Source organism: Massilia sp. WG5, assembly GCF_001412595.2.
In the GTDB taxonomy this organism is placed as follows: domain Bacteria; phylum Pseudomonadota; class Gammaproteobacteria; order Burkholderiales; family Burkholderiaceae_D; genus Telluria.
Map to the genome: position 1 here is coordinate 1,256,933 of NZ_CP012640.2, position 56,244 is coordinate 1,313,176.

The 56,244-nt window shown below is 65.9% G+C and carries 57 protein-coding genes (2 of these 57 only partly in view); 28 read left to right on the plus strand and 29 right to left on the minus strand.

Translation table 11 applies throughout. The features are described 5' to 3' along the window. Positions 1-382, minus strand: partial view of an isochorismatase family protein gene (locus AM586_RS05410; protein WP_047826024.1) — the 5' portion only. 224 nt of this gene lie to the left of the window's left edge; 382 of the gene's 606 nt are visible here — the first part of the coding sequence; the start codon lies at positions 380-382; its stop codon lies off the left edge, out of view. Positions 383-404: 22 nt separating this feature from the next. Continuing rightward, positions 405-734 (minus strand): hypothetical protein, encoded by a 330-nt coding sequence (locus AM586_RS05415; RefSeq protein ID WP_060566952.1) that lies wholly within the window; start codon positions 732-734, stop codon positions 405-407. A 246-nt stretch (positions 735-980) separates the two neighbouring features. Here AM586_RS05415 and AM586_RS05420 point away from each other — a divergent pair, with 246 nt between their 5' ends. From AM586_RS05420 to AM586_RS05455, 8 genes are all read left to right on the plus strand, one after another. After that, positions 981-2,129, plus strand: a complete 1,149-nt coding sequence (locus tag AM586_RS05420) for a pyridoxal phosphate-dependent aminotransferase (protein WP_047826022.1) — start codon at positions 981-983, stop codon at positions 2,127-2,129. A gap of 50 nt (positions 2,130-2,179) precedes the next feature. Beyond that, positions 2,180-4,378, plus strand: a complete 2,199-nt coding sequence (locus AM586_RS05425) for an ATP-binding protein (protein WP_229411228.1) — start codon at positions 2,180-2,182, stop codon at positions 4,376-4,378. A 74-nt stretch (positions 4,379-4,452) separates the two neighbouring features. Next, the gene (locus tag AM586_RS05430; RefSeq protein WP_047826020.1) at positions 4,453-6,090 is read left to right on the plus strand and encodes a Na+/H+ antiporter; all 1,638 of its coding nucleotides are present in this window, start codon (positions 4,453-4,455) and stop codon (positions 6,088-6,090) included. A 136-nt stretch (positions 6,091-6,226) separates the two neighbouring features. Further along, positions 6,227-6,640, plus strand: a complete 414-nt coding sequence (locus AM586_RS05435) for a hypothetical protein (protein ID WP_156328247.1) — start codon at positions 6,227-6,229, stop codon at positions 6,638-6,640. A gap of 81 nt (positions 6,641-6,721) precedes the next feature. Continuing rightward, a complete protein-coding gene (locus AM586_RS05440; protein WP_082439873.1) occupies positions 6,722-7,156 on the plus strand; it encodes a response regulator in 435 nt (144 codons plus the stop codon). 9 nt (positions 7,157-7,165) lie between these two features. Beyond that, on the plus strand, positions 7,166-7,417 hold the full coding sequence (locus AM586_RS05445; protein ID WP_047826017.1) for a hypothetical protein: 252 nt from the start codon (positions 7,166-7,168) through the stop codon (positions 7,415-7,417). A 309-nt stretch (positions 7,418-7,726) separates the two neighbouring features. Beyond that, the gene (locus tag AM586_RS05450) at positions 7,727-8,680 is read left to right on the plus strand and encodes a phosphatase PAP2 family protein (RefSeq protein WP_082439665.1); all 954 of its coding nucleotides are present in this window, start codon (positions 7,727-7,729) and stop codon (positions 8,678-8,680) included. Positions 8,681-8,684: 4 nt separating this feature from the next. After that, the gene (locus AM586_RS05455) at positions 8,685-9,314 is read left to right on the plus strand and encodes a class I SAM-dependent methyltransferase (protein WP_229411227.1); all 630 of its coding nucleotides are present in this window, start codon (positions 8,685-8,687) and stop codon (positions 9,312-9,314) included. Positions 9,315-9,375: 61 nt separating this feature from the next. Here AM586_RS05455 and AM586_RS05460 read toward each other — a convergent pair whose 3' ends face one another. After that, positions 9,376-10,137, minus strand: a complete 762-nt coding sequence (locus AM586_RS05460) for an SDR family NAD(P)-dependent oxidoreductase (RefSeq protein ID WP_047826015.1) — start codon at positions 10,135-10,137, stop codon at positions 9,376-9,378. Between the two features lie 131 nt (positions 10,138-10,268). Continuing rightward, complete coding sequence (locus tag AM586_RS05465) at positions 10,269-10,835, minus strand: hypothetical protein (protein WP_047826014.1); 567 nt, start codon at positions 10,833-10,835, stop codon at positions 10,269-10,271. A 211-nt stretch (positions 10,836-11,046) separates the two neighbouring features. Here AM586_RS05465 and AM586_RS05470 point away from each other — a divergent pair, with 211 nt between their 5' ends. Beyond that, a complete protein-coding gene (locus AM586_RS05470) occupies positions 11,047-12,231 on the plus strand; it encodes a DNA topoisomerase IB (protein ID WP_082439666.1) in 1,185 nt (394 codons plus the stop codon). A gap of 25 nt (positions 12,232-12,256) precedes the next feature. After that, positions 12,257-13,309 (plus strand): L-dopachrome tautomerase-related protein, encoded by a 1,053-nt coding sequence (locus AM586_RS05475; RefSeq protein WP_047826013.1) that lies wholly within the window; start codon positions 12,257-12,259, stop codon positions 13,307-13,309. Positions 13,310-13,318: 9 nt separating this feature from the next. On the opposite strand, the gene AM586_RS28040 is transcribed toward AM586_RS05475, so the two are convergent. The 4 genes from AM586_RS28040 to AM586_RS05490 all read right to left on the minus strand — a co-directional run bounded on the left by AM586_RS28040 (position 13,319) and on the right by AM586_RS05490 (position 16,835). Further along, the gene (locus AM586_RS28040; RefSeq protein ID WP_156328246.1) at positions 13,319-13,465 is read right to left on the minus strand and encodes a hypothetical protein; all 147 of its coding nucleotides are present in this window, start codon (positions 13,463-13,465) and stop codon (positions 13,319-13,321) included. Between the two features lie 120 nt (positions 13,466-13,585). Then, positions 13,586-14,536, minus strand: coding sequence for a DMT family transporter (locus tag AM586_RS05480; RefSeq protein ID WP_047826012.1), 951 nt, complete (start codon positions 14,534-14,536; stop codon positions 13,586-13,588). A 76-nt stretch (positions 14,537-14,612) separates the two neighbouring features. After that, positions 14,613-15,365 (minus strand): AraC family transcriptional regulator, encoded by a 753-nt coding sequence (locus AM586_RS05485; RefSeq protein ID WP_047826011.1) that lies wholly within the window; start codon positions 15,363-15,365, stop codon positions 14,613-14,615. 81 nt (positions 15,366-15,446) lie between these two features. Continuing rightward, the gene (locus AM586_RS05490; protein WP_373887943.1) at positions 15,447-16,835 is read right to left on the minus strand and encodes an FAD-binding oxidoreductase; all 1,389 of its coding nucleotides are present in this window, start codon (positions 16,833-16,835) and stop codon (positions 15,447-15,449) included. Between the two features lie 675 nt (positions 16,836-17,510). Between AM586_RS05490 and AM586_RS05495 the strand changes: the two genes are divergently transcribed. From AM586_RS05495 to AM586_RS05565, 15 genes are all read left to right on the plus strand, one after another. After that, entirely contained in the window at positions 17,511-17,690 is a 180-nt protein-coding gene (locus AM586_RS05495; protein ID WP_047826009.1) for a Flp family type IVb pilin, read from the plus strand. Between the two features lie 70 nt (positions 17,691-17,760). Continuing rightward, the gene (locus AM586_RS05500) at positions 17,761-18,303 is read left to right on the plus strand and encodes a prepilin peptidase (RefSeq protein ID WP_047826008.1); all 543 of its coding nucleotides are present in this window, start codon (positions 17,761-17,763) and stop codon (positions 18,301-18,303) included. Between the two features lie 13 nt (positions 18,304-18,316). Beyond that, on the plus strand, positions 18,317-19,690 hold the full coding sequence (locus tag AM586_RS05505) for an ATP-binding protein (RefSeq protein WP_229411226.1): 1,374 nt from the start codon (positions 18,317-18,319) through the stop codon (positions 19,688-19,690). Positions 19,691-19,695: 5 nt separating this feature from the next. Then, the gene (gene cpaB, locus AM586_RS05510; RefSeq protein WP_047826007.1) at positions 19,696-20,511 is read left to right on the plus strand and encodes a Flp pilus assembly protein CpaB; all 816 of its coding nucleotides are present in this window, start codon (positions 19,696-19,698) and stop codon (positions 20,509-20,511) included. Positions 20,512-20,528: 17 nt separating this feature from the next. Further along, positions 20,529-22,049 (plus strand): type II and III secretion system protein family protein, encoded by a 1,521-nt coding sequence (locus tag AM586_RS05515; RefSeq protein WP_047826006.1) that lies wholly within the window; start codon positions 20,529-20,531, stop codon positions 22,047-22,049. A gap of 9 nt (positions 22,050-22,058) precedes the next feature. Continuing rightward, positions 22,059-22,334, plus strand: a complete 276-nt coding sequence (locus AM586_RS05520) for a pilus assembly protein (protein ID WP_156328245.1) — start codon at positions 22,059-22,061, stop codon at positions 22,332-22,334. A 68-nt stretch (positions 22,335-22,402) separates the two neighbouring features. Further along, entirely contained in the window at positions 22,403-23,629 is a 1,227-nt protein-coding gene (locus tag AM586_RS05525) for a pilus assembly protein TadG-related protein (protein ID WP_047826005.1), read from the plus strand. 8 nt (positions 23,630-23,637) lie between these two features. Continuing rightward, positions 23,638-24,093 carry a TadE/TadG family type IV pilus assembly protein gene (locus tag AM586_RS05530; protein ID WP_047826004.1) on the plus strand — a complete coding sequence of 152 codons (456 nt, stop codon included), beginning with the start codon at positions 23,638-23,640 and terminating at the stop codon, positions 24,091-24,093. Further along, complete coding sequence (locus AM586_RS05535; RefSeq protein ID WP_047826003.1) at positions 24,090-24,557, plus strand: TadE/TadG family type IV pilus assembly protein; 468 nt, start codon at positions 24,090-24,092, stop codon at positions 24,555-24,557. The genes AM586_RS05530 and AM586_RS05535 overlap by 4 nt, the downstream gene beginning before the upstream one ends. 41 nt (positions 24,558-24,598) lie before the next feature. Next, positions 24,599-25,834 (plus strand): AAA family ATPase, encoded by a 1,236-nt coding sequence (locus AM586_RS05540; protein ID WP_082439668.1) that lies wholly within the window; start codon positions 24,599-24,601, stop codon positions 25,832-25,834. Beyond that, positions 25,816-27,177 carry a CpaF family protein gene (locus AM586_RS05545; protein WP_109370431.1) on the plus strand — a complete coding sequence of 454 codons (1,362 nt, stop codon included), beginning with the start codon at positions 25,816-25,818 and terminating at the stop codon, positions 27,175-27,177. Before AM586_RS05540 ends, AM586_RS05545 begins: the two co-directional genes overlap by 19 nt. Before the next feature lie 8 nt (positions 27,178-27,185). After that, on the plus strand, positions 27,186-28,151 hold the full coding sequence (locus tag AM586_RS05550; protein WP_047826002.1) for a type II secretion system F family protein: 966 nt from the start codon (positions 27,186-27,188) through the stop codon (positions 28,149-28,151). A 25-nt stretch (positions 28,152-28,176) separates the two neighbouring features. Then, positions 28,177-29,118, plus strand: a complete 942-nt coding sequence (locus tag AM586_RS05555; protein ID WP_047826001.1) for a type II secretion system F family protein — start codon at positions 28,177-28,179, stop codon at positions 29,116-29,118. Positions 29,119-29,129: 11 nt separating this feature from the next. Next, positions 29,130-30,233, plus strand: a complete 1,104-nt coding sequence (locus AM586_RS05560; RefSeq protein ID WP_047826000.1) for a LytR C-terminal domain-containing protein — start codon at positions 29,130-29,132, stop codon at positions 30,231-30,233. Continuing rightward, on the plus strand, positions 30,230-32,500 hold the full coding sequence (locus tag AM586_RS05565) for a hypothetical protein (RefSeq protein ID WP_109370432.1): 2,271 nt from the start codon (positions 30,230-30,232) through the stop codon (positions 32,498-32,500). The genes AM586_RS05560 and AM586_RS05565 overlap by 4 nt, the downstream gene beginning before the upstream one ends. An 83-nt stretch (positions 32,501-32,583) precedes the next feature. On the opposite strand, the gene AM586_RS29160 is transcribed toward AM586_RS05565, so the two are convergent. The 19 genes from AM586_RS29160 to AM586_RS05660 all read right to left on the minus strand — a co-directional run bounded on the left by AM586_RS29160 (position 32,584) and on the right by AM586_RS05660 (position 50,133). Continuing rightward, positions 32,584-33,324 (minus strand): response regulator transcription factor, encoded by a 741-nt coding sequence (locus tag AM586_RS29160; protein ID WP_052234101.1) that lies wholly within the window; start codon positions 33,322-33,324, stop codon positions 32,584-32,586. A 283-nt stretch (positions 33,325-33,607) separates the two neighbouring features. Next, complete coding sequence (gene pncB, locus AM586_RS05575; protein ID WP_047825997.1) at positions 33,608-34,795, minus strand: nicotinate phosphoribosyltransferase; 1,188 nt, start codon at positions 34,793-34,795, stop codon at positions 33,608-33,610. Continuing rightward, on the minus strand, positions 34,792-35,268 hold the full coding sequence (locus tag AM586_RS05580) for an SET domain-containing protein (RefSeq protein WP_047825996.1): 477 nt from the start codon (positions 35,266-35,268) through the stop codon (positions 34,792-34,794). The genes pncB and AM586_RS05580 overlap by 4 nt, the downstream gene beginning before the upstream one ends. 80 nt (positions 35,269-35,348) lie before the next feature. Then, the gene (locus AM586_RS05585) at positions 35,349-36,230 is read right to left on the minus strand and encodes an oxygenase MpaB family protein (protein WP_229411224.1); all 882 of its coding nucleotides are present in this window, start codon (positions 36,228-36,230) and stop codon (positions 35,349-35,351) included. 54 nt (positions 36,231-36,284) lie between these two features. Further along, positions 36,285-37,961: an AMP-binding protein gene (locus tag AM586_RS05590; RefSeq protein ID WP_047825995.1), complete on the minus strand. Its 1,677-nt coding sequence runs from the start codon at positions 37,959-37,961 to the stop codon at positions 36,285-36,287. A 57-nt stretch (positions 37,962-38,018) separates the two neighbouring features. Then, the gene (locus AM586_RS05595) at positions 38,019-39,713 is read right to left on the minus strand and encodes a 4Fe-4S binding protein (protein ID WP_047825994.1); all 1,695 of its coding nucleotides are present in this window, start codon (positions 39,711-39,713) and stop codon (positions 38,019-38,021) included. Then, positions 39,710-40,231, minus strand: coding sequence for a DUF3306 domain-containing protein (locus tag AM586_RS05600; protein ID WP_052234099.1), 522 nt, complete (start codon positions 40,229-40,231; stop codon positions 39,710-39,712). The genes AM586_RS05595 and AM586_RS05600 overlap by 4 nt, the downstream gene beginning before the upstream one ends. A gap of 7 nt (positions 40,232-40,238) precedes the next feature. Beyond that, positions 40,239-40,679: a DUF3305 domain-containing protein gene (locus AM586_RS05605; protein WP_082439669.1), complete on the minus strand. Its 441-nt coding sequence runs from the start codon at positions 40,677-40,679 to the stop codon at positions 40,239-40,241. 19 nt (positions 40,680-40,698) lie between these two features. Further along, positions 40,699-41,238 carry a hypothetical protein gene (locus tag AM586_RS05610; RefSeq protein ID WP_047825993.1) on the minus strand — a complete coding sequence of 180 codons (540 nt, stop codon included), beginning with the start codon at positions 41,236-41,238 and terminating at the stop codon, positions 40,699-40,701. Positions 41,239-41,256: 18 nt separating this feature from the next. Next, positions 41,257-41,682 carry a hypothetical protein gene (locus AM586_RS05615; RefSeq protein ID WP_109370433.1) on the minus strand — a complete coding sequence of 142 codons (426 nt, stop codon included), beginning with the start codon at positions 41,680-41,682 and terminating at the stop codon, positions 41,257-41,259. A gap of 17 nt (positions 41,683-41,699) precedes the next feature. Further along, positions 41,700-42,803, minus strand: coding sequence for a formate dehydrogenase subunit gamma (locus tag AM586_RS05620; RefSeq protein WP_082439670.1), 1,104 nt, complete (start codon positions 42,801-42,803; stop codon positions 41,700-41,702). Positions 42,804-42,813: 10 nt separating this feature from the next. Beyond that, positions 42,814-43,026 carry a hypothetical protein gene (locus AM586_RS05625; protein WP_047825991.1) on the minus strand — a complete coding sequence of 71 codons (213 nt, stop codon included), beginning with the start codon at positions 43,024-43,026 and terminating at the stop codon, positions 42,814-42,816. Next, positions 43,023-43,706 (minus strand): formate dehydrogenase FDH3 subunit beta, encoded by a 684-nt coding sequence (gene fdh3B / locus AM586_RS05630; protein WP_229411223.1) that lies wholly within the window; start codon positions 43,704-43,706, stop codon positions 43,023-43,025. Before fdh3B ends, AM586_RS05625 begins: the two co-directional genes overlap by 4 nt. Positions 43,707-43,758: 52 nt before the next feature. Then, positions 43,759-46,578, minus strand: a complete 2,820-nt coding sequence (locus tag AM586_RS05635; RefSeq protein ID WP_047825990.1) for a formate dehydrogenase subunit alpha — start codon at positions 46,576-46,578, stop codon at positions 43,759-43,761. Between the two features lie 19 nt (positions 46,579-46,597). Then, complete coding sequence (locus tag AM586_RS05640; protein ID WP_047825989.1) at positions 46,598-46,804, minus strand: formate dehydrogenase; 207 nt, start codon at positions 46,802-46,804, stop codon at positions 46,598-46,600. A gap of 11 nt (positions 46,805-46,815) precedes the next feature. Further along, entirely contained in the window at positions 46,816-47,445 is a 630-nt protein-coding gene (locus AM586_RS05645) for a molecular chaperone (RefSeq protein ID WP_229411222.1), read from the minus strand. Between the two features lie 129 nt (positions 47,446-47,574). Then, positions 47,575-47,697, minus strand: a complete 123-nt coding sequence (locus AM586_RS05650; RefSeq protein WP_082439672.1) for a DUF2474 domain-containing protein — start codon at positions 47,695-47,697, stop codon at positions 47,575-47,577. Further along, a complete protein-coding gene (gene cydB, locus AM586_RS05655; RefSeq protein WP_047825987.1) occupies positions 47,697-48,704 on the minus strand; it encodes a cytochrome d ubiquinol oxidase subunit II in 1,008 nt (335 codons plus the stop codon). The genes AM586_RS05650 and cydB overlap by 1 nt, the downstream gene beginning before the upstream one ends. A gap of 1 nt (position 48,705) precedes the next feature. Then, on the minus strand, positions 48,706-50,133 hold the full coding sequence (locus AM586_RS05660; RefSeq protein ID WP_047825986.1) for a cytochrome ubiquinol oxidase subunit I: 1,428 nt from the start codon (positions 50,131-50,133) through the stop codon (positions 48,706-48,708). Between the two features lie 206 nt (positions 50,134-50,339). Between AM586_RS05660 and fnr the strand changes: the two genes are divergently transcribed. The 3 genes from fnr (at position 50,340) to AM586_RS05675 (ending at position 53,242) form a co-directional block, all read left to right on the plus strand. Next, positions 50,340-51,110, plus strand: a complete 771-nt coding sequence (gene fnr, locus AM586_RS05665) for a fumarate/nitrate reduction transcriptional regulator Fnr (RefSeq protein WP_047825985.1) — start codon at positions 50,340-50,342, stop codon at positions 51,108-51,110. 213 nt (positions 51,111-51,323) lie between these two features. Beyond that, complete coding sequence (locus AM586_RS05670) at positions 51,324-52,844, plus strand: right-handed parallel beta-helix repeat-containing protein (RefSeq protein WP_082439673.1); 1,521 nt, start codon at positions 51,324-51,326, stop codon at positions 52,842-52,844. 83 nt (positions 52,845-52,927) lie between these two features. After that, complete coding sequence (locus tag AM586_RS05675; RefSeq protein ID WP_047825983.1) at positions 52,928-53,242, plus strand: EthD family reductase; 315 nt, start codon at positions 52,928-52,930, stop codon at positions 53,240-53,242. Between the two features lie 62 nt (positions 53,243-53,304). On the opposite strand, the gene AM586_RS05680 is transcribed toward AM586_RS05675, so the two are convergent. Together AM586_RS05680 and AM586_RS05685 are read right to left on the minus strand one after the other, a co-directional pair. Continuing rightward, a complete protein-coding gene (locus AM586_RS05680) occupies positions 53,305-55,173 on the minus strand; it encodes a DUF885 family protein (RefSeq protein ID WP_047825982.1) in 1,869 nt (622 codons plus the stop codon). A 38-nt stretch (positions 55,174-55,211) separates the two neighbouring features. Beyond that, positions 55,212-56,244, minus strand: partial view of a heavy metal sensor histidine kinase gene (locus AM586_RS05685; RefSeq protein ID WP_047825981.1) — the 3' portion only. Its footprint extends 353 nt past the window's final position; 1,033 of the gene's 1,386 nt are visible here — the last part of the coding sequence; its start codon lies beyond the right edge, outside the window; its stop codon occupies positions 55,212-55,214.

The window sequence follows — 56,244 nt, forward strand, 5'->3', positions numbered from 1 at the left end:
CGCCGAGCGCGCGCAGCCGGGCCGCCAGGTCGGTGCCGGCGAAGGCGGAATAGGCGTCGACCGCCGCGGTGTCGGCCTTGGAGACGACGATGGCCTCGTCCGGCAGCGCCAGCTCGGCGGTGAATTCGGCGCCCGGCGTACCGGCCACGCAATGCGGCGGCCAGGGCCCGCCCTGGGCCGCGAACGAGCAGTGGTCCCGCGGATGCCAGTCGCGCGAGGCGACGATCGGCAGGCCCTGCGCGCGGAACAGCTCGATCAGGTGATTGATCGGCGCGACCACTTCGTGCCCGCCGGCGACGCCGAGCGCACCGCCGGGCAGGAAGTCGTTCTGCAGGTCGATGATCAGGAGGGCGTCGGTTTCATCGAGGTGGATGGCGCTCATGTTTGCGTTCCTATACGACGGGTTAGTGCCGCTGCTGCGCCCTGTGCGCCGGATCCGGATCCAGCGCCCCCAGCCGGTCGAGGATCGCCATCGCGCGCTCGGCCTGGGCCGGGTCGCCGGCGTTCACCGTGATCTGGCAGTCGCGCACGTCGTCCTGCGCCACCGGCGCATAGGTGTGGGTGTAGGCGGTCTTGCCCGTGACCGCGGGGCTGTCGCCGACCGTGAAATTGCCCTGCACGGGACCGGTTTCGTCGATGCGGACCGTGACCTCGACGTCGTCCGCGGCGATGCCGGCGGCCAGCAATTCCTCACGCGCCTGCTCCGCCGCCCCGGTGTGCTTGAAGGTTCGCACAATTACATTTTCCATAGCCATGGCTTTACTCCAACGAATGATGCACTTGTGTCCACCGTATCAGAAACGGCCGCGGCGCGGCGCTCGCGCCGGGCAGCACCCCGGTCGAAACCTGCCCGGGCTTGCCATTCCGTTACATATGTGTCCCGTGCGTCACATTTTTTTGAAACTAGTACAATCGGGAAACAATTTACCTTGATCGGGTAAATATTCCTGAGTTATCAGTCACTTACGGAGACAATAAGAATGCAGACATCGGCCAGGATCGCATCGTCCCGCCCCCTCGCGACCACCGCCATGCACGGGCGCGTCGAAAGCATGCGCAACGCGGGGCAGCCCGTCATCGACTTCTCGATCGCGATTTCGCACTTCCCGGCCCCGCGTCCGGTGCTGGACGCGGTTGCCGAGGCCGTCGAACGCGAACGCACCATGCCCTATACCAGCGTGGTCGGGGCGCTCGACGTGCGGGCGCGCCTGGCCGCCAAGCTGAGCAAGGAAAACGGCATCGAGGCCAAAGCCGACGAGATCATCGTCACCAACGGCGCCAAGCAGGCCCTGTACGAGGCCTTGTATGCGATCACGGATCCGGGCGACAGCGTGCTGGTCTTCAAGCCGCACTGGCCGGCATATGTTGCCACGTCACAACTACTGGGGTTGCGTCCGATCCTGGTCGATCTGCCCGACGCCATCACGCCGGAACTGCTGGACAGCCTGGAAAGCCCGAAGGTCGTGATCATTAATAACCCGCACAATCCGACCGGCAAGGTGTACACTCGCCGGGAACTGGAACATATTCGTGCCTGGGTGGAACGCATCGGGGCCCAGGTGATTGTCGACGAAAGCTACGAGCACCTGATCTTCGATGGCGAACACACCAGCCTGGCTGCCTTGTGCGACTGGCGGAAGATCGGCGTCGTTACCATCTTCTCGGCTTCGCAAAGCTACGCCATGATGGGTTGGCGGGTCGGCTTCGCGCTGGCCCCGGCCGAAGTGGTCAACGCGATGCAGACGCTGCAGGGTCCCATCACGGCCGCCGCACCCCACCTGTCGCAGGTGGCGGCGGTCGCCGCCTTCGCTACCGGCGCGCCCCACGAGATGATGGCGGACTACCGCCAGCGGCGCGACCTGGCGGTGAGGCTGTTTGCCGAGGTCCCCTGGATCGTCATGCACGCGCCGGCATCCGGTCCGTACCTGTGGGGAGACGTGCGCAGCCTGACGATGGACACCGTCGGCTTCGCCGAACGGCTGATCGAAGAGAAGAAAGTGGCCATCATGCCCGGCGACGCGCTGGGTGTACCGGGCTTTATCCGCTTGGGCTACATTTCGGACGACGTGGCGACGCTGCGCGACGGCATTCGCAGGATTGTAGAATTTGGTGATTTAAAGAAAAAATAATGACATCTGGGTTGGGCCGGTTCCGGTTGAACAGCCTCCGCAGCCGGCTCATGCTGCTGGTGGCACTGGCGATGATGCCGCTCGCAGTGATGACGATCCTGTCGGGCATACGCGAGCGCGAACACGCCATCAAGGCATCCGAGGAAAACCTGCGCCGCCTGACCGGCATGGCGGCGGCCAACGAGGCGCAGTCGATCGAAGGCGCGCGCCAGATCCTGGTCGACCTGGCCAGCGTGCCCGACCTGATGGGCGATACCGCGAAATGCACGTCGCTGCTGTCGGATGTCCTCGACCGCAACGAGGGCTTCGTCAACTTCGGCCTGATCCAGCTGAACGGCGACGTCACCTGCTCCGCCGTGCCGCTGCTGCACCCGGTCAACCTGGGCGACCGCAGCCACTTCCGCCGCGCCATCACGGAGCGCCGCTTCATCGCCGGCGACTACGTGTTCGGCCGCGTGATCAAGAAGCACACGATCAACCTGACCTATCCGGTCATCGACCGCACCGGCAAGGTCCTTGCGGTGGTATTCGCGGCGATGGACCTGGAAGGCCTGGACACCTTCATCAACGACATCAACCTGCCGCCCGGCTCGGTGCTGGCGACCGCCGACGCGCGCGGCACCATCATCTCGCGCCGTCCGGACCCGGAGCGCTATTTCGGCTCGCGGCTGTCGTCGGCCACGCTGGAGGCGATGGGGACCGCCGGCCAGCGCGCGGTGACGATCCGCGGCGACGACGGGGTCGAGCGCCTGCACACCTTCGCCCGCGTCGGCGCCCCGGCCCTGACCGACTACACCGTCACGATCGGCATCCCGACCGACACCATCACCTCGGCCGCGCGCCACGACCAGCTGATGTCGCTGCTGGGCCTGGCCGCCACCACCCTGCTGGCCCTGCTGGCCGCCTGGCTGGTCGGCGACGTCCTGATCGTGCAGCGGGTGCGCAAGCTGATGGGCACTGCCGAGCGCATCGCCGCCGGCGACCTCGATGCCCGTTCCGGCATCGACTACGCCCACGAGGAGATCGGCAACCTGGCCCAGGCCCTGGACCGCATGGCCGCCTCGCTGCAGAAGAAGGAATCGGCGCGTTCGCTGGCCGAGCGCGAGCTGCGCGCCGCCGACCAGAGGAAGGACGAGTTCCTGGCGATGCTGGCGCACGAGCTGCGCAATCCGCTGGCGCCGATCAGCACCGGCGCGCACCTGCTCAAGCTGCTGCACTCCGACAACGCCCAGATCACCCAGACCTGCTCGATCATCGTGCGCCAGGTCGACCACATGACCAGCCTGGTGGACGACCTGCTGGACGTCTCGCGGGTGACGCGCGGCCTGGTCTCGCTGTCGACCCAGGTGCTGGACCTGAACCGCGTGGTCGACGACGCCGCCGAGCAGATCCGCCCGCTCGTCACCGCGCGCCGGCACCGCCTGGTGATCGACCTGCCGTCCGCGCCGGCCCACGTCAAGGGCGACCACAAGCGCCTGGTGCAGGTGATCGCCAACCTGCTCGGCAACTCGACCAAGTACACGCCGGAGGGCGGCTCGCTCCAGCTGCGCCTCGAAAGCGACGGCGACGCTGACGTTGAGAATTATGTGCTGACCGTGTCCGACGACGGCATCGGCATGGAGCCGGCGCTGGTGGAGCGCGTGTTCGACCTGTTCACCCAGGCCGAGCGCACCCCGGACCGCTCGCAGGGCGGCCTCGGCCTGGGCCTGGCCCTGGTCAAGAGCCTGGTCGAGCTGCACGGCGGCAGCGTGTCCGCCTACAGCCCGGGCCTCGGCAAGGGCTCGACCTTCACGGTGCGCCTGCCGCGCTACAACCAGGACGTGGCGCTGGCCCCGCAGCCGGCCGGCGAACATGCACTCGACGGCGCCGTCCCGCTGCGCATCCTGCTGGTGGACGACAACGTCGACGCGGTCCACACCCTGCAGCTGTTCCTGCACTCGGCCGGGCACCAGGTCGAGGTCGCGTATTCGGCCGGCGACGCGCTGGAGCTGGCCAAGACCATGTCGCCGGAAGTCTGCCTGCTCGACATCGGCCTGCCCGACTTCGACGGCAACGAGCTGGCGCGCCGCCTGCGGCAGCTGGCCCAGACCAGCAACGCGACCCTGATCGCGATGACCGGCTACGGCCGCCAGCAGGACCGCGACGCCTCGATGGCGGCCGGCTTCGACCACTACCTGGTCAAGCCGGTCAACACCACCCAGCTGTCCGACATCCTCGCCGCAGCCGCCGAAGCCGGAGTCCGGCGCTAAGCGCGCAACGCGCTATTGGATTCGCACTCATCCGCTGCATCCCTTATCATCGGGATTTGACAAGGAGGCAGCGGATGGAATCGGTCGAAGTGGTCCTGGCGATGCTGCTCGCGGTCGTCGCAAGTGGCTGGATGGGACGGATGCTGCCTTTCGCGGTGCCGCTGCCGCTGATCCAGATCGCGCTGGGCGCCGTGATCTCGGGCGTGTTCGGCCACGGCGTCACGCTCGAACCGGACATCTTCTTCCTGCTGTTCCTGCCGCCGCTGCTGTTCCTGGACGGCTGGCGCATCCCGAAGGTCGGCCTGTTCCGCGACAAGGGCACCATCATCGAGCTGGCGCTCGGCCTGGTGCTGTTCACCGTGCTCGGTGCGGGCTACCTGGTGCACTGGCTGATTCCCGGGCTGCCGCTGCCGGTCGCATTCGCGCTGGCGGCCATCGTCGCGCCGACCGATCCGGTGGCGGTGTCGGCGATCACCAGCCGGATCCCGGTGCCGCCGCGCCTGATGCACATTATCGAAGGCGAATCGCTGCTCAACGATGCCAGTGGCCTGGTGTGCTTCCGCTTCGCCGTCGCCGCCGCGGTGACCGGGGTGTTCTCCCCCACCAGGGCCGGCCTGACCTTCCTGTGGGTGGCGCTGGCCGGCATCGGCGCCGGCGTCGCCGTCACCTGGCTGATCTCGCGCGCCCACGGCATCCTGCAGCGCCGCTTCGGCGAGGACGACGGCATGCCGATCCTGGTCAACCTGCTGACGCCCTTCGGCGCCTACCTCGCGGCCGAGCATATCGGCGCCTCCGGCATCCTCGGCGCGGTGGCGGCCGGCGTCACCATGAGCTATGTGGAGCTCAGCGGCTCGGCCTCGGCTTCCACCCGCATCCGCCGCAACGTGATCTGGGACGCCCTGCAATTCACGCTGAACGGCGTGATGTTCGTGCTGCTGGGCGAGCAGCTGCCGGACATCGCGCGCGAAGCCCTGCACCCCTTCGACGGCGGCCAGCCCTTCGATCCCTGGTGGCTGGCCGGGAATGCGCTGGCCCTGAGCCTGGGCCTGGTGCTGCTGCGCTTCGTCTGGGTCTGGGTCTCGCTGCGCCTGACCATCCTGAACCAGCGGCGGCTCGGCCAGCAGGAGTTCAAGCCGCGCATGCGGCTGATCCTGGCGACTTCCTTCGCCGGCGTGCGCGGCGCCCTGACCATGGCCGGCGTAATGACGCTGCCGCTGACGCTGGAGAACGGCGCGCCCTTCCCCGGCCGCCAGCTGGCGATCCTGCTGGCCAGCGCCGTGATCGTGGTCTCGCTGCTGCTCGCCAGCGTGGCCCTGCCGCGCCTGCTGCGCGGGCTGGAGGTGCCGCCCGAGACCTCCGCCGAGCAGGAGGAGGACCGCGCCCGCCAGGCCGCCGTGGAAGCCGCGGTGGCGGCGGTGGAACGGGCCGGCCGCGCGCACGAGGGCGAAGCCGACGCCGAGATGCACGCCAACGCCTACGGCACGATCGCCGGCCTGTACACCAACCGGCTGCGCAACATCCAGCTCAACGACAGCGCCAGCCCGAACGCCCAGGCAGCGCGCAACATCGAGCGCGAATACCGCCTGACCGCGCTGCGCGCCGAGCGCAATACCATCCTGCGCCTGGGGCGGCGCGGCGACATCTCGGACGAGACGGCGCGCAAGCTGCTGCGCGAGATCGACCTGGTGGAGGCGCGCTACCGCGAGTCCTAGCACACTCCGGGCATCATGTGGGCATGCAGGATGGATTATTGGTAAACCATGGTTTTTGCCGAAAAGTTTATATAGAATGGGTCAGGCCTCACGCGATGAGTGATCCCATCTAAAAAAACTGACTCGGGGATGGAGCATGAAGTACGCACTGGTTCTAGAAAATAGTACAAATACCTGCAACGAGACTTCCAGAATTCTGGCTTCCATGGGTTATTTGATAACGCCGGTATTCAGCCCAAAGAAGGCGCTGCATGCCGCTCATATGATCCAGTTCGACCTGATCGTGACCTGCACGACGACTATTCCGGATGACCGGCGCTCTCTCACCGGCGAACTGGCGCGCTGTTCGCCGGACGCCACACTGATATTGTTGGCGGAATGCGACGCAATGCCCGCCAACGACCAGCTCGACGGTGTCAACTCGGTTCTGTACAGGCCGCTCACGGCTGAGGATATCGACTCGGTTGTCGAGTCAACGCTGAAGGGCTTCGCGGCGCATCTTCCACCTCCACGGACGGACCGGGAGCGACGAAGAAAATCGGTCGATTGATTGTCGATTTGATTGTCGATTGCATCGCCGGATATTCCCCGGAATTTGTTTGGCTCGAGAACGACGTTTGTGAGGCTTATCATGCAAATCAGCTCGGATGGACCCAGTAGTGGAAAGGCGCAGCAACTGCCGGTAGGAAGCGGAGAGGGAGACGCCGTTTCCGGCGCCTTGTTGGGCAAGCTTCTTCTTGTCGACGATGAACCCGATGGCGCGGACAGCGCTGCCACATTGTTCCGCATGCATGGCTTGCAGGTAAAGGTGGTGCACTCCGCCGCGGAGGCATTGCAAGCCCTTCAGGACGACAAGGAAATCGGTGCCGTTTTGACGGACATAATGATGCCGGGCATGACGGGCCTGGAGCTTGCGGAAGCCGTTCGGCACATGTATCCCACCGTTAAAATCGTCTTGGTGTCGGGCTATGTATTGCCCGAGCTGCTAAAAGACCGTGAGCGAAACTACTTGTTCGTGGAAAAGCCTTATAGAATAGATACCATGATGAAGGTGCTTTGCAGCTAGGAGATTGGCATGCCAAGTTATCGGGTGTGGTACCGCGATATCGCCGAGCCTTTGGTATTCGACGCGGCGAGTCGCTGTAGTGAGATGGAGATCCTCGAGCATATTTTTGCTCACGAACATATTAACTCGTCCACGGATCTGGCCGCCCAGGCAAGGGATCCGGCCCAGCCAGCACCGACGGTGCAGTACCTCATCGCCAGCAATCATCTGGCGCCGGTGAGGTACACCGAGGATGAAAGCGAAATCAATATAATCGAATAGCCGGGCCGTCTGCACGATCCGGTGGTCTCGTGCGCGGCGGCGCCTGCCGCAGCGCTCAGCAGCTCCCCCCTTATCCGCTCTGCCGCCCCTTGGGCTCGCCAGTTCCAAGCTGGGCGCGGTCCGCCCGGCTACGCACGGCTCGGACAGTACAAAGCTCCTGTAATACCTCAGGCGAGGCAGGACAATCGTACTACAAGAAAGGACGGCGATCCTATGGAAAAACCGGAACCTTATCTATAGCGTAAGCACAACGAAATTCAATCCAGCGCAACGAGCAGATACGGTGCTTGAAAAAGAAGGAGTGATTCGATGAGCTTGGCTTTACGGCTTGAACCTGGCAGGAAACTAGTCAATGCAAGGAAAGCCGCTCCGCTTTTCACCCTGCTTTTGCTCGCAAGTATAAATGCTGTCCTGGCAACGATATTCAAAGTGCGTTTCACCGGCACAGAATATGTTTTCCTTGCAGTAAGCGGATTATTGGCGCTTAGCGCTACCTACAGCATGGTTCGAAAAGACAGGCGGATAGCCGAGGCCGCTTATTACGCGGCCCTTTGGGTGTCCATCACAGCCATTCTGGGGCCGCTGACTTATATCTCGGCCGCGTTGAAGTTTCCGCTTTATGACGAAGAACTGCTTGCATTCGACTGGATGCTGGGATTCGACTGGTTGAGTTACTACGGCTTCTTCGCGCAGCACGCCCTTGTCACCCTTGTCTTTCTGGTGGCCTATCACAGCCTGCTGCCGCAAATCGTTTTTTCATTGATTTTCCTGTCGAACAATTGCGAGGGCGACAGAAATGAGGAATTTTTCTGGGCAGCACTAATCTCTCTTGTAATTACGGTCATCGCTTCAGGAATATTTCCTGCTGCCGGGACGTTTTATCATTTCAACATACACCTGGATCAGGCCGTTCACCTTCACGATTTTTTCGAACTCAGGAACGCTAGCGTGTCGGAATTTAAGCTCGGAGAAATGAAAGGCATCGTGACTTTCCCATCGTTTCACACATCAGCCGCCCTGCTCCTGATTTACGTCTACCGCCGCACCAGGCTTTTTCCTTTTGCTTTCATGCTCAATATCATGATGCTTTTGTCGACGCCAGTTTTTGGAGGGCATTATCTTACTGACATGCTGGGCGGTGGCATTGTGGCGCTTCTAGCTGTTTTTTTGGGCAATCGTATCAAGCTGTATCTGGGCGAGATAGACGCCATCGAAAAAACACGAAAGGTCCCGGCTTCGGCTTTCAAGCGCAAGGAAGGATAAGTTTGTGAAGAAAGAAGAAGAGATGGTACTGGAACTTCCCGCTTACGCAATCCACAAGTCCAGGACAAGCAGCGCGGCAGCCAAATCAGCCAACAGAATCCTGTTCAAGGAAATATTCAAGTCACCTCGACAAATGGGCGCCATTTGCCCAAGCTCGAGACGCCTGGCAAACCGCATGGCGGCGTCGATCGACGTCGAAGCGGATGGATTTGTCGTCGAGCTCGGTGCGGGAACGGGCGTGGTGACCGAATCGCTGCTACGGCGAGGCATTACGCCAGAGCGCCTGATCGTGATCGAGAAATCCGCGCTGCTGGCCGCCCATCTATCCCAGCGCTTCCCCGACGTTCACGTCCTGCATTCGGATGCCGCCGACATTCCTGCCCTGCTCTCCAGGAATGGCCTCGTCAAGGCAGTGGTATCCTCCCTGCCGCTTCGCTCGCTCCCGAAACACCAGGTCGATACGATATCGCTCGCATGGGCGCAATGCCTGGCCGTACATGGCCGGGTGGTCCAGTTCACTTATGCGCCATTCAGGGCATCCGCATGGCTGCGTGCCGGGCTGAGACGAACGGCACATGCCACGGAGTGGGGAAACATGCCACCCGCACTGGTCGAGGTGTTTTCCAGGGTTTGAGCGGGAATGAAGACGAGATCGATACGGCCGCCTCCACATCCCTTCGATCTGGGACAGATATTTACATCGGCGGCTGCCCGTTGGATGCCCTCAAGCCCGCATCCACCGGCAGGTTGACGCCCGTGATCAGGCGCGCATCCTCGCTCGCCAGGAATGCGATCGCTGCCGCAATGCCCTCCGGGTCCTCGGGTGCGCCGAGCGGCATGCGTTCCTTGAACTTGGCGACCAATTCAGGATCCTTCATCATATCCTCGGTCATCCCGGTTTTCGTAAAGCTCGGATTAACGGCGTTCACCCGCACGCCGTCCTTTCCCGCATCCAGCGCCATCGCGCGCACCATGTTGGTAACGGCGCCCTTCGACGTGTTGTAGGCGAAGGTATTCCAGTCGCCGCCGAGCCCCGAGACCGAAGAGGTCATGACGATCGAACCGCGGACTTTCACGAGTTCCGGCATCGCCGCCTTCGCCATGTGGAAATAACCGGCCACATTGACTTCCATGACGCGCGCGAAGTCCTCTTCGCTCGTTTGCATGATGTCGCCTTCGGTAGCCACGCCGGCGTTGTTGACCAGGATATGGAGTCCGCCGAAGCGGTCGACGGCGGCCTTCACCGCGGCGGCGGCGGTTTCCTTGCTGGCGGTATCGCCGACCTGCATGAGAACCCGGTCTTGCGGCAGGCCGGCAAGGGCTTTCTTGAGGCCGGGTTCGTCGATATCGAGCATGAGGACACGCGCGCCTTCATCCAGAAAGCGGCGCGCAGTCGCCAGGCCGATGCCTGAAGCTGCGCCGGTCACGAGTACGGTTTTTTCCTTGAAACGGTTCATCCTGTTTCCTTTGATGAGCGAAAGCGGCAGCGGTCTGCTTGTGCAAACGAAGCCTGGGAGTGAGCCAAACCGTATCACAGCCGTGCAAACACGGCTGTTCCGTACTGTTGGACAATCCCCTGCGTCTCGAGTCAGTGCTTCCCTTGCGCCGCATCGCTTACCTCGAGCAGCTCATTGAAGAGAACCCGATAATGCACCACCGCATTGCGCAGGTCTTCAGTGGTGGCTTCACCGCGCGCATCGCGCGCGGCGATGACTTGCGCGGCGCGGTAATTCTCCACCACTGCCGGGTGGTCGACCGAGATGTCGGCCGCGCGATGTTCAAAATCGGCCACGGGATACCCGCGTTTCGCCATCAGTTCGCGAACCAGCTGGTCGGCCATCGCGACGACGCCCTTCGGATTATCGACAAAACTGGCCTGCACATTCGCCCACGCCTGGCTGAATCGGGACGCTTCGGATGGCGCCAGGGGGACGATAGTCAGCTTTCCGACACGATCCTCGCGCGCCTTGAGTTCGGCTTCCGCCTTGGTCCGGCTTCCAAGTTCGTCCACGGTGCGGCCGTATTCCGGTCCGAAGCGTTGCTGCAGTCTTTCGGACTGCCTTTTTTGAATGAAGTACCATGCGGCCAGCGCAACCAGAACGAGAACCACAACAACGGCCAGCATGGTGGATGTGTGCGAATCGAGGTTAGCCATGTCAATCTCCTGTGTGCCTGGACGGCGAGTTATTCTTGGCGAGCGCTACTTATTAACGCAGGCCGGGCGGCCACAGTCAGTTCGGAAGCGCACGTATTGACACATGCCGGGTTCCCACTCTCCCTGAAAGCGCCTAAGTGCGCTCCCGTACGGTGCGTGCGTCCGCGCCCGTCGTAGACTTGGCCCGCCTCGAACTCGAACGGGTGAACCAATGAAGAGCGATAACTGCGGCGATAACTGCGGCGACAACAGCGGCGACACCGCGGCGGAAGCGCGCGTATCCGGCGCCGAGCCGATCCCGAACAGCGATCCCCCGACCGCCGCCAAGGCGGCCGGCCTGCGCTACGTTCATGACGACCGGCCCGGCATCCGCCGCGAGCCCGACAAGGACGGCTTTCGCTACGTCGATGCGCATGATGAACCCATCGACGACGACGCGACCCTGAAGCGCATCCGCTCGCTGGCGATTCCACCGGCCTGGACCGAGGTCTGGATCTGCCCCCAGGCCAACGGCCACCTGCAGGCCACCGGGCGCGATGCGCGCGGGCGCAAGCAGTACCGTTACCACCCGAAATGGCGCGAGGTGCGCGACGAGGTGAAATACGAGCGCATGATCAAGTTCGGCAAGGCCCTTCCACAGATCCGCAAGGAAGTCGACCGCGCCCTGGGCCTGCCCGGCCTGCCGCGCGAGAAGGTGCTGGCGACCATCGTCTACCTGCTCGAAGCGACCATGATGCGCATCGGGAACGACGAGTATGCGCGCGAGAACAAGTCGTATGGCCTGACCACGCTGCGCAACCGCCACGTCAAGATCGAGGGCAACGAGGTCGAGTTCCGTTTCCGCGGCAAGAGCGGCGTCTTCCACGACGTCAAGGTCCACGACCGGCGCCTGGCGCGCATCATCCAGCGCACCCGCGACCTGCCGGGCCAGGACCTGTTCGAGTACCTGGACGAGAACAAGGAGCCGCACACGATCGATTCGGCCGACGTCAACGACTACCTGCGCGAGATCACCGGCGAGGACTACACCGCCAAGGACTTCCGCACCTGGTCGGGCACGGTGCTGGCCGCGATCGCCCTGCAGGAATTCGAGAAGTTCGACTCCGAAGCCCAGGCCAAGAAGAATGTCGTGCGCGCCATCGAGACGGTGGCCGAAAAGCTCGGCAATACGCCCTCGGTTTGCCGCAAGTGCTATGTCCACCCGGCCGTGCTCGATTCCTATATGGACGGCACGATGGTCGAGGGCCTGCTGGCGCGCGCCGAGGAGACGCTGGCCGAGGACTTGCAGGACCTCGAACCCGAGGAAGCGGCGGTCCTGGTGATGCTGCAGCAACGCCTGTCCCGCGAGGCGCCGGCGGAACCGAAGAAAGTGCAAAGCCGGCGCAAGGCCGCTTGATCCACCACTCAGGAAAGGAAGCACAATGGCAGGCAAAGCAAGAATCGAACTGGTCGCCGACTTCGGCCACCAGGTGACCGGCGTCTCGGTGTCGGAGGACGGGCGCATCTTCGTGAACTTCCCGCGCTGGACCGAGGACACCGCCGTCTCGGTGGCGGAACTGAAGGACGGCAAGCTCAAGCCCTATCCCGACGAGGAATGGAACGCCTGGCGCAACGCGAAAAAGGACGAGATCACGCCGGACGACCACTGGGTCTGCGTGCAGAGCGTGGTGGCCGACCAGCGCGGCAGCCTGTGGGTGCTGGACCCGGCGGCCCCGGCCCAGGCCCACATGGTGTCGAAAGGACCGAAGCTGGTGAAGATCGACCTGGCGACCGACAAGGTGGCCCAGGTGATCGCCTTCGACGAGGACGCCGCGCCGCAGGGCTCCTACCTGAACGACGTGCGCTTCTCGAGCGACGGCAAGCATGCCTTCATCACCGATTCCGGCGTCCAGGGCGCGATCCTGGTGGTCGACATCGCGGCCGGCAAGGCGGTGCGCGTGCTGGACGGCGATCCGTCCACGCAGATGAAGAAGGGCCTGAACGTGAAGGCCGACGGCAAGGTGCTGCGCCGCCCGGACGGCCGCGGCGTCGAATTTTCCGCCGACGGCATCGAGCTGTCGAAAGACGGCGACTACCTGTACTGGCAGGCGATCAAGGGCGATCAGCTGTACCGCATCCCGACCGCGGCGCTTGTCGGCGACGGCGTGGAAGGCAAGGACGTGTCAGCCCAGGTCGAGCACTACGGCACGAACGGCGTCAACGACGGCCTGCTGATCGCACGCGGCACCGAGGACATGTACCTGAGCTCGGTGCAGGACAATGCCATCAAGATGCGCAGGCTGTCCGAAGGACCGCAGGCGCAGGTGCAGACCGTGGTGCAGGACGAGCGCCTGCGCTGGCCCGACACCTTCAGCCAGGGTCCGGACGGCACGATCTACGTGAGCACCTCGCACATCCAGGATTCGGCTTTCTTCAAGCCGGACGCACCGCCGGCGCTGCCGACGCAGTTGTGGAAGTTGAACTTCGGAAGCTGACCGGCGCGCTTAGCGTACGGCCCCGGCCTGGCTCTGCGCCGGCGCCGAGGGTTCGGCGTGCACGGACAGTCCAAACGAGGCGGCGGCGACCAGCGCGGCGAGCGCGGCCAGGACGCCAAGACGGCGGATTCGGGTGGAAGGAAGGGAGCGTCTCATGATCATTATCCTAGTTGCGATGTTCAAGCGCTCTTTGGCGCTCTAGTTCTGTCCTTCCAGCATACCAAGGCTTTCGCGGCAAATATACGCGAATTGTAACGAGTCGCTGCCGCACAACACTTAGGTATTAAGCGCCGGCTCCGCCACGCTGCGCTCCCGGTGCGCCGTCGCGCAGCTCAGCACACCCGCGACCAGCAGCGCCATCGCCAGCCATTCCAGGCCGGTGGGCAGGCGCTGTTCCCAGATGAAGCCGTACAGCAGCGCGAACAGGGTCTCGAAGACGATCATCTGTCCGGTCATGGTCAGCGGCAGCAGGCGGCTGGCATGGTTCCACAGCGCGTTGCCGACTACCGAGCACAGGACCGCGACCGTGGTCACGAGGCCGCCGAAGAACAGCCACGCCGACGAGGCATGGGCGCCCGGGTGCAGGATAAAGGCCGGCACCGCCAGCAGCAGCGCCTGGGCGCCGGTGACGACGCCGACCAGCAGGCTCCAGTCGTGCGCCGAGATGTCCTTCAGCCGGGCCAGGGCGCGGCTGTTGCCGACCGCGTACAGGGTCCACGACACCAGCGCGCCTACTGCGCACAGCAGTCCGAGGAGCGAAGCCTGCATCGAACCGTGCTGCGGCGCCGACAGCGACTGCCAGCTGATGCACACTAGTCCGGCGACGCCCAGCGCCAGCGAAGGCAGCAGGCGCAGCATGGGCGCCGCGTCGACGTCGCGCCGGCCGGCCAGCGTGACCGTCACCGGCAGCAGGCCGATGATCAGCGAGGTCATCGCCACGCCGCCCAGCTGCACCGCATTCGCCAGGAACACGTAATAGATGATGTTGCCGGCAAAGCCGAGCCAGGCCAGGGTGCGCCACTCGCGCCAGGACAGCGACCGCGCAAGCGCGCGCCACCCGCGCGCCAGCAGGGCCGCCGCGATCGCGCCGTAGGCCAGGTAGCGCCCTGCCGACAGCTGGATCGGCGTGAAGCCGCGCGTCAGTTCCGGCGTAAGAAAGACCAGGCCCCAGAAGGCGCCGGCCAGGATGCCCGCGCCGAGGCCGAGCCAGTGATTTCGTGTAAGCATGTAAGTGAACCTCCCGAGCCCGGAATGATCTCCGGTACCCCCGGGATTGTCTTGACCGGCCCTGTTCCTGTTTTGACTAATTCTCCAGGCCATCGATCCGGTGCTGGCGCCGGTAGGCCGCCGGCGTCATCCCGGTCGCCTTGCGCAGCGCCCGCGTCAGCGCGCTCTGCTCCGAGAAACCGGCGCGCAGGGCGATCCCGGCGATCGGCGCATCGGTATCGGCCAGCCACCCGCGCACCCGGCCCAGGCGGTGCGCGAGCAGCCAGGCGTGCGGTGTGGTGTCGTGTTCTTCCCGGAACAGCGTGTGCAGCCGGCTGACACTGCAGCCGACCGCCTTCGCCATCGATTCGGTGGTCCAGGCCAGGCCCGGCTCGGCCTCGATGCGGGAAAGCAGCGCGGCCAGGCGCGAAGCGGGGCGCGGTGCGTCCAGTGCCAGGGTGTCGACCAGCAGCGGCACCCAGCCCTGCACCACCGACGGCGCGGCGCCGCTGTCCGCCCTCAGCATGAGCGCCATGAACTCGACCAGCTTGCGCGCCGCCGGGCCGAGCGGCGCGAAGGGCCGCTCGAACAGGCGCCCGGCGGTGTCGGGCGCCAGCGCCTCTGCGCCGATGTCGACGATGACCGAGCGGTTGCCGGCGTCGCCATGCTGGGCATGCCAGGCGCCCGGCGCGACGAAGCCGGCGCGCTGCGGATCGAGCACGCCCTGCCGCCCTTCGACCTCGAGCAGCAGCGCGCCGTTCAGCGGCAGCACCAACTGGCCGAAGTCGTGGCGGTCCGGCGCGGTGAGTTCGCCGTAGCTGCGCAGGTGGAGGTCGACGGTGGAAAGCATCCGTCTAGTGTAACAGGGCCCGATGCGGCGGGCCCCGGAGCGCCGCCGTGGAAGGCGACGCCCCGGGCATCCTCCGACGCGTCATGCGTCAGGACGGATGTTGTGGTTGAAGCGGAACAGGTTGTCCGGGTCGTAGCGCTGCTTGATCTCGACCAGGCGAGCGTAGTTGGGGCCATAGGCCTCGTGGATGCGCGCCCCCTCCTCCTGGGTCAGGAAGTTGATGTAGACGCTGCCGGCCGCGTAGGGCGCGGCGGCGGCGAAGAACTCGCGCGCCCAGCCGACGATCTTCGCATCGTCGCCGGCATCCAGCCAGCGTCCGTGCACGTTCATCGCGAACTGCACGTTGCGGTGCGGGTAGGCGGTGGCCTCCGGCGGACGCTGGTTCGCCTTGCCGCCGATCAGGCCGAGGAAGATCTCGCAGTGCGGCGACGGCAGGCTGCCGGCATAGCGCAGCACTACGTCGATGGCCTCGTCGGACAGGTGGGTGAAGTTGTGCGACTTCCAGTAGTTGCGCGCGCCGGGCGCCAGCAGCGGATCGAAGATCTTCTGCCAGGCCTCGTAGGGCATCGCGCCGACGTGTTCGCCGAGCGGCTGGCCAAAGCCGCGCACCCGCTCCAGCAGCGGCAGCACCGCGTCGGGCGCCTGCGGCGAAAACAGCGCCAGCGCCACGATGTCGCTGCCGTGGCTTTCCGGCGGCAGGAAAGGCAAGGGCGGCGCCTGGCGCAGCACCGCCCACACGCTCAGCTCGTCCGGCAAGGTGTCGACCAGGTCGCGGTAGCGGCGCATCACTTCGCGCCCCTGCGCGGCCGGGAACACGACCAGCCCGGCCGTGACCTCGGGTCCGACCGGGTGCAGGGCGAACTGGAACAGCGTCACCACGCCAAAATTGCCGCCGCCGCCGCGGAGCGCCCAGAACAGGTCGGGCTCTTCCTGCAGGCCGGCCCAGCGCCGCTGTCCGTCCGCGGTGACGATCTCGGCGCCGACCAGGTTGTCGACGGCCAGCCCGTACATTCGGCTGAGCCAGCCGAAGCCCCCGCCCAGCGTCAGGCCGCCGGCGCCGGTGGTGGAGTTGATCCCGAGCGGAACCGCCAGGCCGCAAGCCTGGGTTTCATGGTCGACGTCGCCCAGGGTGGCGCCGCCGCTGACCCAGGCCTGGCGCGCACGCGGATCGACGTGGACCGCGCGCATGGCGGACAGGTCGATCACCAGGCCGTCGTCGCACAGCGCGCTGCCGGCGATGCTGTGGCCGCCCCCGCGCACCGCCAGCGGCAGGCCATTGGCGCGCGCAAACTTCACCGCCGCGATCACGTCGGCGGTGCCGGAACAGCGCGCGATGAACGCCGGACGCTTGTCGATCATGGCGTTCCAGACCGCCCGCGCGTCGTCGTAGCCGGGGTCGCCCGGCTGCATCACCGGCCCCCGCAGCGTGGCCTTGAATGCATCGACCACGTCGTTCTTCATATTGGTCACTTTTGCACCTCCGCAAGCCAGGGCGCCGGCTGGCGCCATCCTATGCAGGATAGGTGCTATGCGGGGATTGACAAGCGCTGTCGTTGTCGGGCGATCAAAGCCGGCCAAGGCGCCTGCCGTCCATGACGATGGCGGCGTGCGGGAGAAGGCCGGATGTCATCCGGGCCGGCACAGCGGAATCGGCGCATTCGAAGCGCCCGCACTGCATCGGAATGGCTGGTCGTTTTGTACTGGGTGTGCGCGCAGAATCAGGTCCTTTGCCTATGCCGGTCGGGACCGCGCGTGGATGTTCATGGGTAGGAATTTTCCGAATGCCCCTGCCATACTCTAGCGCCATCTTTTGCCGCTGGGATTGTGCCGCCGGGTTGTTGCCATCGGGTGCACGGTAGCGCTCGTTCCCAGGCCGTGGAATTCACTTCCCGCGCACGCTTTTCGCGGAGGATAAAGCACGACATTTGTACTGTATCGCTCCGCAGAAAAGGGGGCAAACGTCCATCGCGAGAAAGTACATCTGCATGATGTGCCGGTGTCAGAAAATGCCTACAGTGTGTACGTCAGCGCTGACATAGCAGCCTGAATGAAGTCGCGGATCGCGTGCCGCAGCGGAACTGAATCCGGCACTGCGCTGAGCTTTGTGAGCTCTATCCAAACCACTTACTCCTGGGAGAAATCGTCATGGAACTGATCAAGAACTTCATGCAAGAAGAAGAGGGTGTCACCGCAATCGAATACGGCCTGATCGCGGCCCTGATTGCTATCGTTATCATCACGGCGGTCACGACCGTGGGTTCGGAATTGAACGTTACGTTCACCAAAATCGGCACCGCGCTGTCGACAGCGAACGCCAAGGGCTGACAGCAAGTAACGATCGAAGCATCCCACCCTAAAATGGGGTGGGACCTAGCGAAGCATAACCAGGTGCACTATGACAAACTTCGTCGAACCCGGCGCCGGGCAGCTCGTCATGCTCGTGGTGTTACTGCTGGTCGCCACGGTACTCGACGTGCGGCAAGGCCGCATCCCGAACTGGCTCGTCGGCTCCGGCATGCTGGGCGCCCTTGTCTTTCACGGGATCTCGCCGCAGGGAGAAGGCATCGCTTTCGCCCTGGCCGGGCTGGCGCTCGGCATGGCCGCCCTGCTTCCCCTGTATATGCTGCGCGTGATGGGCGCGGGCGACGTCAAGCTGATGGGTATGACGGGCGCCTTCCTCGGCATGAGCGGCGTCCTCGGTGCAATCCTCGCCAGCCTGGCGGCGGGCGGCATCCTCGCGATCGCGATGGCTGCCGGCAAGCGCATGCTGCCCCAGCTGCTCGCCAACCTGCGCGGCATCGTCGTGCAATACCATATCGGCCATATCACACGCGACCTGTCCGGCATCGTGCGCCCCGCCGCCTCGGTCGGCAGCATGCCGTATGCCGCCGCGATCACCGCCGGCACGCTGGCCCAGCTCCTTTTCCTGCGTTACTGAGGCCGCCGTCATCATGGACACCCTCGCCCAGCCCCTCGATAGCGCCTCCGGTGTCGACCCCGTGGCGCCGCGCCCAGCGCCAACCGTGCTTCCCCCGATACCGCGCACGGTCGCCGGTACCGGCCTGCCCTTCCTGTTCCTGGTCGAACTCGCCGTCAAGACCCTATTCCTCGGTGGTTTGCTGCGCATGACCGAGCTGGCCGGGCGCATGAAGCTCAGTGTGAGCGTGATCGACCCCGTCCTCTCCTACCTGCGCGCCGAGCGGCTGTGCGAGACCAGCCGCGCCGGCGGCGCTACGGGCACCGATGCCGACGTCTGCTACCGGCTGACGGACCTGGGCCGCGCACGCGGCGCCGAGTACCTCGCGCGCTGCGGCTATACCGGTGCGGCGCCGGTCACCCTGGAGAGCTACAGCGCCGCCATCGCCGCGCGCAGCGTCATCACGATGCGCATCGCACGCGAGACCGTGCAGGCAAGCTTCAAGGATATCGTGGTGGCGCCCGGCATCCTCGACCAGCTGGGGGTGGGCATGAATTCCGGACGCGCCATGTTCATCCACGGCCCGGCCGGCAGCGGCAAGACCTTCCTGTCCGAGCGCCTGGCGCACCTGCTGCAGGGCGAGGTCGCGGTGCCGCATGCCATCTACGTGGGCGGCGAAGTGGTACAGGTATTCGACCCCGTGGTGCACGAGGTCCGGAGCCATGACGCCGGCGGCGAGGCGCCGTTCCGGCGTCCCGACGGCGACGCCCGCTGGGTCAGCTGCCGGCGCCCGGCCGTGCTGACCGGCGGCGAACTCTCGCTCGACATGCTCGACCTGAAGTTCGACCACACCACCCGCTATTACCAGGCGCCGCCGCACCTGAAGGCCAACAACGGCATCTTCATCATCGACGACCTCGGGCGCCAGCGCTGCTCCCCGGAAGACCTGCTGAACCGCTGGATCGTGCCGATGGACCGCCGGATCGATTTCCTCGGCCTGCACACCGGCTACAAGTTCGAAGTGCCCTTCGACGTGATCGTCATCTTCTCCTCCAACCTGCCGCCGGAGGAGCTCGGCGATGGCGCCTTCCTGCGCCGGATCGGCTACAAGATCCACATCGGCGCGCTGACCGAAAGCGATTACCGCAGGATTTTCATGGCCGCCTGCGCGGACTTCGGCATCGCCTGGGAGTCGGAGGCTTTCGACTGGCTGCTGCGCGAGCGCCACCTTCGCGAGGAGCGCCCGCTGCTGGCCTGCTATCCGCGCGACCTCCTGTCCCAGGTGCGCGACCGCGCCGCCTACGAAGGCGTGGCGCCGGCGCTGACCCCGGAAGCCCTCGACTGGGCGTGGAACAACTTCTTCACCGGCCACCAGGTTCACGGCGCCGGCGCTTACCTTCAAAGGTGAATGACATGAAAAACACACGCGGATTATTGATGCTGGGCCTTGCCCTGCTGCTGGCGCTGGCTGCGGTGTTCGCCGCCGTCGGCTGGATCAAGGGGAGAGCCTCGAGCCAGACGACCATGGTGGCCGTGGCCATGTCTGACATCAGCCTCGGCGCGCGCCTGTCGCCGGAGATGATCCGCATGGTCGACTGGCCGGCGGCCGTCGTGCCGCCCGGCTCGTTCTCGGACCCGAAGGCGCTCGCCAGCCGGGTCGCCCGCTCGGCCCTCCAGCGCGGCGAACCGATCATGGAAGCCAAGCTCGCCCCGCCGGGCACCCAGGGCGGCCTGTCGGCGGTGGTGGCCAACGGCAAGCGCGCGATGACGGTGCGCGTGAACGACGTGGTCGGCGTGGCCGGCTTCGCCCTGCCCGGCAACTTCGTCGACGTCCTGGTCAACACCGAGGGCGACGCGGCCCATGGCGACCGCGGCAACGCATCGATCTCGAAGATCGTCCTCGAACGGATCCTGGTGCTGGCGATCGCGCAGGACCCGAACCGGGACGACACCAAACCGAAGGTCGTGAATGCCGTCACGCTGGAGCTCACGCCCGAGCAGACGGAAAAGCTCGACCTTGCGCGCAGCGTGGGCACGCTCTCGCTGGTGCTGCGCAACCAGATCGATCCCGACCCGACCAGCACCCGCGGGGCGACCAAGCAGGCCCTGCTCGGCCTGGCCCGCCCGGCGGCCGCTCCGGCGCCGGTACGCAAGGTGACGCTGGCACGCCCGGCAATGGTACGCGTCGACGTCATCAAGGGACTCGAACGCACGACCCAACAATTCTAGCGAGAGGCCATACGAACATGGGACCATTGAGCACACAGGCAGTCGCGACGATCGCGGCATTGACCGCGCTGGCAGCCGCCGCGCCGGCGGCCGCCCAGGCCACGCAGGAAAAGAGCGTGAAGGCGAAGAACGTGCAGGCGGCCCTGCGCGTGCCGGCGGCGGCGGCGGCCCGGCCCAGCGGCGCGGTCACGATGGCGCCGAAGGTCACGCTGGCCGAAGGCAAATCCACCCTGCTGCGCCTGCCCTACCCGGCAACCCGCCTGTCGGTGGGCGACGCCCGCGTGGCCGACGTCATCCTGCTCAACCCCAGCGAACTCTACATGCTCGGTAAATCGGTCGGCACCACCAACCTCATCCTCTGGAACAAGAACAACGACGCCACCATCATTGACCTGGCGGTGGACCTCGACACCAGCGCGCTGGGCGCCCGCTTCGAACAGCTTCTGTCCGGGGAAAAGGACGTCAGGATCACCACCGCGGCGAATACCCTGGTGCTGTCGGGCGTGGTGTCGGACGCCGTCAAGCTGGACCAGATGCTGGCGCTGGCAAATGCCTATGTCCAGCGCAGCGCGGCCGCCGGCAGCGCCGGCGGCGCGGCTGACGGCGCCGCCGGCGGCGGGGCGGCCGGCGGCCAGGCCGGAAACAGTCCGCGGGTGATCAACATGGCCTCGGTCGCGGCGCCGCAACAGGTCATGCTCGAAGTGCGGGTGGCCGAAATTTCGAAAACCCTGGTCGACCAGCTTGGCGTGAGCATTGGGGCCAGCCACACCAACGGCAGCTGGACCTACAGCTTCCTGTCCAACCTGCTCACCAATAACCCGAGCGTGCTCGACGCCTTCAACAAGAAGAACGGGAATTTCCTGACGATCGATGCGCAAAAGCGCGACGGGCTGATCAAGGTGCTGGCGGAACCGACGATCATGGCCATCAGCGGCCAGGAAGCCAGCTTCCTGGCGGGCGGCAAGATCTTCATCCCGGTCAGCCAGAACAACAACGGCGGCATCCCGACCATCACCCTGGAAGAAAAGGAATTCGGCGTGGCCGTCAAGTTTACCCCGACGGTACTGGAAGGCGGCCGCATCAACCTGAAAGTGGCGCCGGAAGTGTCCGACCTGAACCGCGAGGGCATCGGCATCACGGCGACCGGGGTGTCGACGACCGCGGTACTGCCCTCGTTCACCACCCGGCGCGCCACCACTACGGTGCAACTGTTCGACGGCCAGAGCTTCGCCATCGGCGGCCTGATCAAGAATAACGTCACCACCAACGTGAAGGCCTTCCCGGTGCTGGGCGAAGTGCCCGTGCTGGGCGCGCTGTTCCGCAGCAGCGACTTCCAGACCGATCGCTCCGAACTGGTGTTCATCATCACCCCGCATTTGGTGAAACCGCTGCCGGCCGACTACAAACTGCCGACCGACAACTATGTGGAGCCGAGCCGCAGCGAGTTCTTCCTCGGCGGTAAGCACGAGGGCCAAGCGCCGGCCGAACCGGTCCGCAGTGCCGCCGCCGCTGCGCCGACCGGGTTCGATCTCAAATAGGAGTCAAGCATGAGTCTGCATCCCATATTGCGTGCCAGTCTGTACGGCCTGAGCCTGCTGAGCGCCGGTTGCGTGACCCAGCCGGTCGCGGCGCCTTTCGGCGCCAGCGTGAGCCTGGCGATGGCGCAGCAAGTGCTCGACCCGATGGCCGGCGCGAAACACGCAGGCGTCGAGGGCATGGGCGCCCAGGAAGCGAAAAGCGCCTACGACGCCTACCAGAAAACCTTCCGTGCACCGCAACCGCAGCCGAATGTGTTCACCATCGGCGTGGGCGGTACGCGCTAGGCGGCATTATGGTTTTCCGAGTCATTCCCCGGCCAACCATTCGCGCACCCGGCCGCGAAGGCGGCGCCGTGGCGATCATCGTCGCAGTGACGCTTGCCGTCCTGGTCGGCTTCGCAGGCATCGTGCTCGACCTGGGACGCCTGTTCGTCAACAAGACCGAACTGCAGAATGCGGCCGATGCCTGCGCGCTGGCAGCGGCCAGTGAGCTGGTGTGCAACCCCGCCGCGGGTCCTTGCCCGGCGGCGTTCCTGGCCGACGCCCAGGCCGCCGGCATCGCCGTGGCCTCGCGCAATGCCAGCGATTTCCGTTCCGCCGCGGTGACGATCGCACCGGCGGATGTGCGCTTCAATACGGCGATCGGACCGAACGACGCTTACCTGTCGCTCGCAGCCGGCGCCAGTCCGAATTCGAGATTCGCTATGTGCATCGCCCGCTCGGCGGCGATATCGCCCCGGTTCATGGAGGTACTCAAACACTTCGACGCGTTCGTCGTACAGGCGCAGGCGGTGGCGACCCTGGCGCCGGGCCAGAGCGCCTGCAATGCCGCACCGATCGGTGTTTGTGCCGATATGACGAAGCCTGCACCGGACTACGGCCACAAGCCTGGAGACTGGATCAAATCGACCTTCAACAACGGCGCCGGTCCCGACGACGCCGACGTGCAAGGAGACTTCCGCTGGGTCGACTTCACGCCCAGCGCCGGGGGCACGAACGAGGTGCGCGATCAACTGCTCGGCAACGCCGCTGTCTGCGGCATCAAGGTTGGCGGCGACGTGAGCGAACAGGGGGTCAAGCAAGGTGCGAAGAGTGCCTGGAACACGCGTTTTGGCTTCTATCCGAATGGCGCCAACGGGTACACGCCCCAGTCAGTCGCACCGGACAAGACCGGCTACGCCTTCCCCAGCAAGGCTCCCGGTCCGGTGATCCCGATCGGGACGTCAGCCTATGCTGCCTACCGCCAGAAGCAGGCCGAACATGCGGTTTTCGTTACAAACGAGTACGACGGCGCAAACAAGAACATTGCTGGAAAGGGCATTTCCTCAAGCGATTACCAGACCTATGGTGCCGAGCGTCGCCTGGTGGTCGCCCCCATCCTGGAGTGCGGTAAATCGCCCAGTTCGGTGAAGATTCTCGGCATGGCCTGCGTCCTCATGCTCAATCCCATGTCGAACGGCTCAAAAGGCGATCTTTACCTGGAATGGCTCGGCATGGCGAACGTCCCCGGCAGCCCCTGTCGCACGATGGGAGCAGCAGGTGGCACGACTGGCGCCCTGGTACCGACCCTGGTGCAATAGGAGATCCCATGCGCATAGCCAAAAATGAATCCGGCACCGTCCTTGTCGAACTGGCCCTGCTGCTCGTGCCACTCATGGTGCTGGCCTTCGGCATCACCGAATTCGGCCGTGCCGTCTACCAGTACAACGCACTCGCCAAGGGCGTGCGCGACGCGGCGCGTTACCTGTCGCAATATGCCCCGGGCGATGCCGCGAGCCAGGACGCTGCCAAGTCGCTGGTCGTATGCGGGCGCACGGATTGCACCAAGGTGCCGCCCCTTGTGCCCGGCATGTCTTCCAGCCTGGTCAAGGTGCGCGACCGCATTTCGGACCCGGCACAGTTCAACCTGCAACCGACCGGGCGCGGCGTCGTGAACCTGGTCCGTGTTGAAGTCGTCGGCTTTACCTTCGCCAGCGCAGTGCCCGGTTTTGTCCGGAATATCGTTTTCGGGCCGATCCAGGCCACGATGGTGCAGGCGCTATGAGCATCCGCACCCCACCCCTTCTGCGCACCCAAGCCGGCGCCGCTGCCGTCGAATTCGCGCTGGTCGCGGCCACGATCCTGCTGCCGCTACTGTTCGCCATGATGGAATTCGGCCGGGTCGGCTTCTACTGGAACGCGGCTACCGAGGCCACCCGCCTCGGCGCACGGCTGGCCGTCGTGTGCAACCTCGACGACGCCTCCATCCGCAGCCGCATGACCGCACTGTTCCCCGTCATCACGACGGCCGACATCAAGGTCGTTTACGAGCCAGGTGGCTGCACCGTCAATTCCTGCCTTCAGGTCACGGTATCGATCGCCAAACCGACCGAAGTACAGACTTACAACCCTTTTTTCAACTTCTCGTCTTTGTTTCCGCCCTTTAGCACCACACTGCCCAGGGAAAGCATGCGCAGTGCCTTCGGGCCCGCGGGCGCAGAAGTGTCGAACCCGGTATGCAGTGGATAAATCTCCGTCGTGTGCAGCAAAGTAATTAACAAGGAGTCACCGTGAAAATCGCCGCCGTATCACGCAATGAAAAGCACCTGCTCGAGATCGCCAGGCTGGTGCGGGAGCGCAGCCCCGGCGACGAACTGAACCTGTCCGCCGGTTCGCTCGAACGCTTCAGCAGCCATGCCGGGTCCAACATGCCGGACCTGCTGCTGCTCGACCAGCCGCAGGTCGGGGAACTGGCGCGCCTCGAAGCGCTCGGGGCCGCCCATCCGCGCATGATCACGATGATCCTGTCGGCCGAACAGACGGTGGAGTTCATGATGGAGGCCATGCGCGCCGGGGTGCGCGAGGTGCTGCCGGCGCCCGTCTCCGCCGCCACCCTGTTCCCGGCACTGGCGCGGATGCGCGAAAAGCTGGAACAGCACGAGCATGTCAACGGCAAGGTCCTCGCCTTCGTGTCCTGCAAGGGCGGCAGCGGCGCGACCTTCCTCGCCACCAATCTCGCTTATGCGCTGGCGACCGAGTGCAAGCAGCGCGTCGCCCTGATCGACCTTAACCTGCAATTCGGCGACGCCTCGCTGTTCGTGGCCGACCACAAGCCGCCCGCCACCCTGGCCGACGCGGCGCTGCAGATCCATCGCCTCGACGCCTCGCTGCTGGCCTCGATCATGATGCCGATCACCTCCACCTTCTCGGTGCTGGCGGCGCCCGACGATCCGGTGCACGCCGGCGACATCACGCCGACCCACATCGACAAGCTGCTGAGCCTGGCGCGCCGCCACTACGACTTCGTGGTGCTCGACGTCGGGCGCAGCCTCGACCCGGTCGGGGTGCGCGCGCTCGACCTGGCCGACACCATCTTCCCGGTGCTGCAGACCACCCTGCCCTACGTGCGCGACGGCAAGCGCCTGCTCGACGTGTTCCGCTCGCTCGGTTATTCGCCGGACAAGGTGCAGGTGATCGTCAACCGCCACCAGAAGAACGCCCACGTCAAGCTGCAGGACCTGGAAGCGGCCTGCGGCACGCCCATCTGGCGCCTGGTACCGAACCACTTCGAGACCGCCGCCGCCTCGGTCAACCAGGGCATCCCGGTGCTCAAGCTGTCGGCAAAGAACCCGATTGCCAAATCGCTCAAGGGGTTGGCGCGCGGCCTCGTCGGGGATGCCATCCCGGCGCACGCGAACTGGCTCGGGCGCCTCCTGAACAAGCCCGCCAGGGAAGCGCCGCCGGCAGCGCCCGCCGTCAAGCAGGCTGCCATTGAGGAGAAACAGGTATGGATGCAGAAATCCTGACACTGCGTGACCGCCTGGCAGGCGTCACCGGCCGGGGTCTTGCGCAACCCAGCCCGCGCGCCGTACACAGCGCCGGCTACGCGCAGCTCAAGCACCGGATCCACCAGGGCCTGCTCGACCGGGTCGACCTGGAAAGCCTGCAGCAGCTGACACAGGACCAGATCCGCGACGAACTGCGCTTCATGGTCGAGCAGATGCTCGACGAGGAAGTCGTGCCGATCAACGAGGTCGAGCGCGGCAACCTGGTGCGCGACATCCAGGACGAGATGCTCGGCTTCGGTCCGCTCGAACTGCTGCTCGCCGACCCCTCCGTCTCCGACATCCTGGTCAACACGCACAGCCAGGTATATGTCGAGCGGCGCGGCAAGCTCGAGCTGACCGAGGTGCGCTTCGCCAACGAGGCGCACCTGATGAAGATCATCGACAAGATCGTGTCGCGGGTCGGGCGCCGCATCGACGAATCCTGTCCGATGGTCGACGCGCGCCTGCCGGACGGTTCGCGCGTGAACGCGATCATCCCGCCACTGGCCATCGACGGCGCCATCGTGTCGATCCGGCGCTTTTCGGCCGATCCGCTGCGCCTGTCGGACCTGGTCGCCTACAACAGCATGACGGCCGGCATGGCCGAGATCCTGCAGGGGCTGGGCAAGGCCGAGGTCAACATCCTGATCTCGGGCGGCACGGGCAGCGGCAAGACCACCATGCTCAACGTGATCTCCGGTTTCATCGGCCAGGAAGAGCGGATCGTCACGATCGAGGACGCGGCCGAACTGCAACTTCAGCAGCCGCACGTGGTGCGCCTCGAAACCCGCCCGCCCAACATCGAGGGCCAGGGCGAAGTGACCCAGCGCGCGCTGGTGAGGAACGCGCTGCGGATGCGCCCCGACCGCATCATCCTGGGCGAGGTGCGCGGCGGCGAGGCGCTCGACATGCTGCAGGCGATGAACACCGGCCACGAGGGCTCGATGGCGACCATCCACGCGAACAGCCCGCGCGACGCCCTCACCCGCCTGGAAAACATGATCAGCATGGCCGCGGCGTCCTTACCGACCAAGGCCATGCGCCAGCAGATCAGCTCGGCGATCGGGGTGGTCATCCAGGTATCGCGCCTGAACGACGGTAAGCGCAAGCTGGTGTCGCTGCAGGAAGTGACCGGCATGGAGGGCGACATCATCACCATGCAGGAGATCTTCCAGTTCAAGCAGACCGGCCTCGGCGAAAACGGCGCCATCATCGGCCACTTCTGCGCCACTGGCATCCGCCCCCGCTTCCTCGAGCGCCTGCGCAACTACGGGGTGACGGTCGCGGACGAGCTGTTCGATCCCTCACGCAAGTTCGCATAGGGGACGTCATGGACTACCTTTATTTCGTCTTCGCGACCCTGATCTTCCTGGCCGTGGTGCTGCTGATCGAGGGCGCCTACATGGCGTGGCACGCGACGCGAGGCGCGGAAGCGCAGCGCCTGACGCAGCGCATGCGCACGATGTCCGCCAGCGACACGGCGAAGCCGGTCTCGATTACCAAGAAGCGCGTGATGAGCACCCATCCGCTGGTACAGGACATGCTTACTGCCCTGCCCTTCACGGCGGCGCTCGACCGCCTGCTGGCGCAGTCCGGCAAGAACTGGACCGTGGCGGGCCTGCTCGGCTGCTCGCTGGGCGCGGGACTTGCAGCCTGGGCAGCCGCCTACTGGTGGGCATGGCCGGCCCGGCTCGCGCTCAGCCTCGGCCTTGCCCTGCTGCCCCTGCAACTGGTGCTGCGCGCACGCGCCAAGCGCCTGGACCGCATCGAAAACCAGCTGGCGGACGCGCTCGAGCTGATCAGCCGCGCGCTGCGCGCCGGCCATGCCTTCCCGACCGCCCTGAAGATGGTGGGCGATGAAATGAAGGATCCCATCGCCGGCGAGTTCGGCATCGTCTTCGACGAGATCAACTTCGGGATCTCGATGAGCGACGCGCTGGGCAACCTGGTGAACCGGGTGCCCAGCACCGACCTGCGCTACTTCGTCGTGGCCCTGATGATCCAGCGCGAGACCGGCGGCAACCTGTCCGAACTGCTCGACAATATCGGCAGGATCATCCGCGATCGCATCAAGCTGCTGGGCCAGGTACGGGTGCTGTCGGCCGAGGGCAAGATGTCGGCCTGGGTGCTCGGGCTGCTGCCCTTCGGCGCGGCCGGCATGATACAGCTGACCAATCCGCAATTTCTCGCGCTCCTGTTAACCGATTCGGCCGGGCAGAAAATGGTCGGCTTCGCGCTGGGGATGATGGCGGTCGGCTTTTTTGTGATGCGAAAGATCATCCGGATTCGCGTATGAAGCGCGTTCCAGCGAGGAGAATCCCATGAGCCTCATCGAAATCGGCTTCCTGCTGCTGGTGTTCTGCAGCGTATTCGGCCTGGCACTCGCCGCCCTGCGCATGGTCGCCGGCGGGACGGTGCGCGCGCGGCTCGATGCGATCGGCGTGAGCGAGACCAAGCCCGTGGGCGGGGCGCCATCCTGGCTGCCGCGCTTCGTCGCCGTGGCCGCGCCGGTCGCAAAATTGTCGCTGCCGGAAAATGACGAGGAAATCTCGGCCGTGCGCGTGCGCTTCATGAATGCGGGCTTCCGCCAGGCCTCGGCCCCGATCGTGTTTTTCGCCATCAAGACCGTGCTGACGCTGGTGCTGCCGATGTGCGTGTTTACCGTACTCAGCCTGCGCAGCACCGCTCCCGGCACCACGGCCATGCTGGCCTATGTGCTGTGCGGCGCCGCGGCAGGCTACTACCTGCCGAATATGCTGTTGCGCAACGCCACGCAGCGGCGCCAGCGCGAGATCTTCGAAAGCTTTCCCGATGCGCTCGACCTGATGACCATCTGCGTCGAGGCGGGCCTGGGCATGGATGCGGCGCTGGCGCGCGTGGCGGGCGAGATCAGCCTGAAGAGCGCCGTGCTGGCCGAAGAACTCAACCTCGTCACGCTCGCGCTGCGCGCCGGCAGCAGCAAGGAAAAGGCGCTGCGCGACCTCGGCACGCGCACCGGGGTCGAGGACGTCGACGCCCTGGTGGCCCTGCTGATCCAGGCCGAACGCTTCGGCACCAGCATCGCCGCCTCGCTGCGCGTGCAGTCGGAGCAGCTGCGCACGAAACGGCGCCAGCGCGCCGAGGAACAGGCCGCCAAGATCGCACTGAAGCTGCTGTTTCCACTGATCTTCTTCATCTTCCCGTCGCTGCTGGTGGTGCTGATGGGCCCCGCCTTCATCCAGATCTACCGGGTGCTGCTGCCGACGTTTTCCGGAGCCCACTGAAAGGAGACCCCATGCCGATCCGTCCCGCCGGGCTGGCCGTGCTGTCAGCCGTCATGCTGTCCTCGTGCACCAGCGTTCCCGCGCCGGTGCAGGCGCTGTTCCAGCCGGTGCAGGAGGTACGCCACGGCGCGAGCGCCCTCGCCGCGGCCTATTACCGGCTCGGCCGCCTGCACCAGGAGCGCGGCGAACTGGAACAGGCGCTGGCAGCCTACAACCACGCCATCGCGCGCGATCCAAAGGCCCCGGACGCGCGCATCGCGGCGGCCGTCATCCACGCGCAACAGGGACGGCTGGCGCAGGCCAGGGCGATGCTGCTGGCGGTGTGCACCGATTACCCGGCGCTGGACCAGGCGCTCAACAACCTGGGCTATGTCTACTACCTCGAGGGCGACTACCAGGCGGCGACCCAGGCCTTCCGCGCTGTGCTGGCGCGCGACCCGGCCAGCGAACGCGCCCGCAACAATCTGCGCCTGGCACAGGGCGCGGGCGTGCACGGCGCCGCGGCGCTGGCCGCCATCGCGCCCGTTCCCGAACGAACCGCGACGGAAGCGGCCGTGCCGGCGGCGCCGCGCGCCACGCCAGGCGCGACGACGCCGGCAGTGATTGCCAGTCCTTCCACCGGCGGCGGCATGCAACTGGTCCAGCTCGGGCCAAACGTGTATGAACTGAAGGCCGCCGCCGCCGAGGTCGCGCCGCATCCGCTGGCTGCAGCCGCGCCCGCACGCGCGGCGACGGCCCCTGCTGCAGCGGGGCGGCTGGAAATCGCGAACGGCAACGGCGATACGGGCCTGGCGAAGCGCTTCCGCGACATGCTCGCCGAGCGCGGCATCCGGGCCAGGCGCCTGACCAATGCCAGGCCTTTCGGCGAAGCCGTGACCAGGATCGAGTTCCGCCCCGGCTACGAAGCCGCCGCGCATGCCCTGCATGCCGCGCTGGGCGGCAAGGTCGTCCTGCGCCAGCAGGCCCGGCTGGCCGACCCCACCGACATCCGCCTCCTGCTCGGCAAGGACGCCGCCGTGGCGCTGGCGCAGTTGCGCACGCCGGATGGGGCCCTGCTCGCGGCCGCGACTCCTTCTTCCCGTCCTTCGTTTACCCTCACCCAGGAGCGTCCATGAGAAAAAAAACCCTTCACCGCGCAAGCATCCTGGCCACGGCCGGCGCCCTCGCCGGCACGCTGGCGGCATGCGGCGGCGGATCGGACAGCGGTTGCCAGAACCTCGATCCATCGCGCAGCGGCAGCCTGCCCTCGTGCAGCGCAGCCGCGGCGCCGGGCATCCCTTCCGCGCAGGCCTCGCTGGCGATCTCGCTGAGCGATGCAAGCGGCGCGCCGGTCACGACGGTTTCGTCGACTGCGCCGGGCACGGCGAAGGCGGTGGTGAAGGACAGCAGCGGCCGGGCCCTCGCCGGCGTGGCCGTGAGATTCACGAGCAGCGACAAGACGGCGGTGCTGACGCCCGCTTCCGGCAGCGCCCTGACCGATTCGAATGGCGTGGCCAGCATCGGCGTGGCGCCCGGCACCGAGGCGGGCGCCTTCACGCTGAGCGCAAGCGCCACCGTGGGCAGCGCCGCCGTCACCGGCAGCACGAGCTACGCGGTCGCCTTCCCGGTGCTGACGATGAGCGCCCTGAGCAGCAATCCATCGCCGCTGCCCGCCGGCGGCACCGCCAGCCTCTCGGTCACGGTGCTGGACGGCGGCAAGCCCTTTGCGCCGGCGCAATCGGTCAGCTTCAGTTCCCCCTGCGCCACCGCCGGCAAAGCCGTCATCAGCTCGCCGGTGACGACCGTCAACGGCGTCGCCACGACCTCGTATATCGACAAGGGTTGCGGCGCGCCCGATCTCGTGACGGCCTCCACCACGCTGGCCGGCGCCACCACAAGCCAGACCGGGACGGTGAATGTGGAACGCGCGCTGCCGGGCCAGCTCGCCTTCGTCTCGGCCCTGCCCCAGAATATCTCGCTGAAGGGCACCGGCGGCGCCGGACGGCAGGAATCCTCGGTCGTGGTCTTCAAGCTGCGCGACCCCAACGGCAACCCGGTGTCGGGACAGCCGATCTCCTTCGCCCTGAGCACGACCGTCGGCGGCCTGAGGCTGAGCGCGGACACCGCCACCACCGGCGCCGACGGTACGGCGAGCACCATCGTTTTCGGCGGCACCGTCAATACGCCGGTACGCGTCATCGCCAGCATTCCGGGCAGCAAGGACAGTGCCGCCCAGATCATCACAACAGTGTCCGACCAGCTCGTGGTGTCGACCGGCGTGCCGGACCAGAACAGCTTCAGCCTGTCGACAGCCATCTATAACGTCGAAGGCATGGAGTACGACGGTTGCCCGGCGCCGTTCGGATCGAACGTGACGGTCAGGCTGGCCGACCACTTCAACAATCCCGCGCCGGACGGCACGGCCGTCAGTTTCACCGCCGAGGGCGGCTCGATCGACGCCTCCTGCCTGACCGGCCTGGTCAGCACGACACTCACGGATGGCTCGTTGATCCAGCAGAAAGGCATCCCTGGCGCCTGCACGGTGCGCTTCTGTGCCGCCAACCCACGGCCGGCGGATGGCCGGGTGACCGTGCTGGCCTACGCCTTGGGCGAGGAGAGCTTCTTCGATACCAACGGCGACAATTTGTATTCGGTCGGCGAGCCTTTCCAGGATCTTGGCGAGCCTTTCCGCAACGACCGCGCCATCACCAACCGGCATGCGAATGCCAACTGGGGTGTCGACCCCACGCCGGGCGCACCGTTCAATCCCCGCTCGCCGGACGACCGGTGGTACAAGAACAACGGGCAGCGGGTAGACGGGGAAACCTTTATCGACTCGAATGGCGTTCAGGGCTGGAATCCTGCGGGTGACGGCCAGTACAACGGTGTACTCAGGCTGGACGCTGCTTCCACCCGGCCAGTAACCCATGTGCGCGGCGCCCTGGTACAGGTCCTGTCCACCAGCACCGCCGCGGTTACTTCCTTGGATGCGCAGCAATTCTCCTTAAGCCATTGCGTTTCGGGTACGCCGTTCGTTAATACGCCGGTCACGCTGCGCCTGGCGATCCGCGACACCAACCCGACAGTGTTCCTGATGAACCGGGCGGGTGCGGATGGCTCCCTGGACCTGCCTTTCGATCTGCCGGGTAATATCCTACCGGCTGGCACGAAGATCGAATTCACGGCCAGCAACGGTACATTGCTGAGTCCGGCATCCATCGTGGTTCCCAACACAAACGAACCCAGCGCCGCAGTGTGGATCTACCCCGTCCAGATGCAGAGCGACGCCGTACAGGACCAGTTCCTCAAGTGCAGCAACACGGTCAGCAGCGCATCGCTGACCGTGAAAGTGACGTCGCCATCGGGCGTCGTCACTCTGCGCTCCTATCCGGTCACCGACTGAAGACGGGAGAACGAAAAATCGCGACCAGGATGTTCCATGGTCGCGATTTTTTTAATGCGGAGGTAAAAACCGTATTTTCAGCCTCAAGCAGAAATTTCCATTTTCAAACGCGACTTTCTGACGGAAGAATTATCTTCCACGCCCACGCTCAGGTGGCTCTGCGCATAGACATACAAATCGAGCCGATTGCCAACGCCCAGCTTCTGGTAAATCGAAGAAAGATGATTCCGCAAAGTCGATTCCGAAATAAAGAGTTCTTTCGCCAAATCCTTATTGGTGCGAACTTTGTTATCGACGACAGCGCGCAATACCTTGCGCTCCCGCGGGGTCAACAAGCCAAAGTGAGCTTTGGGCTCGGCGACGGACGGCTCTTCGCGCGCGCGCCGCATGACCTGCAAGGCGATGCCGGTCGCTTCGCGGCCGAACCACAACTCGCCTTCATGGGTCTTTTCGATGGCCTTGATGACCTCGTCGGCGCTGGAGCGCCGGGTCAGCAAGCCGTGTGCGCCGCAGCGGACGCTCGATGCCAGGCTTTCTTCCGTGACCTCTTCCATGAACAGCAGTGTGCGGCGCCCGCTGATGAGCGCCTCCGGCAGCAGGCCGTCCACCGTCAACTTCGCGAGGTCGCTGCGCATCAGGACGAGGTCGGGCGTCACGCCGGGAATCTGCAGGAGCGCATCGGTTTGATTGCTCGCGATGCTGACCACTTCCATCAGGGGCCTGTGGCCGTTGATCAACTTGGTCAGCGCCCATAGCATCAGCTGATGATTCTCGACGACCAGGACACGAATGGGTTTATTCAACAGATTATGTATATTGGACATTATATTTTCTTTTTAGAAAAATAAGAACATCCGCTGAACGTTTTACTCACTTCATGTCAGCGCTCTTGGTGATGTTTTCTTACGTACCAATGTCCGTACTTCTACTTGATGAGACATGTAAATACTATAATCCAAGTCCTTACTGAAAGTCTATATTTATGAATAATTTGACGGCCAAAAACGACATCTTGAACTCATTCATTAATAAAAATAACGTTCAATATCTCTAAAGAAAATAATGAAATCGTACAAATGGAAATAATGTGAATTAATGCATTCTGTATTAAATATGTTGATCGAAGACCTGCCTTAAATAAGCGATAAAGGTCTCGTCCGTCCCCATACCCTTGCCCGGGCTGTCGGACAGCTTGGCTACCGGCTGGCCGTTGCAGCGCGTGAGTTTCATGACGATGTTCAGCGGCTCGAACTGGGTGTCGTTGGTGAGCTTGGTGCCGATGCCGAAACCGAGCTGCACGCGGTCGGCGAAGTGGCGGTACAGGTCCAGGGCCTTCGGCACCGTCAGCGCGTCCGAAAACACCAGGCGCTTGGTGCGGGCATCGATGCGCAGCTTCGTGTAATGGGCCAGCGCCTTCTCGCCCCACTCGACCGGATCGCCGGAATCGTGCCGCAGGCCATCGAAGAGCTTGGCGAAATACAGGTCGAAATCGCGCAGGAAGGCGTCCATGCCGACCACGTCGGTCAGCGCGGTGCCGAGGTCGCCGCGGTATTCCTGGACCCAGTCCTCCAGCGCCTTCTTCTGGAAGTCGCGCAGGCGCACGTCGAAGGATTGGAAGGCCTGCATGTATTCGTGGGCCATGGTGCCGATCGGCACCAGGTTGAATTTCTTCGCCAGGTAGACGTTCGAGGTGCCCCGGAAATACTGGGGCAGCTCGCGCGCCATGGTTTCGACCACCTCTTCGTGCCATTCGCCGGAAAAGCGGCGGCGCACGCCGAAGTCGAAGAAATCGAAGGGGTTCAGGCGCTTCGGCTCCAGGTCGAAGGCGCGGAATTCGTCGATCTTCTGCCGCAGGCGGCGCCGAGCCTCTTCCAGCGCCGCCGCCTGGTCGACACGACGGAAATACAGTTCGTTGACGATGTAGAGCACGAAGATCTCGAAACCCATCACGTGCACGATCGGGCCGGAGGCGCGGATGCGCAGGTGCGGGCCGTCGGTCTCGACGCGGATGAACTTGCGCTGGAAGCGGAACAGGGTCAGGAAGTCGGCGAAGTCGCTCTTGATGAAACGCAGCGAGCGCAGGTACGCCACCTCCTCTTCGCTGAACATCATTTCGCACAGATGGTCCAGCTCGCGATCGATTTCGTCCTTCAGTTCGGCCAGCGGAAAGGCCGGCGTGTTGCGGCACTTGAATTCGTATTCGCCGATGGCGCCCGGGTGCATGTGCAGGAAGGCCTGCCACATCGTGAATTTGTACAGATCGGTTTCGAGCAGGCTGCGGACGACAGGTTTCATTGAAGGGCTTTCTTTTTCGCGCGGCGCTTCGGCGCCAGCATGGTGCCGCTGCAGGCCGGGGTGCCGCAGCGGCAGGCGAACAGGCGCTTGAGCGCGGGCGTATGGCGTTCGTCGTAGATGAGCGCGTAATTGTAGTTCAGCTCCTCGCCCTCGTCGATGTCGCGCAGGGCGTGGATATAGACCCGGCCGTCTTCCTCGTAGGCTTCGCAGTTCGGCTCGCAGGCGTGGTTGATCCAGCGCGCATCGTTGCCGCGCCGGCCGCCGTCGATCACGTTACCGTCGGCCAGGCTGAAGTAGAAGGTATGGTTGACCGGGCCGCCCTGCTGCGCGGCGCGCTCGGTGGCGGCGTCCCAGCTGATGCGCTCGCCGCGGTATTCGATGATGCGCTCGCCGGCTGCGATCGGACGGATGGCGAACACGCCGTTGCCGTGGACCGGCGACTTCCTGACTTCGTAGTTTTTTTCCTTGCTCATTGCGGATTCATGGACGATGGGTGAACGAAGAGGATGCCTATTATTGACCGAAATGCACGAGCCGTGTCACACGCGCCTCATTACAACCGTGTACTGGTGCGAGCCGCAAGCCGCCGGGCCGCCTGCCGCGGCGGCGTATCTCCCAGCGGCAGCAGCATGCCGCTGCGCGCCAGCAGCCGCACCACGGCGGCCTCACCGATGCGCAGGCCGCGTCCGCGCAGCTGCGGCAGCGAACGCAGCGGCTCGGGCGCGATGTCGACCGCGGCGCGCACCAGCAGGCGCTGCAGGGGACGCAGCGGCGCGGGCAGGATCGCCGCCTCGCCCATGATGCGCATGAAGTCGTCGAGGATGCCTGACCCCTCCAGGCCGGGCGCGGTGGCGGCGAGCAGCGCTTCCCACGCGGCCCAGGAGTCCGGTGTGCCGGTCGCGCCATACAGCAGCGCGGAGGCGCCGGATTCGGCAAACGCGCGGTCCTTCTCCCGCGCGGACAAAGCCCAGGCATAGCGATGGTAGGCCTGGGTGAAGCCGAAGGTGGCGCTCGCATGCACCCAGTCGAGCAGGCGCGGATCGTTGGCGCGATAAGCGAGGCCATCGGGCGTACGCCCTTCCACCTGCTCGTGCAGGCGCACCACGCGCGCGATCAGTCTTTCCGCCGCCGAACGCGGCCCATAGACCGTCATCATGGCCGCGAAGCCGGTACGGCGCAGGCGCAGGCCCGGGTCGCGCCGGAAGCTGCTGTGGTCCCAGACGCCCGAGCGCACCGAGGGTTCGGCCAGCTCGAGCAGGACCGCCGCGACCCCGCCGACGAACAGCACGACCGGATTGGCAAACACCCGCCAGGAGACGCCGTCCGCCGGCATCAGGGCCGGCTCGCCGGGCGGCTGGCTGAAGTCGAAGGCCATGCCCGGGGGCGGCCGCAGCAGCTCCTGCAGCGCGTTCAGCACCGGCGCCGCTCCTGGCATCGCATCCCGGGCCGCGATTCCGCCCCCAACTGAGCCCGCAACTGAGCCCGCAACTCAGCCCGCAAAGTCCTCCTCGCGGAATTCGGCGCCGGCCCGCGCGCCTGCCTGCTCGGCCTTGCGCAGCTCGACCCGGCGGATCTTGCCGGAGATGGTCTTCGGCAGCTCGGTGAACTCCAGGCGGCGGATCCGCTTGTAGGGCGACAGGCGTTCGCGCGCGAAGGCGAAGATGGCGCCGGCCAGGTCGCGGGTCGGCTCGACGCCGGGACGCAGCGTGATGAAGGCCTTCGGCACCGACAGGCGCAGCGGATCTGGGCTGGGCACGATCGCCGCCTCCAGCACGTCCGGGTGCTCGATCAGCACGCTCTCCAGTTCGAAGGGGCTGATGCGGTAGTCCGAGGACTTGAACACGTCGTCGTTGCGGCCGACGTAGAAATAGTAGCCGTCCGCGTCGATGCTGGCGGTGTCGCCAGTGTGGTAATGGCCGCCGCGCATGACGTCCGCGGTCTTGGCCTCGTCGCCCTCGTAGCACAGCATCAGGCCGAGCGGGGCCGGGTCGAGCGTCAACGCGATCTCGCCCTCTTCGGCCGGCTGCTCGTCGATGTCGAGCAGGGTCACGCGGTAGCCCGGCAGCGGCCGTCCCATCGAGCCCGGCTTGACCAGCTGCCCCGGCGGATTGCCGATCTGGCAGGTGGTTTCGGACTGGCCGAAGCCATCGCGGATGCGGATGCCCCAGGCGCGCTCGACCTGTTCGATCACTTCCGGATTCAGCGGCTCGCCGGCGCCGACCAGCTCGCGCAGCGGCGGCTTCCAGGCCGTCAGGTCTTCCTTGATCATCATGCGCCACACGGTCGGCGGCGCGCACAGCGACGTCACGCCGCAGCGGCAGATCACATCCAGGCAGGCGCGTGCCGAGAAGCGCTCATAGTTGTAGACGAAGATGGTGGCGCCGGCATTCCATGGCGCGAAGAAGCAGCTCCAGGCATGCTTGGCCCAACCGGGCGAGCTGATGTTCCAGTGGACGTCGCCCTGCTTCAGGCCGATCCAGTACATGGTCGACAGGTGGCCGACCGGATAGCTCTGCTGGCTGTGCAGCACCAGCTTGGGTTTGGCGGTGGTGCCGGAGGTGAAGTACAGCAGCAGCGGGTCGGTGGCCATCGTGACGCCATCCGCGGCGAACTGCGCGTCCGCGGCGGCGCTGTCGGCGAAGTCGGCCCATCCGTCCGGCCTGCCGCCGACCGCGATGCGGGTGTAGTCGCCGGCCAGTTCCCCGAACTTGTGGGTTTCCGATGCCTGGGCGATCACGTGGCGGATGTGGCCGCGCTGCAGGCGGTCTTCGAGGTCGGCGGGCGAGACCAGCATCGTGGTCGGCACCAGCACGGCGCCCAGCTTGATCCCGGCCAGCATGATCTCCCACAGCTCGACGCGGTTCGGCAGCATCAGCAGGACGCGGTCGCCGCGCACCACGCCCCGTTCGCGCAGCCAGTTGGCCACCCGGTTCGAGCGCGCGGCCATGTCGGCATAGCTGATCTTCTTCTCGCCGCCGTCTTCCTCGACCACCCACAGGGCCGGGGCCTGGTTATCGCGCGCCTGGACGTCGAAGAAGTCGAGCGCCCAGTTGAATTCATGGAGTTCGGGCGCCCGGTAGTCGCGGTAGGCGGTGTCGTAGTCGACGCGATGCTCTTGCAGGAAGTCGCGCGCCTGGATGAAGCGCTCGTAGGGTGTTGCGGCCATGGCTGTCTCCTTGTTCGCGGAAATTTATTTTCTAGTGCGAACATTCTGCCATGATTATTACCGCCGCAACTCCTTCACGTCGCCGATGCTGACCTCGTCCCGCGGCGTCATCATGTCGATCACGCGGCAGTCGCCGCACATGCGCATGCGGTCGATGTTCCCCGCGAAGGCCGGATGCGAGGCCAGGCGCGCCAGCATCATCTCCACCATGCGCAGGGTGCCGAAGGGCTTGCTGCAGCGGATGCAGTGGAAGGGCTGGGTTTCGTTCAGCACCACGGTCTGCTTGCGCGTCTCCGTCAGGTTCATGCGCGGCACCAGGCGAATCGCATCTTCGGGACAGGTGGTGGCGCACAGGCCGCACTGCACGCAGTTCTTCTCGACGAAGCGCAGCTGGGGCGCGTTCTGGCCATCCATCAGCGCGGAACTCGGGCAGGCGCCGACACAGGACATGCACAGGCTGCAGGCGGCCGAATCCACCGCCAGCGTGCCGAAGGGTGCCTTGGGGGGCAGCGCGATTTCCGCGACCTGCGCGGGCGCGTGGCGCACCAGGTGGTCGAGGGCGTAGTCGAGCGTGTTGCGCTTGTCCTGGGCGACGTTGAAGCCGGCGCGCTGGGCCGGCGCCTGGCCGCGCGGGGCGTGCTGCAGGGCGAGCGCCAGCTCGTCCGGGCTGCTCGCGCGCAGCAGCTGCAGGTGCGGACCGGCGTAACCGAGGCCGTCCAGGATCGCCTGGGCGATTTCCATCTGCTGCGCCAGCGCGGCCGCGTACTGCGGCGCCTCGGCTTCCGTCATCAGGACCGTGACGCCGGCCGCGCCATAGGCCAGCGCGCTGAACCAGAGGTCGATGCCGGTCGAGGCGGTATGGTGCAGGCCGAGCGGCAGCAGGCGTCCCGGGATGGCGCTGCCCTGCCCGGCCTCGGCCTGGGCCAGCAGGGCCGCCCCTTCCACGCCGTGCAGCAGCAGGACCGGCTCGAGCCCGCCCGCGTCCGCATAGGCCTGCAGCGCGGTCTTGATGCGGCCGCCCGTATGGCTTGCGCTCGGGTAGGCATAGGACATGGCCCCGGTCGGGCAGACCGTGGTGCAGGCGCCGCAACCGGCGCACAGGTAGGGGTTCACCTTGACCAGGTCGCCCGCGCCTTCGATCGCGCCGGCCGAGCAGATCTCGACGCAGGCGTTGCAGCCGACCAGCTGGTTGCGGCTGTGGGCGCACAGGCGCTCCTTGTAGCTGAAGTATTTCGGCTTCTCGAATTCGCCGACCATGTCCAGCAGCTGCTCGACCGCTTGCGCACGGGCGGCCTCATCCGGACCCGGCGCGTGGTAGCCGTGCGGATGCTGGTGGGTGCTGATCTGGGGGCTGGCGCCGAGGTCCAGCACCAGGTCGAACTTGCCGTGTTCCGGCGCCTTGCCGGGCGCCTGCCAGGTCGCCTGGAAGGCGCCCAGCCAGCCGCTCAGCACCACCGCACGGGCCTGGAAGACGGGATAGATGCGCAGCGGGGGCCGGTTTTCCCCCTGCGCTTCCTCGTCCAGCAGCAGTACGGTCACGTTCAGGCCGCCGGCGAGGCGGTCGGCCCAGGGCAGCGCATGAAAGCTGCTGCCGATGACCAGGGTGCGGCCGGCGGAGCGGTAGCCGACCGTGTCCAGCGCCTCGACCGGCTCGATGCCGGCGATCGCGGCGATGGCGGCCGTGCGGGCGAGCAGGTTGCGCGCTTCCCCAGCCGGATCGGCGCCCTGTCCTTCGATGAAACGGATATTCATTGTGTCTCTTGTTCAGGTGGTTGTTGTGGTGCTGCGTGTGGTGCTGCGTGTGGTTCTACGTCTTGTTCTGCTTTCGCGTCTTCCGGCTCGTCCCCGATCATCTTCATGAACACGCTCTTCGCATGCTCGAGCGAGGCCAGCATCGCTTCGGACATGGGGCTGGGCTTGGTGTAGTCGTCGATGTAGACGTCCAGCCCGTCCATCACATTGAAGTGCGGGTCCGCGAACAGTTTTTTCAGCGCGCTGCGGCGCACGGCCTGGTCGACGCCGCGGGCCACGAAGGCGGAAAAATCGGCGTCCGCGTCCAGCGCGGCCACATCCTCCAGGGTGGGCGGCGGGCGCGGCGCATCGGGCTCGGGCGCCGTCCGCAGCGGCTGCGGAACGGGCAGCGCAACCGCATCGTCCTGCGTTGCCTCGGCCAGGGGCGCGGGCGCCGGCTCGCGTCCCTCGCGGACCTCGGTCTTGCGGCGCGCCCAGCGGCGCAGGAATCCTTCTTCGGGCATGGCGCGCTCGGTCATCCGCGCATCATCCGTGCTGGCGGCCGCGGCGCGGCTTGGGCTGGTAATGCTCGCGCAGGTAGCTCGCCACCCAGGCGTAGATATCGGCCGGCATGGTCACGCCGTCGGCGTTTTCGCCGGAGTCGAACATGCGCGTGCCTTCGACATAGCTGACCGAAGCCCGCACCGGCATCGCCCGCCCGTCCTCCATGCGCCACAGCACGAAGACCTTGGATTCGGGCGCCAGCACGTTCTCGTAGTAGCCTTCGTTCTCGTCGGTGTAGAGCTCGAGTTCGAGCCCGGAGACGAGGTAGTAGTCGCGCTCCGGCGTCTGGCTCAGCATCTGCACCTGCGCCAGGTTGCCGCGGTCGGGCACCACGCCCACCGCTTCCCAGGCTTCGTCGGCCCAGATGTGCTTGACGCTGCGGCGCTGCATCAGCACCGCGATCGGCATGCTGCCCATTTTCATCGCTTGTCCGCTTCCTTTTTCACTTCTTGCTCACGTCCGTCGGCGTCCCTTTCTGGACGGTCGGCGGCATATCCTTCGGCTGGGGCCTGGTCTGCCCCTTCTTGACGTCCTGGCTCGGCGGCGCCGTTCCCAGCTTTTCGCTCTTGATCGCGGGATTCGGGGACGCCTGGCCGGCGGCGGTCGTGTTGCCCGCGCCCAGCGATCCCGGCGGCGGCGGGCTGGCAGCCCCGGCCGCGGTCACTGGCGCGGCAGCGGCGCCGGCAGCCGGGGCGGCTGCCGCGATGGCGACCGCGGGATGGCTCTTCCAACCCTGCTGGGCGGCGCGCGAACGCCAGTGTGCGGTGACGGCGTCCATCGAAGCCGCCAGGCTTTCCTTGTCCTTGGCGGCCTGGGCGTCGGCCTTGGCCTTTTTCTCGGCGGCGGCCTGCTGCTGGGCCGGGGTCGGCGGCGGCAGCGCCGCCCAGGCGACGCTCGCCAGCAGCAGCCCCGCGATCAGCAAGGCGGTCTTGATCGCAGGATGCCGTCCGCTATGCCTGCGCCTGAAATGATGCGTCCTCATGGCATGGTCCTCCTTCTGTCAGCGTCCCGGCGCGGCGCTGTTTGCACCGGGGTCGCGGTGGGCGGCGGCCGGCTGCGGCGCCGGCGCGGCATCCGGCTTGACCGGGTTGGTGCCGCTGTCGCCGGACGGCTTATCGGTGGCGCCCATCTGCGCGCTACCCTTGGCCGGCGTCGACACGCCCTTGCTCGGTCCCTGGCCGGTTTCGGTCACACTGCCGCCGGTACCCGCGCCCGCGGTATTGCCGCCGGCGCCGCCGGCGATGCCCGGGGTGCCGCCCGCATAGGTCGCGTCGGTCTTGCGTTTGTCGTTGCGCGCCATCACCTGGCCGCTGGTGCCGCCGCCGGCCGTGACCATGCCCGGGAACTTGGTCTCGCGCATGGCCTGGTCACCGTGGCGCGTGCAGGCGGCCGCGGCCAGCAACAGCGCCACGGTCGTTGCATGCATAAGAAAAATTGATGCTTTCATGGGCGGACTCCGGGCGGCAGATTGCCGGGCGCACTGCCGGATGGCGGATGGTCGGGCGGCGGCACGTGTTTGTCGAAGGTGCCGACCGGTACGCCGGCCTTCACCTCGTCGTACCACACGCCGTGGTGGGCCTTGGCCCAGGACTCGTCGACGTCGCCATGGCGCATGGCGTGGTAGGCGCCCGGCGTACCCCAGGTGCCGATATAGATGTGGCCCATGGCGGCGGCGATGTAGAAGGTGGCGCCGAGCAGGTGCAGGTAGTTGGCGATCTGCAGCACGTAGCGGGTCTGGCCGAAGGTGATGAAGTCCAGGACCAGGCCGCTGATCGACATCACCAGGCCCAGCAGGGTCACGCCGAACCAGAACCAGCTCTTTTCGCCGGCGTTGAAGAAGCCGGCCGGCACATGCTCATGGGTCAGCATGCCGCCGCCCTTGCGGAACCACAGCCAGTCGATGCGGCGGAAGAAATTCCGGTGCAGGAAGGTGAAGAACATCGCCACCGAGCACAGGATGAACAGCGGGCCGATGAAGTTGTGCAGGTATTTGAAGATGTAGGCGATGAAGGCGAAGATGTCGTGCCCCAGCAGCGGAATCAGGATCTTCTTGCCGAACAGGATCACCAGGCCGGTGACGGCCAGGATGATGAAGCTGATCGCCGTGGCCCAGTGGATGAAGCGCTCCCAGTCCGTGAAGCGGCGGATGCGCCGTCCCGTATCCGGCTCGTCGGCCTTGATCTTGCCGACCACCTTCGCGACCACCAACACCCCCAGCAGCGCCAGCACCAGCACGACGCCGGACAGCATCGCCAGCGGCCCGTTGCGCAGCACGCGCCATTCGTTGCCGCCGCGCTGGACGATCACCGTGCCTTCCTTCTGGCCGTACTGGCCGAGGTAGTGTCGGTCGATGTGCACGCGGCCGGAATCCTTCGAGGCGAGACCCGGTTCGGGCGAGCGCGAATCCTTCTCGGCCTGGAGGATGGTCTGTTCCTCGGCGTAGGCCGGCTGCGCGCGATTGTTCGGCACCCCGGCCCAGGCCGTCGACAGGCTCAGCGCCATGAAGAACGCCATCAGCAGGGACGCACACCAGTGGAATGATCGCATGGTCGGCTCCTCAGGGATTGGCCCGGTTGTATTCGTTCTGGTGCTGGTTGCGGTTGCTGATCGTGCCCCACCAGGACAGGCGGTCGTTGTGGAACCAGGTGGCGAAGGGGCGGTTGTCCTTCTTGCCGGCGTACTGGCCCTTCACCCACTTCGGATGCTGGTCGACCTCGAGGCAGCCGGACAGCAGCGCCAGCGGCAGGAGAATGAGGAATAGTCGCTTCATGTCGGCAGCCTCCCCGGATCGTTCTGCGTATCCTTCAGGTTCTGGTTCGGGCGCGGGCCTTCGCCGGTGGCCTTGATCTCGCCGCCGCGCTTCGGCTTGCCGTAGGCGATATCCCAGCCCCACAGTTCCGGACCGTAGCCGCGGGTCTCGACGCGCTGGCGGTAGATGTCCGAGATGATGCCGGCGTCGCCGGCGATCAGGGCCTTGGTGCCGCACATCTCGGCGCAGGCCGGCAGCTTGCCTTCGGCGATGCGGTTGCGGCCGTATTTCTTGAACTCGGCTTCCGAGGTGTCCGGTTCCGGGCCGCCCGAGCAGAAGGTGCACTTGTCCATCTTGCCGCGGTGGTTGAACAGGCCGCTTTCCGGGAACTGCGGCGCGCCGAACGGGCAGGCGTAATAGCAATAGCCGCAGCCGATGCACTGGTCCTTCGAGTGCAGCACGATGCCGTCCTCGGTGTGGTAAATGCAGTTGACCGGACACACCGCCAGGCAGGGGGCGTCGGTGCAGTGCATGCAGGCCATCGAGATCGAGCGCTCGCCGGGGACGCCGTCGTTGATGGTCACCACGCGGCGCCGGTTCACGCCCCACGGCGTCTCGTTCTCGTTCTTGCACGCCGTCACGCAGCCGTTGCAGTCGATGCAGCGCTCGGTGTCGCAAATAAACTTCATCCTTGCGGCCATGGCAAAACTCCTAAACTTGGGTCCCCGCCTGCGCGGGGACGACGTTACCCGGTTATGCGCGCACCAGGCGGCACATCGACACTTTCGTTTCCTGCATCATCGTCACGGCGTCATAGCCATAGGTCCAGCCGGTGTTGACGGCCTCGCCGCGCACGGCCGGTGCGCCGCCTTCGGGATAATGCTTTTCCAGGTCCTCGCCCATCCACCAGCCGCCGAAGTGGAACGGCATCCAGACCAGGCCTTCGGGCACGCGCTGGGTCACCATCGCCATCACTTTCAGGTTGGCCCCGGTCGGGGTCTGGACCCAGATGAAATCGCCCAGCTTGACGCCGATCTGGGCCGCATCGTTCGGATTCACCTCGCAGAACATGTTCTGCTGCAGCTCGGCCAGCCAGGGGTTCGAACGGGTTTCCTCGCCGCCGCCCTCGAACTCGACCAGGCGGCCGGAGGTCATGATGAGCGGGTAATCCTTCGAGAAGTCGACCTGCTGGACCGACTTGTACAGGGTCGGCAGGCGCCAGAACGCGGCCTTGTCGTCGTAGGTCGGGTACTTCGCGACCAGGTCGCGGCGCGGCGAGACGAGCGGTTCGCGGTGGACCGGCACCGGGTCCGGGAAGTTCCAGACGTTGCAGCGTGCCCGCGCATTGCCCCAGGGCGCGCAGCCGTGGGCGATGACGACCCGGATGATGCCGCCCGACAGGTCGGTCTTCCAGTTCTTGCCCTCGGCCGCCTTCTGCTCTTCCGGCGTGAGATCGGCCCACCAGCCGAGCTTCTTCATGAACACGTGGTCGAATTCCGGATAACCGACGTCGAGCTCGCTGTCCTTGTTGGTCGAGCCGTCGGCCGCCAGCAGGCTCTCGCCGCCGTGCTCGACGCCCCAGTTGGCGCGGAACGGCAGGCCGCCCTCGGCGACCGACTTGTGCAGGTCGTACAGGATCGGCGTGCCCGGGTGCTTCATCTCCGGCGTGCCCCAGCACGGCCACGGCAGGCCGTAGTAGTCGCCCTTGCAGGGACCGTCGTCGGCGCGCATGGTGGTCGGATTGAAGGTGTGCTTGTTCTGCATGTGCAGCTTGAGCCGCTCCGGCGAGCAGCCGGTGTAGCCGATGGTCCAGCAGGAGCGGTTGATCTCGCGGAGGATGTCCTCGATCACCGGCTCGTTGTTGACCACCTTGATGTTCTTGACCAGCTCGTCGCCGAAGCCCAGCTTGCGCGCGAACAGGTACATGATCTCGTGGTCGGTCTTGCACTCGAACAGCGGCTGGATCACCCGCTCGCGCCACTGGATCGAGCGGTTCGATGCCGTGACCGAACCCTGGCACTCGAACTGCGAGGCCGCCGGCAGCAGGTAGACGCCATTCTCGCGCCCGTGCATCGAGGCCGTCATGCTCGGGTACGGGTCGATCACGACCAGCATGTCGAGCTTCTGCATCGCCCTCTTCATGTCCGGCAGGCGGGTCTGGCTGTTCGGCGCGTGGCCCCAGTAGATCACGGCGCGCAGGTTGCTCGGCTGGTCGACGTACTGGTTGTCTTCGTTGACGGCGTCGAACCAGCGCGACACCGTGATGCCGGGCTTCTCCATCAGTTCCTTGGAGCCGAAGCGCGACTTGATCCACTCGTAGTCGACGCCCCAGACCGCGGCGAAGTGCTTCCAGGCGCCCTCGGCGATGCCGTAATAGCCCGGCAGCGAATCGCCGTTCGGGCCGACGTCGGTCGCGCCCTGCACATTGTCGTGGCCCCGGTAGATGTTGGCGCCGCCGCCCTGCACGCCGATATTCCCCAGCGCCAGCTGCAGGATGCACAGGGCGCGCACGTTGGCGGTGCCGACGTGGTGCTGGGTGATGCCCATGCACCAGACCACCGAGGACGGCTTGTTCTTGGCCAGCATTTCGGCCGCCATCCGCACCGCGGACTCGGGCACGCCGGTCACGTCGCTGACCTTGTCCGGGGTCCACTTGGCGACTTCCTTGCGCACCTCGTCCATGCCGTTGGTGCGGGCGGCGATGTATTCCTTGTCTTCCCAGCCGTTCTCGAAGATGTGCCACAGCATGCCCCACACCAGCGCGATGTCGGTGCCCGGACGGACCCGCACATAGTGGTGGGCGAAGCGCGCGGTGCGCGTGAAGCGCGGATCGATCACGATCATCTTCGCGCCCAGTTCCTTCGCGTGCAGGAAATGCAGCATCGAGATCGGGTGGGCCTCGGCCGGATTCGAGCCGATGAACAGGACGGCCTTGCTGTAGTGCAGGTCGTTGAAGGAGTTCGTCATCGCCCCGTAGCCGAAGGTCTGGGCCACGCCCGCCACCGTGGTCGAGTGGCAGATGCGCGCCTGGTGGTCGCAGTTGTTGCTGCCCCAGAAGGAGACCCACTTGCGCAGCAGGTAGGACTGCTCGTTGTTGTGCTTCGAGCTGCCGATCAGCATCAGCGCGTCCGGGCCGGATTTCTGGCGCAGCTCGAGCAGCTTGTCGCCGATCTCGTTGATGGCCTGGTCCCAGGAGATGCGCTCATACTTGCCGTTGACCAGCTTCATCGGATAGCGCAGCCGGTGCTCGCCGAAGCCGTGCTCGCGCACCGAAGCGCCCTTGGCGCAGTGGGCGCCCATGTTGATCGGCGAGTCGAAGGCCGCTTCCTGGCGTACCCAGACCCCGTTCTGCACCACCGCCTCCACCGAGCAGCCGACCGAGCAGTGGCTGCAGACGGTGTGCTTGATCTCGGTCTTCGCGGCCGGCGCCGGCGCCGGGTCGGCGGCGGCCGGTTCGATGACGTTCAGCGGCAGGTGGCGCGCGACCGCGGCGGCGCCGGCCGTGACGCCCGCGCCAACCAGGAATTTGCGCCGTTTCAGTCCGCTGTCGCGCGAAGTCTTCACCAGGGTCATGGCTGCTCCTCTTTCCTTCTTACCAGTAAGCCGCCGTACTGTAGTAACGGCGGATGTGTTCGGTCTCGTGGTAGCCCTTCGGCTTGGCCGGTTCCTCAGGCGCCGGTGCGGGCGGCGCGGTCTCGGCGGCGCCGGCGCGGGCCGCCACCACGGCCAGGGCGCCCAGCGGCGCGGCCTTCAGCAGGCTGCGGCGGGCGGGATCGGGAGCTTTGTCGTCGTTGGCCATCGTTGTCCTCATCAAGCGGCAAGGGGTGCATCGGCCGGCTCCCACACCGCGAAGGCATGGGCTTCGACCGCCAGGAAGGCGCCGGCGAACGCGGCGACGACCTTGTAGAAATTCGCCGGTCCGGCCGCGGCAACGTCGCGCAGGCAGGCCGCGTACCAGGGCTGGATGTGCGCCACGAACAGCCGCTTCTGCTCGGCCAGCGGCTGGCGCGCGATGCCCGGCGCGCCGGTGATCAGCACGCGCATGGTCTCGCACAGGGCGCTCAGGTGGTCCTCGAACTCGCCCACGCCGCGCGCCCGCGCAATGCGCAGGCGGGCCAGGTCCTGGCGCAGTTCGGCCAGCGGAAAGTCGTTCAGGTGGCCGGCCAGGTAGACCGAACCGTAGGGGTTCAGCAGCGGATCGCCGGTGCTGATGAAGAGCGCGTCGAATTCCTCGGCCAGCGCGCCGGCATCCATCACGCTGGCGGCCTGGGTCAGCTTCAGCCACGCCTCCTGGAGCGCCCGTCCGTCTTCGTCGATGCCGTCGGCGTCGAGCGGCTCGGCCTCGGCCAGGGCGGCCAGCAGGCCGGCGTTGGGCGGCGCCAGCATAAGGCGCGCGATCAGTGCGTAAAAATCGGCCCTGGCCTGGTCTTCATCGGACAAGGGCAAGGCCATCGTTTGTATAGGCGCGGATTCCTGAGGCACTGAGCGACACTCCCGTTAGCAAATCTATACTGAAAGTGTAGTACCAGGCTCCCCGGAGGGCGCGCACGGTTGAACTTCCTGGCCTGTCTACTTCATGCCGGCCGCATGCATCAGCACCCGGATCAGCCAGGCGACCACGCCCAGCGCCGCCACCCCGCCCAGCCACAGGGCAAGCATCCAGCCGAGGCGCCGCAGCCATAGCGACGCCATCAGTGATAACCCTCGCTGTCCACGACCTTGCCGCGGAATACGTAATAGGACCAGGCCGTGTAGGCCAGGATCAGCGGCAGCACGATCAGCGTGCCGACCAGCGCGAAGCCCTGGGTGGCGGGCGGCGCCGCCGCCTCCCAGATCGTGATCGCGGGCGGCACGATGTGCGGCCAGATGCTGATCGCCATGCCGACAAAGCCCAGCAGCGTCAGGGCCAGCGCCGCGGCGAAAGGCTGGCGGTGCGGATGCCGTTTCAGCGACCACAGCAGCCAGAACGCCGAGGCCGCCACCAGCAGCGGCACCGGCGACAGGATCAGGAGGTTGGGGAAGCTGAACCAGCGCTCGGCCACCTGGTGCTGGGACAGCGGCGTCCACACGCTGACCACCGCCACCGCCGCCAGCAGCAGCAGGGTGAAGGTCCGCGCCAGCCTGACCATGCGCTGGTGGAGCTCGCCCTCGGTCTTCATCACCAGCCAGGTCGCGCCCAGCAGCGTGTAGGCGATCATCACCCCGCAGCCGGCCACCAGCGGGAAAGGCGCGAACCAGTCGAGCGGCCCGCCGGCGTAGCTGCGTCCCGACACCGGGATCCCGGACAGGAAGGCGCCCAGCGACACGCCCTGGAAGAAGGCCGCCGTCATCGAACCGCAGATGAAGGCCAGGTCCCAGACCGGGCGTTCGCGGTCGTTCGCCTTGAAGCGGAATTCGAAGGCCACGCCGCGGAAGATCAGGCCCACCAGCATAAAGATCAGCGGCAGGTAGAGGCCCGGCAGGATCACCGCGTAGGCGACCGGGAAGGCCGCCAGCAGCCCCTCGCCGCCCAGCACCAGCCAGGTCTCGTTGCCGTCCCAGATCGGCGCCACCGAGTTCATCATCACGTCGCGCTCGCGCCTGCCCGGCACGAAGGGGTACAGCATGCCGATGCCGAGGTCGAAGCCGTCCAGCACCACGTACATGAAGACGGAAAAGAAGATGATGCCGGCCCAGACTGCGGTGATGTCGATGTCCATATCAGGTCATGTTGTCTTCGTTGACGGAAGCGTCCGGCTCGGGCACCGACAGCGGCCGCGCCGGCGTGCGTCCCCTGCCCGGCCCGCCCTGCGGCGCGCGGGCCAGGTCGAAGGCCTGCGGGCCCTTGCGCACCAGCCGCAGCACATAGGCGATGCCGACCCCGAACACGAACAGGTAGGCCACCACGAATACGGCCAGGCTCAGCGCCAGCGGGCCGACGGAAATCTTCGATGCGGCGTCCGCGGTGCGCAGCACGCCGTAGACGATCCAGGGCTGGCGTCCGACCTCGGTGGTGATCCAGCCGGCCAGCACCGCCAGCAGGCCGGCCGGCCCCATCCACATCGCCATGCGCAGGAACAGGCGCTGCTCGAACAGCCGTTTTTTCACCCGCAGCCACAGGCTCCAGGAGCCCAGCGCGATCATCAGGAGACCCAGCCCGACCATCACGCGGAAGCTCCAGAAGAGAATCAGGGAATTCGGCCGCTCGTCCTTCGGGAATTCCTTCAGGCCCTTGATCTGGCCGCCCCAGCTATGGGTCAGGATCAGGCTGCCGAGGCGCGGGATGCCGACGGCAAATTTCGTTTCCTCGTCCTTCATCGACGGAATGCCGAACAGCAGCAGCGGCAGCGGCTTGTCGCCCTCGTTCTGCCAGTGGCCCTCGAGCGCGGCGATTTTGGCCGGCTGGTGCTGCAGGGTGTTCAGGCCGTGCATGTCGCCCACAACGGCCTGGACCGGCGCCACGATCAGGACCAGCCACATCGCCATCGACAGCATGGTGCGCACCGCATCGTTGCCCCGCCCTTTCAGCAGGTGCCAGGCGGCCGAGCTGCCGACGAACAGCGCGGTCGACAGGAAGGCGGCGATCGACATGTGCACCAGCCGGTAGGGAAAGGAGGGATTGAAGACGATCTTCAGCCAGTCGACCGGCACCATGCGGCCCTCGACGATGGCATAGCCCTGCGGGGTCTGCATCCAGCTGTTCGAGCCGAGGATCCAGGTGGCGGAAATCAGCGTGCCGAGCGCGACCATGCAGGTGGCGAGGAAGTGCAGCCCGGGTCCGACCCGGGTCCAGCCGAACAGCATCACGCCCAGGAAGCCGGCTTCCAGGAAGAAGGCGGTCAGCACCTCGTAGGCCAGCAGGGGTCCGGTGATGGACCCGGCGTAGTCGGAAAAATAGCTCCAGTTGGTGCCGAACTGGTAGGCCATCACGATGCCGGAGACGACACCCATGCCGAAGGTGACGGCGAAGATCCTCAGCCAGAAGTGGTACAGGTCGACGAAGACCCGGCGCTTCGTCTTCAGCCAGCACAGTTCCAGCACGGCAAGGTAGCTGGCCAGGCCGATGGTAATGGCCGGGAACAGGATGTGGAACGACATCGTAAACGCGAACTGCACGCGCGCCAGGTCCAATGCCGCCAGTCCGAACATGAAAGTCCTCCCGTGATGTCGTGTCCCGAATCTAGCATGGGCCAGTGTGCGCACGATTGGCAGGATGACAATGCTCGCCCCCGCCGGGCTGTTGGAAATGACACGAAGTACAAACAAGTCCTTGACTAAAAGCCAAGGAGACGGCCCCGTGCGTGGCGACGGGCCGTATAATCCGGTATCGACCGCCATCCGACTCTTCACTTCCGATGATCCAGGCTATTTCCATCCAGAATGACAGCAGGCCCCTGAACGTCTCGGCGCTGAAGGCCAGCTGCGCAGCCTGCAGCATGCACCAGCTGTGCCTGCCGATGGGCCTGGAAAATGCGGATATCGACCGCCTCGACAAGATCATCGGCCGCCGCCGCCGGCTCGAGCGCGACGAGGCGCTGTACAAGATGGGCGAGCCCTTCCGTAACCTGTACGCCGTGCGCTTCGGGCATTTCAAGACCTACCAGGTGAACGCGGCCGGCGAAGCCCAGATCACGGGCTTCCAGATGGCCGGCGAGCTGCTCGGCATGGATGCGATCAGCGGCGACCGCTATCGCTGCGATGCGGTGGCGCTCGAGGACAGCGAAGTCTGCGAGATCCCCTTCGCCAACCTGGAAGAGCTGTTCGGCCAAGTCCCCGCCCTGCTGCGCCATTTCCACCGCATCATGAGCAACGAGATCACGCGCGAGCAGAATGTCATGCTCTTGCTCGGCAATATGCGCGCCGAGCAGCGCTTCGCCGTTTTCCTCGTCAACAAATCGGCCCGCTACGCCGCACGCGGCTATTCGCCCACCCAGTTCGCCCTGCGCATGTCGCGCGAAGACATCGGCAACTACCTGGGGCTCACCATCGAAAGCATCAGCCGGCTGCTGTCGCGCTTCAAGAAAATGGGACTGGTGGCGATCGACAAGCGCGAAGTGAGCCTGCTCGACCTGCCGCGCCTGAAGGCGATGGCGGCCGGCACCGAGCAGTGCAGTCCGATGGCGTGAGCCCGGCATGGCGTCCGGCTGCCGCCCAGGCCGCGCAAACCCCAGGCAAGTCAACCTACTTGACGCTGGGAATTGGCGTCGCAACAACTCGGCCTGACTGCATTTCTCCTTTTTCGACAAAGAGTCGTTGCGGCTTTGCGACCGCAAAGCTTACCATCGGCCAGGCGGACAGAGCAGTGTCCACCATCTTTGTCGGTTTCTGGAGAAACAGTCATGACCAAGCGAAGAAACTTCCTTCGGATTGCCTCCCGCGTGGGCGTCTCCGTATGCGCCGGCGCGGCGCTTCCATGGCTCACGAGGGCCCAGGCCGCGACCAGCGCGAACGTGCATTACATCGATCCGACAGTCGCCGGCCCGGGCGACGGCACGCTTGCCAGCCCGTTCCGCTCCTGGACCAGCGTTTCCTGGACGCCCGGCCACACCTATCTGCAGAAACGGGGCACGACCTATTCCGGTGTCTTCCAGCTGTCGGCGAGCGGCGTGCCGTCCCAGCGCATCACGATCGGCGCCTATTACCGATCCGACGGCAGCGACGATGCGTCAAGGCCAAAACCGGTCATTGTCCTGCCGGCCGCGCCCACCGCGCCGGCCGACGGCGCCTCGATCGCGGTGTTGAAGCAGGAGCGCGATTTCGTCACCTACCGCAACCTGGACATCCGGAACAGCGCCTTGCCGGAAGCCAGCGACGCGGCGATCATCTGGCTGGGCAATAACTGCGTGTTCGACAACTGCAGGCTGACATCGAACTGCGCCGGCGTGTATATGTTCAATAAAAGCCACACGACCGTCTCCAACTGCGTGCTCGACGTCATCAGTAACAGCGCCACATATGCCAACCACGGGATCCTGGTGGCCGCGAACCTCACCGTCGACGACATCCGCCTGCTCAACAATACCGTCCGCCACCACGGCGGCGGCACCGGGAGCTCGCACGGCATCCGCTGCGAAACCTACAGCAGCGACACCTTCCTCACGCATCTCGTGATTCGCGGGAACCGCGTTTCTCCGCCGACCGGCGTCGCCTACAGCACGAACCCCAGGGCGATCGGCGTCTACCTGGTCCAGGGGGCCGGCGCCACCTTGGACAAGAATACCGTAAGCGGGATGCTCACCGGCATCCTCATCAACAGCGGCGATGGCAACTACGTCGGCAACAATAACTGCAGCAACAATATGAATTTCGGCATTCATATCAGCGGGCTCGCCAGGAATTACATGATCGAGAACAACGTCTGCAATGCGAATGGCGGGGATTTTGGTCCGAGCTGGTACGGACGCGGCATCGAGCTGACCTCGGCGGGGCCGGATGCCGTATCGGGGCACACGATCCGCTACAACACCTGCAAATCCAACCGCAACTACGGCGGCCCGCTGGACAATGGTTCGGAAGGGGTCGGCATCGGCCTGGATAACGGGACCAGCAAGTGTTCGATCTACGGCAACGTCATCTCGAAGAACGAGGGAAACGGCATTCAGGTGTACGGCGGCGGCGATCCGGCCAGGTGGCCCGACACGGGCGGCCATACGATCAGTTCCAACAAGATGGATTCGAACTGCAGCTTCTCCAGGCTGAACCGGCGCAGCGGAGGAACGACGCCCAGTTCATTCCAGGCGCACATCGCGCTGGTCTATGTCTACGGCAGCCCTACCCTCGTTGCCAAAAACGCTTTCTCGGGAAGCACCAGCATGAAGGTCTACACGGATGGCTCGGACTCGAACGTTACCGTCGCCTGATATGCATGGAAACTTGCCAAGCGCCGGACATCGGCGCACGATGAGTTCATCGGCTTTAACCACCCACGAGAAGGAGACTGGCGATGATCAAGGTGAGCGTGATGTATCCGAATGGCCCCGAGGCCCGTTTCGACGACGCCTACTACCGTGAGCAGCACATGCCCATGGTGAAGAAGCTGATGGGCGACTACTGCAAGTACTACACGGTCGACAAGGCGATCGCCGCCGGCCCGTCCGCCCCGGATGCACCCTACATCGCCATGGGCCACCTGTTCTGCGATTCCGTCGACGCCTTCCAGGCCGGCTTCGGGCCGCACACGAAGGAGATCATGGCCGACATCCCCAACTACACCAACCAGACGCCGGTGATCCAGATGAGCGAGGTGGTGGTCGGCTAAGCGACAGCCTCAGCCGCCGTCGCTTCCGGCAATGCCGGGAACGACGGCGCAAGCTTGCAAGGTCAAGCCTTCTTCTGCCGGGCGATCCAGCGATCGACGATCTGCCCCAGCACGTCCAGCGGCACCGACCCGTTTTTCAGCACCACGTCATGGAAGGCCGGCAGCGAGAACCTGTCGCCCAGCTCCTGCTTCGCTTTATCGCGCAGTTCGATAATGCGCAGCATGCCGATCATGTAGGCGCAGGCCTGGCCCGGCCAGGCGACATAGCGCTCGACTTCCTGGGCGCCGATGCCGTAGTCGATCGCCTGCTGGCGCGTCCATCCCTTGCTGTGCAGGCCGGTGTCGACCACCAGGCGCCGGGCGCGGAACAGCTCCGAGCCGAGCGCGCCGAGCAGGCCCGGGACATCCCCCTGCTTTTCATCTCCGTACCAGCCCTGCTCCACCGCCAGCCGTTCGGCGTACAGGCCCCAGCCTTCGCTGTGGGCGCTGCCGCCGCCGAAGATGCGCTGGGCGCGGAACTTCGGCAGGTCGGTCCGCTCCTGCTGGATCGCCAGCTGGAAGTGGTGGCCCGGCACCGCCTCGTGGTAGGACAGGCTGCGCATGCGGATCACGTCGAAGCTCGGGCCGCGCAGCGGCACCCAGAAGATGCCGGGGCGGCTGCCGTCCGGCGCCGGCAGCGAATAATGCGCGGCGGCCGAGGCTTCGGTCAGCGCCGGCTCGCGGCGCACCTCGACCGGCGCGCGCGGCTTCAGGTTGAACAGGGCATTGCTGCGCTGCTCGGCGTCGGCCACCATCGCCGCGTACTTCTGCAGCAGCTCGGGACGCGGATCCGCTTCTCCCTTCGGCTCGAAGCTGGCGTCCAGCTTCTTCATGCGCTCCTCGATCGAGCCTTCGGTGTAGCCGAGCGAGCGCAGGTGGCGGTCCATCTCGCCCTCGATGCGCGCGACTTCGCGCAGGCCGATCTCGTGGATCTGCGCGGCCGTGAGGTTCGTGCTGGTGTAGGTCTTCAGGGCCTGCTGGTAGGCGTCCAGTCCGCCCGGCAGGCGCGCGATGCCGGCGGTATCGGAGGTAGCCGGGTGGATCTCGGCCATGAAGGCCTGTACGCGCCGGTAGGCCGGGCGGATCTTCTCCTCGACGATGCGGGCGGCGCTCGACACGGCCTTGGCGCGCACCGGCTCGGCCACGTCGGACAGCTTGGCGAGGCGCTGGTCGAGCGTGGTGACCAGCACGTTCTGGTCCGCCGCCGGTTTCAGGAACAGGTCGACCTGGTACTGGGCGCGCTCGAGGATGAAGCGCGGCGGCAGGAAGCCTTTCGCGGCCGCTTCCCTGGCGCGTTCCAGGGCCTCGTCCATGCGCTGTCCGACCTGCTCCAGGCGCGCCATGTAGCTGCTCAGGTCCGCGGCCCGGCGCAGCGGATGGGTGGTGGTCATGAAGTTGACCAGCCCGACCTGCACGCCGCCGAACTGGTTGAACACGAAGCGGTAATCCTCGAAGGGCTCGCTGGCGATGGTGTTCGCCAGGCTCCAGCGCATCACCGAGGCCGAGGTGCGCTGCTCCTCGCTCAGCGGACCCGCCAGGAAGGCGTCCAGGCGCGCCACGCCGGTCTTCGCCATGTCGACCATCTGCTGGCGCTGCGCGCGGGTCTGCGGCGTCAGCTGGCGGTCGAGGGCCGCCTGTTCGGCGCCGTCGAAGTACTGGGTCGAGGTGGCGGTCTGCGGATTGGCGCGGACCCAGTCTGCGGCGAAGCGGTCGGCCCAGCTGTCGAAGGCCTTGTCGGGCTTGTCGGCGGCCTGCCTGGCGGCAGACTTGGCGGGTTTGGCGTGCTTGTCGGCCGCGGTGGCCGCGGTGGCCGGATGCATGGCGGCGAGGGCCAGCGGCAGGAACAGCGACGCAATGGCGGTGCGCAGGAGGCGCGAACGGGTCTGGGGCATGTGTCTCTCTTGTTTATGTTTTTACTTGCGGAAATCTATCACGCTCCCCTGTCCTGTGGAAAGATGAGCACGAAGCGGGTGCCGCCGGCGCCGCTCTCGACCCGGACCTCGCCGCCGTGCAACTGCAGGATGCTGCGCACGATGGCCAGGCCGAGGCCGCCCGATTCGCCGGCGCCGTGGCGCGCCGGATCGGCGCGGTAGAAACGCTCGAACAGGTGCGGCAGGTGTTCGGGCGGAATCGGCGCGCCGAGGTTGTGGACCGAGATCTCGACGCTGCCGGCGCCGGCCGCAGCGGCCGCAGTGGCGACCGTGATCGCGGTGCCCGGCGCCCCGTAGCGCACGGCATTGCCCAGCAGGTTGGCCAGGGCCCGGCGCAGCAGCTCGCGGTCGGCGGCGAGCGTGCCCTGCGCCCCGTTCAGCAGGCGCATGCCGCGCTCCTCGGCCATGCCCTCGAAGTACTCGCACAGCTGGGCGGCCAGGCCATGCAGGTCGACGGCCTCGCGCACGACCGCGGCCGATGCCTGTTCGGAGCGCGCCAGGAACAGCATGCTGTCGATCATCCGCGCCAGCCGCTCGTACTCTTCCTGGTTCGACACCAGCAGGTTCTGGTAGTCCTCCACCGTGCGCGACCGGCTCAGGGCCTGCTGGGTCTGGCCCATCAGGTTGCCCAGCGGCGTGCGCATCTCGTGGGCCAGGTCTTCCGAAAAGCGCGCCAGCTGGACGAAGCCGGCCTCGAGCCGCGCCAGCATCCCGTTGAGGGCCGTGCGCAGCTCGCTCAGCTCGCGCAGCTCGCTGGCGTCGTCGAGCCGCAGCGACAGGTGCCGGACATCGATGGCGGCGGCGCGCGCGGCCAGGCGCCGCACCGGCCGCAGGCCGCGCACGCCGATCGCCAGGCCGAGCAGGTATGCCAGTCCGGAACCGGCCACCAGCGCCCCCCACAGCGTGCGGCGATAGGCCCCCAGCATGTGTTCGCGCCCGGCCAGCAGCGTGCCGGCGACCAGGGTCAGCCCGCCGCCGCCGGGGCCGGGCACGTGCATCCAGGCCAGCCGCAGCGGCTGCGCGCCGTCCAGC

Bases quoted from the DNA above. Each gene is read 5' to 3' on its own strand.
- AM586_RS05580 (WP_047825996.1), bottom strand. From the start codon at position 35,268: ATGAGCAAGGAAAAAAACTACGAAGTCAGGAAGTCGCCGGTCCACGGC.
- AM586_RS05660 (WP_047825986.1), bottom strand. From the start codon at position 50,133: ATGTTCGGACTGGCGGCATTGGACCTGGCGCGCGTGCAGTTCGCGTTT.
- AM586_RS05675 (WP_047825983.1), top strand. From the start codon at position 52,928: ATGATCAAGGTGAGCGTGATGTATCCGAATGGCCCCGAGGCCCGTTTC.
- AM586_RS05605 (WP_082439669.1), bottom strand. From the start codon at position 40,679: ATGAAAATGGGCAGCATGCCGATCGCGGTGCTGATGCAGCGCCGCAGC.
- AM586_RS05635 (WP_047825990.1), bottom strand. From the start codon at position 46,578: ATGACCCTGGTGAAGACTTCGCGCGACAGCGGACTGAAACGGCGCAAA.
- AM586_RS05420 (WP_047826022.1), top strand. From the start codon at position 981: ATGCAGACATCGGCCAGGATCGCATCGTCCCGCCCCCTCGCGACCACC.
- AM586_RS05515 (WP_047826006.1), top strand. From the start codon at position 20,529: ATGGGACCATTGAGCACACAGGCAGTCGCGACGATCGCGGCATTGACC.
- fdh3B (WP_229411223.1), bottom strand. From the start codon at position 43,706: ATGGCCGCAAGGATGAAGTTTATTTGCGACACCGAGCGCTGCATCGAC.
- AM586_RS05485 (WP_047826011.1), bottom strand. From the start codon at position 15,365: ATGCTTTCCACCGTCGACCTCCACCTGCGCAGCTACGGCGAACTCACC.
- AM586_RS05460 (WP_047826015.1), bottom strand. From the start codon at position 10,137: ATGAACCGTTTCAAGGAAAAAACCGTACTCGTGACCGGCGCAGCTTCA.
- AM586_RS05565 (WP_109370432.1), top strand. From the start codon at position 30,230: ATGAGAAAAAAAACCCTTCACCGCGCAAGCATCCTGGCCACGGCCGGC.
- pncB (WP_047825997.1), bottom strand. From the start codon at position 34,795: ATGAAACCTGTCGTCCGCAGCCTGCTCGAAACCGATCTGTACAAATTC.
- AM586_RS05590 (WP_047825995.1), bottom strand. From the start codon at position 37,961: ATGGCCGCAACACCCTACGAGCGCTTCATCCAGGCGCGCGACTTCCTG.
- AM586_RS05550 (WP_047826002.1), top strand. From the start codon at position 27,186: ATGGACTACCTTTATTTCGTCTTCGCGACCCTGATCTTCCTGGCCGTG.
- AM586_RS29160 (WP_052234101.1), bottom strand. From the start codon at position 33,324: ATGTCCAATATACATAATCTGTTGAATAAACCCATTCGTGTCCTGGTC.
- AM586_RS05585 (WP_229411224.1), bottom strand. From the start codon at position 36,230: ATGCCAGGAGCGGCGCCGGTGCTGAACGCGCTGCAGGAGCTGCTGCGG.
- AM586_RS05650 (WP_082439672.1), bottom strand. From the start codon at position 47,697: ATGGCGTCGCTATGGCTGCGGCGCCTCGGCTGGATGCTTGCCCTGTGG.
- AM586_RS05625 (WP_047825991.1), bottom strand. From the start codon at position 43,026: ATGAAGCGACTATTCCTCATTCTCCTGCCGCTGGCGCTGCTGTCCGGC.
- AM586_RS05495 (WP_047826009.1), top strand. From the start codon at position 17,511: ATGGAACTGATCAAGAACTTCATGCAAGAAGAAGAGGGTGTCACCGCA.
- AM586_RS05530 (WP_047826004.1), top strand. From the start codon at position 23,638: ATGCGCATAGCCAAAAATGAATCCGGCACCGTCCTTGTCGAACTGGCC.
- AM586_RS05430 (WP_047826020.1), top strand. From the start codon at position 4,453: ATGGAATCGGTCGAAGTGGTCCTGGCGATGCTGCTCGCGGTCGTCGCA.
- AM586_RS05620 (WP_082439670.1), bottom strand. From the start codon at position 42,803: ATGCGATCATTCCACTGGTGTGCGTCCCTGCTGATGGCGTTCTTCATG.
- AM586_RS05595 (WP_047825994.1), bottom strand. From the start codon at position 39,713: ATGAATATCCGTTTCATCGAAGGACAGGGCGCCGATCCGGCTGGGGAA.
- AM586_RS05425 (WP_229411228.1), top strand. From the start codon at position 2,180: ATGCTGCTGGTGGCACTGGCGATGATGCCGCTCGCAGTGATGACGATC.
- AM586_RS05670 (WP_082439673.1), top strand. From the start codon at position 51,324: ATGACCAAGCGAAGAAACTTCCTTCGGATTGCCTCCCGCGTGGGCGTC.
- AM586_RS05470 (WP_082439666.1), top strand. From the start codon at position 11,047: ATGAAGAGCGATAACTGCGGCGATAACTGCGGCGACAACAGCGGCGAC.
- AM586_RS05505 (WP_229411226.1), top strand. From the start codon at position 18,317: ATGGACACCCTCGCCCAGCCCCTCGATAGCGCCTCCGGTGTCGACCCC.
- AM586_RS05475 (WP_047826013.1), top strand. From the start codon at position 12,257: ATGGCAGGCAAAGCAAGAATCGAACTGGTCGCCGACTTCGGCCACCAG.
- AM586_RS05545 (WP_109370431.1), top strand. From the start codon at position 25,816: ATGGATGCAGAAATCCTGACACTGCGTGACCGCCTGGCAGGCGTCACC.
- AM586_RS05445 (WP_047826017.1), top strand. From the start codon at position 7,166: ATGCCAAGTTATCGGGTGTGGTACCGCGATATCGCCGAGCCTTTGGTA.
- AM586_RS05500 (WP_047826008.1), top strand. From the start codon at position 17,761: ATGACAAACTTCGTCGAACCCGGCGCCGGGCAGCTCGTCATGCTCGTG.
- AM586_RS05600 (WP_052234099.1), bottom strand. From the start codon at position 40,231: ATGACCGAGCGCGCCATGCCCGAAGAAGGATTCCTGCGCCGCTGGGCG.
- AM586_RS05465 (WP_047826014.1), bottom strand. From the start codon at position 10,835: ATGGCTAACCTCGATTCGCACACATCCACCATGCTGGCCGTTGTTGTG.
- AM586_RS05520 (WP_156328245.1), top strand. From the start codon at position 22,059: ATGAGTCTGCATCCCATATTGCGTGCCAGTCTGTACGGCCTGAGCCTG.
- AM586_RS05555 (WP_047826001.1), top strand. From the start codon at position 28,177: ATGAGCCTCATCGAAATCGGCTTCCTGCTGCTGGTGTTCTGCAGCGTA.
- AM586_RS05610 (WP_047825993.1), bottom strand. From the start codon at position 41,238: ATGAGGACGCATCATTTCAGGCGCAGGCATAGCGGACGGCATCCTGCG.
- AM586_RS05440 (WP_082439873.1), top strand. From the start codon at position 6,722: ATGCAAATCAGCTCGGATGGACCCAGTAGTGGAAAGGCGCAGCAACTG.
- AM586_RS05480 (WP_047826012.1), bottom strand. From the start codon at position 14,536: ATGCTTACACGAAATCACTGGCTCGGCCTCGGCGCGGGCATCCTGGCC.
- AM586_RS05615 (WP_109370433.1), bottom strand. From the start codon at position 41,682: ATGCATGCAACGACCGTGGCGCTGTTGCTGGCCGCGGCCGCCTGCACG.
- cydB (WP_047825987.1), bottom strand. From the start codon at position 48,704: ATGGACATCGACATCACCGCAGTCTGGGCCGGCATCATCTTCTTTTCC.
- AM586_RS05640 (WP_047825989.1), bottom strand. From the start codon at position 46,804: ATGGCCAACGACGACAAAGCTCCCGATCCCGCCCGCCGCAGCCTGCTG.
- AM586_RS05535 (WP_047826003.1), top strand. From the start codon at position 24,090: ATGAGCATCCGCACCCCACCCCTTCTGCGCACCCAAGCCGGCGCCGCT.
- AM586_RS05680 (WP_047825982.1), bottom strand. From the start codon at position 55,173: ATGCCCCAGACCCGTTCGCGCCTCCTGCGCACCGCCATTGCGTCGCTG.
- cpaB (WP_047826007.1), top strand. From the start codon at position 19,696: ATGAAAAACACACGCGGATTATTGATGCTGGGCCTTGCCCTGCTGCTG.
- AM586_RS05450 (WP_082439665.1), top strand. From the start codon at position 7,727: ATGAGCTTGGCTTTACGGCTTGAACCTGGCAGGAAACTAGTCAATGCA.
- AM586_RS05560 (WP_047826000.1), top strand. From the start codon at position 29,130: ATGCCGATCCGTCCCGCCGGGCTGGCCGTGCTGTCAGCCGTCATGCTG.
- AM586_RS05435 (WP_156328247.1), top strand. From the start codon at position 6,227: ATGAAGTACGCACTGGTTCTAGAAAATAGTACAAATACCTGCAACGAG.
- fnr (WP_047825985.1), top strand. From the start codon at position 50,340: ATGATCCAGGCTATTTCCATCCAGAATGACAGCAGGCCCCTGAACGTC.
- AM586_RS28040 (WP_156328246.1), bottom strand. From the start codon at position 13,465: ATGAGACGCTCCCTTCCTTCCACCCGAATCCGCCGTCTTGGCGTCCTG.